Genomic DNA, 57,671 nt, shown 5'->3' on the forward strand with positions numbered 1-57,671 from the left:
GTGCTCATGGGAACTCTTAAATCGGCAGGAGATGTTCGTTTCCCTGTCGCCATCGGTATTCTATCGATGTGGGGAATCGCGGTCGTCCTCAGTTATACACTTGGTCTTGGTTTCGGTCTCGGTTTACTTGGAATCTGGATTGCCTTCTCTGCTGACGAATGGTTCCGTGGCATTTTCGCCATGAAACGTTGGCACGGACGGAAATGGGTCCAATACTCACTCGTCAAAGGAGAAACACATGAGCAAAACGAACGTCGAGAGGCTTCTGAAGCAGTCTAAGATTGACTTCGAATCCCTCACTTATCCTGTTGATCTTGATGATTTATCTGCTGAAGCCGTCGCTAGAAAGATTAATTACCCCCTTTCGACCATTTTTAAAACCCTTGTTTTGAAAATGGTCGAAAATAAATATGTCTTCGTCGTCATTTCGGGGGAAGAAGAACTCTCTCTAAAGGCAGCGGCTAAAGCATTGCATTCGAAAAAAGTCGCGCTTGTTCCGATGAAGGAGTTAGAAGACCTGACTGGCTATATTCGAGGTGGTGTCTCTGCCATCGGTGCTAAGAAGAATTTTCCGGTTCTCTTATCGGATCGTGCTATCCATGAACCATTCATCATCATATCCGCTGGAAAACGTGGACATCAAGTTCGGTTGAATCCTCATGATTTTTTATCTTTCACTCAGGGGATTCTCTTTACGAACGGCTGAATTCCATCTCCTAATTATGGTATGATGAGTAGTATCGATGAAGTGGCAGGAGGAATCATTTTGTGGAAAGATCGTGTTCGTAATTCAATACCCAACCTATTTACGTTCGGAAATCTGTATTGTGGTTTTTTAGCCATCGTCATGGCAGCAAAAGGTGATTTTCAAAATGCCACCTTACTAATCGTCATCGCGATGATGCTTGATAGTCTGGACGGACGCCTTGCTCGGATGCTTGGTGTAGCAGGCGACTTCGGAAAAGAACTGGACTCATTAGCAGATATCGTGACATTCGGTGTCGCACCTGCAATGATGGCCTACTATACGTATTTCTATGAATTCGGAGAAGTTGGTTTACTAATCTCTGCTCTGTTCCCGTTGTTTGGCGCATTTCGTCTTGCTCGTTTTAATTTATCGGCAACGAATGTGGCATCTGCTTATTTTTCAGGTGTACCGATTACAGCGGCAGGTGGTATTTTGGCCGTCGTCACGTTGTTTAGCGGACGAATGAACGACTTGATGGTCCCACTCGTTTTTACAGGTCTTGCCTTCTTGATGGTCAGTCGTGTCAAGATTCCAAGTTTTAAAGACATTCCCGTTCCGCGCCATACGTTCGTCATCACCTTTACGTTGCTATACGTGACGTATGTCATGATTGCGCGTAGCAATGAGTGGTCTACGTTTTGGTTCGTTGCTGTTCCGTTGTATATCGCGTTTCTCCTTTTCTCGTTCATCAAAAAGAAGAAGCAAAAACAACATTCAAACGGATGATGATAGGAAGTGGTTCGGTTTCTCTTACGAGAAGCCGGACCACTTTTTTTATAAGACCGCTTCTCCCTCGCTCGTTTTCAAGATATATGGGTATACTTATGACAGAAGCTATTTTGGAAATGGAGGAATGTCACGCATGGAGCAGTTTCATAAACGTCTTTGGATTTTCTTTTCGATTTGGTTCACCATCGGCTTGATCTTAGTTGGTTTTTCGTTACTTCCCCCTTGGCTCGAGTGGGCCAATGCCGTCTTTTTATTCGCTTCCGGCTTATACGCAGCTCTCTATTTTTGGCATGTCTTACCGAAGGGGCGTCTTGTCATCCCCTTTATCTTCTTTGGTTCGATCATCATTGAGTCGATTGGGGTCCATACCGGTTGGCCGTTTGGAACATATCGTTACGAGTCGGATTTCGGTGTCCAATTATTAGGTGTGCCGATTACGATCGGGGCTGCATGGCTATCGGTCATGGGGGCGAGTCTCGCTTTCTCCCGTTTGTTCTCGTTTCGCTATAGTACATTGATTCTCGTTCCATTGTTTGCCGTCTGGCTCGATTTAGCAATCGATCCTGTTGCTGCTAACGTGAAATCGTATTGGCTTTGGCAAGACGGTGGCTGGTATTACGATATTCCGACACAGAATTTCTTCGGGTGGTATGGAACGGCGCTCGTCTTTTCCTTTTTCATCAATCGATATCAAGTCAAGGCGACGGATGCCGCACTCGAACAAAACAATCAGTATCTCTTTTTGATGTTGCACACTTTATTCGGTGTAACAGCAGGAGTTGCTGGTCTCTATGGCGTCACTTTGGTCAGCTTAAGTGCATTCATCGTCTATTTCATTGTGAAACGAGGGGTTATCGTTGAAAGAAGCAAACAAAAGCAAATTAGCTGAATCCGTATTTCATACGTATGTCGATCATGCTTTGATCCGACGTCATTTCCACCGTGTCTTATATCGAGCAGACGATCTACCTGTCCCTGGTCTCATGCTTGCTACACACAGTTCTTGGTGGGACGGTATGATTCTTTTTCATTTGGATCAGACCTGTTTCCATCACGACCCCTATGTCATGATTGATCAAGCAGGGCTTGCTCGTTTCCCGTTCTTCTCCCGTCTCGGAGCTTTCTCTGTTGACCGGACATCATTCGCTGATATCAAGACAAGCCTTCATTATGCAAAAGAACGACTTCAAAATGGCAGCAGCGTCTGGATGTTTCCTCAAGGCGAGGAACGTCATCAAGAGGACCGTCCGCTTCGCTTAGCAAGTGGTGCCACACATTTGACGCGTCATACGGATCACGTGTCTCTCGTCGCCTTTTATTATTCATATGGTCATGAACAGCAACCGGACGTCTATATCCGGACGCGTCGCTTTCGTCCATTACCTAACGAACGGTCAAGTGCTCAGGCAAAACGACTGACGGTAGAACTAACTGCTTTATACGACGACATTCGAGCAGATGCAATTGCGGAACGTGTTGATTTGTATCGCTGTATCTCTACCCGAAGGGAACCACTTCCTGCACGAACGGAGCGCTGGTTACGGGCCCTTCGGTCATGAGTTGGTTCTTTCTCTTCTTCGCTCTAGCTGTCTGTCTCTATACATGGATTAATTTAGCTTTTCTACCACGATTAACGGCTCCCGTTCAACCAGATAGTCTAGCAATTTGCATCCCTTTACGGAATGAGGAGCGTAATGTACGAAAATTATTAGACGCATTAGAACCCGCTCTGACACCAGGGATGCACGTTTACTTATATGAAGACCGCTCGACCGATCGGACGCGCGAGTTATTGCTCGATCGAATCGGTCAAGACGACCGTTTTACAGTGATTGATGGTCTTCCCTTACCAGCTGGCTGGGCAGGAAAGGTCCATGCGTGTCATCAACTCGCGAAACGAACGACAGAGGACTATCTGTTATTTCTCGATGCTGATGTGACATTGACACCTGATGCGATTTGTCGCTTATACGGAACGTTACGAACAGAACGAGCTGTTTTCCTTTCCGGTTTCCCGTCCTTTCCTGTACCGACGTTTCTAGGGAAGTGTTTGATTCCGATGCAACATGTTCTTATCGCGCAGCATCTTCCGATTCCGTTTCGCAAGGTGAAACATCCAGCGTTTGCTGCAGCCAACGGCATGGTCGTTCTCGTCGAACGACACGCGTATGACCAAGTCGGTGGACATGAAAGCATCCAATCGGCTCTCGTTGACGATTTAGAACTTTGTCGTACATTTAAACGACACGGGTTGACGACGACGCTCGTCGAAGTCGCCCCAGCAGTTTCTTGCGATATGTACGCCACGAACGAAGAAGTCTGGCAAGGTTTTCTAAAGAATGTCTTTCGTGGGATGAACGATTCTTATATCGTCGGATCATACTTTCTACTCTTTTACTTGGTTCAAGCAAGTGTCCTACCTTATCTCATCCTCCACCCATCCTGGCAGATGGGTGGCGCACTGATTCTTCTTTATTTAGCACGATTCCGGATTGATCGTGCGGCACGAATCCGACATGTTTGGTGGCTCCATCCACTGGCGGTATTCCTTTATGTCATCTTGCTAGCAAGTGCGATGATTCGAAGCTTTAGGAAACGGGAAATCACATGGAAGGGTAGGACCTATTCATAAGGAGGAATCAGTATCATGAAACATATAGCTGTCATCGGAGCCGGTCTTGGTGGACTCAGCGCTGCTATCTCATTAGCAGCAAAAGGATTTCGCGTCACGGTCATCGAGCGCAATACACATATCGGTGGCAAAATGATGCCGATCGTCACAGAAGGACATCGCTTCGATTTTGGTCCGAATACGATCACGATGCCGGAAGTTTTTCAGTCTGTCATTCTTGAATCCGGTGCGGATCCCGATGAGTACTTTACATTCACGAAACTTGAACGTCATACGGTCAATCATTTTTCCGACGGAAGAACATTAACATTTTCGTCTGGACGCGAAGCGATGCGGACAGAAGTAGATCGTTTCACGAACGGTCAGTTGGCGAAGAACGATATTACAGGTTACCAAGAAGAAGTGGCGAAGTTGCATACGATCGCAAAACAACAATTCTTTACGAATATTGATTCGTATATCCGCCCCTCCCTCTGGCGAGACATGTTGAAAGTGCATCCCTTTCAAAACCTTCATGGGTTGCATAAGCACTACTTTAAGGATAAAGGGTTAATTCAGGCACTCGATCGTTATGCGACGTATATCGGGAGTAGTCCGTATCAAACACCCGCTACCTTCAGTTTAATTGCTCATTTAGAACTAAATGACGGTGTCTACTTCACAAATGGTGGTAATACAGCAATCGCAGAAGGGTTCGCCCGACGTGCAAAAGAACTAGGTGTCGTCTTCCGTCTTGGCGATGAAGTGACACAGATCGAAGTCGTCGATGGACAAGCAACGGAAATTGAATTGAATCACTTGGAATATCTCCCGGTTGACTTCGTCGTCATGAACGGTGATTTGTTGACACAATATCCACGTCTGATCTCAGAAACGGCACGACCTGATTTTAAAAATCCGACACCTGCTCAAGTCGAACCGTCGATTTCTGCCTATGTCCGATGTATCGGTCTCTCACGTCGGATCGAAGGGCTGGCTCATCATAACGTCTTCTTCTCTTCGGATTACGAAGCTGAGTTCAAGGCACTCTTTGATGAAAAACGTTACGCTGAGGAGCCGACGATCTATATCTCGAATTCTTCCGTCACAGCACCAGAAATGGGACAAGCGGGTGATAACTTATTCGTGCTCGTCAATGCACCTGCAACGGATACTGGACATGCGATTGATTTTGATACGTATGATCAACTGATCAATCAACGATTGCAGTCCTTTGGGATTGATATTTCATCTGATGTCGTCTTCGAGCAACGGGTCACGCCACAGGATATCGAACAAACCTTCTTTGCCTATCACGGCTCATTGTATGGCTTGTCATCCAATGGCATCCGGTCGTCTTTCCTCCGTCCGAGCAACCGTTCAAAGAATGTTCACAATTTGTTTTTTGCTGGTGGATCAACGCATCCTGGTGGTGGTAGTCCAATGGTGACGCTTTCAGGAAAACTAGCAAGTGAACGAATCGTCTCTGCTGTCGCCGCTACCCTGTGAACGTTATGTGAATTGCATATCAATCACTTGTACGGACAACTAAGATTTGATACGATTACTTCGAGTTCAAGAGGTAGTGATTGACCCCACATCCTCAATCAAGCGCAAGGTGACTTCCCCGAGTCAAGAGCGTTGAAGAACTTACTTTTTCTAACCAGCGAAATCAAATGGGACCCACCCATTTCATCACGTGACTCATCGTGTGTCCATTCGCATGACTTACGACGTTCCCCCTTAGATCGTCTCATCCGAATGGTCCACAGATAGCTCGATAAAGAAAAGACCATCCCCGTGGTCGAAACAGACCTATCTCGTAGTCCAGATGTTCGCTCTGGTGTAGAAGTAATCTGAGACTCCCCGGTCTCAGACCATAGAAAAAAGACCTTGGTCCCCGCCAAGGTCTTTTTTCTATGGTCATGTATTAAATCGTAGCAAGTAACTTCATTTTTTGCCAACGGCTGACGTACGCCCGTTTTGTAAAGACGTCATAGTGATTATCCCGCGCTGCATCGAGTATACCACGGTACAGGAAAGCAGCAGCCTTCAGAGCACGCCGACTCTCTCGTGGATAACGTTCAAACGATGGAATCGCTGCGTCATACAGATGCTCTGCTCGAAGTGCAACCTCTTCCCAGAGACCGATAAAGTCTCCTGAAGGACGACCAGCGAGTAACGACTCCGCTGTGACACCGTATGTCTCCATCCATGAATGAGGCAAGTAGATACGACCGCGTTTTGCATCTTCACCAACATCTCGTAAAATATTCGTCAATTGCATCGCGATTCCAAGATCGATAGCAGACTTACGGAGATCAGGCTGTTGCGGTGCAAGGATGGGCAACAACATCAAACCGACAGTACTCGCTACGTAGTAGCTGTATTGCTCTGTCTCTTCAAGCGTCTGATAACGATTTTTCTCGATATCCCAACGCATCCCTTCCGCGAGCTCAAGGAATGGTGTCTCATCCATTTCATAACGTTCAAATACGTCTGCCAACGCAATCCATAACGGTTTATCTAGTACTTCGCCATCACGGAATCGTTTGAATTCATTCAAGAAAGCTAGTAAACTCTCTTTCGGCGTATCCGACTCATCGACGGTATCATCGAGGAACCGGCAAAATGTATAGATGGCATAAACAGCTTGTCGATCTGCTTTTGGTAAGAGTGAAAAGGCTTTATAGAACGTCTTAGATCCGGACTGAATGACTTCCTCACATTTGATATACGCGTTCTGGATCGTCACTGAATTCATGTTTCCACCCCATCTCTTGTTCCATTCGGTTTACGAGTATCGTTGCGCCCATCATGACGACTGGTACTCCTCCACACGGATGCACCGATGCACCGACGGCATATAATCGATCGATATCCGGATACGGTTTTGCCTGTGTCTTTAAGGCAGCCGATTGGCGAATCGTCGGCGCGATCCCAAAACTACCTCCCTGATATAATCCAAAGGCCTGTGCATCATTCGGTGTACGAATCTTCATTTCTTGTATCTTTTCCCGGAATCCCGGATGATGATGCTCGATTTTTTCAAGTACGGTCTCGATGAAGTCTACTTTTTCATAATCTTCTACACCATAGCCACGCGGAGAAGGAATTAATGAATAGACGACGCTATCATCCGTTCCTGTTAAACTACGGTCAATCCGACTCGGATGGAACAGATAGACTGCCGGATGTTCAGGTAATCGTCCTTTTTTAAAAATATTCGTCATGAGCGGTTCCAAGTCGTTTGGCATCAAAAAGCGATGCACCGGTAAATCGACTTTCCCTTTCATCTTGAAATATAGCAATAGCGTACCGCCTGAAGGTGTATAGGTCTTAGGTTGTTTACCTTCTACAAGGCGTTCCATCAATGGAAACTCTCCATTTAGTACGATTTGATCAAATGCTTCCTGTGTGCCATCTTGTAAGACGATTTCCTTTGCCTGTCCTTGGTCGACGACGACTCGTTCAACGGGTGCCTCGAAGACGAATCGGACACCACGTTCGACTAATGTGTCGTACATGCGTTCAGCAAGCGAGAAATAGCCACCTTTTACATACCAGACACCTTCTGCTTGTTCCCGGTACGGAATCAAACCGTAAATCGATGGTGTCGTATAAGGGTTTCCGCCGATATAAAATGTCGGGAAACTGTATGCCATGCGCAAATATTTACTCTTGAAGTATCGCTTCAAATGGTCATGTGCAGTCTCTAGAGCATGCATCTGTAATAATGGACGCATCATGTCTGGGTGCAACAACTCCGTCTTCCGACGATAACCACGTTCTAAAAATTTCGATACACTCGTCTCATAATCCTTTTCTTTTTGATGCATGAATTCATAAAATCCACGACCTTCACCGAATTGACGTTCGATCGCGATCGCTTGATCCACGACATCGGCTACTTTCGTAACGACCGTACCATCGTCAAAGTGAAGGTCATACAATGGATCGACCCGTTCAAGTTCTACTCCCGTCACGCCGGCTTCTGCCAACTGCTCTTTTAACTTGCCTGGCATCAGAACGATCGTCGGACCTTCATCGATGCGGCCACCCGATTTAAAATCGACGGATCGTAATCGACCACCGACATGTGCTTCTTTTTCAAAAATCGTAATCTCGACTCCAGGATGTCTTGCTGTCAGCAAAAGCGCTGCATGCAGTGTACCAACACCGGCTCCTACGAATCCTATCTTCATGTCCGCACCCCTTCTTTTTTGAGCACGAGTTCTGCCGTAATACGCGCGGATTCGAAAATCGTCGGTAATCCGCTACCCGGATGTGTGCCACCTCCGACGAGATACAGATGATCGAGCTCTTCAAATTGATTATGCGGGCGGAAGTACATCATCTGTGTCAACTGATGACCGAGATTGAACGTCGCGCCTTGATGGATCCCCATCGCTTCCCAGTCGTCTGGCGTGAACATCTCTTCGACTTCGATTGCCGCCTCAATCCCTTGATACGGTGAACGCGTTTCAAGAGCGTCCAGAACACGACGACGTAGTTTCGGTCCTTCGATCGACCAATCAAGTTCAGAGTAATTGTTCGGCACTGGCACTAGGACATACATAGCAGACTTGCCTTCAGGTGCTAGCGTTGAATCAATCACGGATGGATTTTGGACATAGAACGAAAAGTCATCCGATAATTCTAAAGTCTGCGTCATCTCGCGAACGTTTTTCTCATAATCCTCTGCAAAGTAAATCGTATGGTGTGGTGCATCGAACGTCCGGTTGACACCAAGATATAACATGAACGTCGAACACGAGAATTTTTTACGGTCAATTTTTGGTCGGGACCATTTTTTCAGAACCCCTTCCGGCACCAGATGATTCATCGCATGTGCGAAATCAGCACCGATGATGACTTCATCGAATAACTCATGTTGACCTGACTCGAGGATGACTCCTTCGACAGCTTTTCCGTTTAAGATCAATTGTTCGATGCCCGCACCTAACTGTACGGTTCCACCTAGCTCTTCGATCGCACGTTGCATTGCAAGCGGTACTTGATGCATTCCACCAATCGGATGATGGACACCGTAAGCATGTTCCATGTAAGACAAGATCGAAAAACCACCTGGACATTCCCAAGCTGACATGCCTAAGTATTTCGCTTGGAATGTAAAAGAATACTTCAATTCTTCGCTCGTGAAGTAGTCGGATAAAACATCATAAAGCGATCGTCCGAGCGATAGGCGCGGAAGTGCCGTTAAGACACGCGGTGATAAGTAATCCGTCAGCCGATCGTGACGTGTCTGTAAGATTGGCATGAGTTTTCCAAGCTTAAGTGCTTGCTCTGCCATGAATCGATCGTACCCTTCCCCGTTTCCAGGAAATTGTCGTTCGATTGCCTCTTTCATCCGGTCCCGATCCGTCGTCATCGTAAACTCCTCTGTTCCGCCTTTGAAATAGAGTGTATACATCGGATCAAGCGCCTTTAAATCTAAATAATCTTCTAATCGTAAACCGGCTTCGTGAAAAACGTTTTCTAAAATATGCGGCATATTAAGGAATGTTGGTCCTCGATCGAACGTATAGTCACCTAGCTTGACGGCAGAAGTTCGTCCACCGACTTGCGTTTGTTTTTCGTAAACGGTGACGTCTACTCCTTTTCCTGCTAATAACAAGGCACATGCAAGTCCCCCAGGTCCTGCTCCAATCACTGCTACGCGTCGCTTCACCCAAATCTCTCCTTTTTATCTCTCATCGTTTCAACTATTATACTAAGCACATAGTAAAAGCAACAAATTTGAACTGTCTTCAAACTGTAAAAACGCCAGACTTCGCTTAGGAAGTGGCGTTTGCAGTGACGATATACCAGGCACCTTCTTTTAAGAATGGTGTGATCGAAATGTTTTCAAACCCAGCTTTCGTTAGATCCTCTTTCAATTCTTCCTTACTTGGTAATGGATACAGATTCTCATGCAACGTCATGAAGGCATTGAATGCTGCTGAGAAAGATGCACCATGTGAACTGTCACGTAATGGTGTGACGAGAATGACTGTTCCATCATCCTTGACGAAACGACGAACTCCTTTTAATAGTGCAAGGCGTTCCGGTTGCGGGAAGTAATACAAAATATTATTCATCATGACACCGTCATATGTCTCTTTGACATCAAACGTTTTGATGTCTCCAACGACAAAATCAATCTCTCCGCTCGTATCTCGTCGTTTTGCTTCTGCGATGACGGATTCTTCAATATCGATTCCGGCGAGTCGTAAGTCCGGCAATGCCTCATGGATTTTACGGAGATACCCACCATAAGCACAACCAATATCAAGAAGTGAGGTTAGATTACGACTCCGAATGATATGGCGTACTGCTGGGAAAGCAACAGTCTCAACGAGAGCTGAAGTTTCAGCCACGATGTCTCCATGTTCCTCTCCATTAAAGGTCTTTTGTTGACCCTCTTCTAAAAATTGAGGATAAGAGAATAGTGCTGGCAAGTGCAGCTCCATCATTTCCGATAACATGAATCCGATACTCCGATCGTCTGATTGAGAGAGTTCCGGAAGAACATGGCGAGTCGCTGTATAGCGTAAATCTTTTTTCTTCAAGTGACCGACTGCGACGCCGACTTCGAACCAGCGGGATAACGCTTCCTGTGTCAGCGGACGCTGCATCCGTAGCTGTGCCTCTGCTTGTGTTGCTCCTGTTTGAAGAGCATCGAATAATCCATATTTATAACCGATATACCCATGCCAAAGTGGTAACACCGGTTCTGCGCGTTTCATCCATTTTCGTGCCCGGAAAACTTTCGTCCATTCCTTCAACTGTGCCACAAGCGTTCCCCTCTCTACTGTGTAATACATCCCTTTTCCCAAATAACAACCACTTGTAAACAAAAATTACTAACGAACATGACAAAAAGAGCCCTTTTCAACCTATGAGGTCGAAAAGGACTCTTTGATCCCGCATGAACTTAGAAGAATTTCATACCGTATGGGAGTGAATAGCCTAGGAATACTGTCACAAGGACAAGCACGATGAATCCGATGACGAAACCGGAATAAGCTTTTCCTTTTTTAAGTCGAACAAGTGTCAACTCTCCGAAGATGAGCGACAATAAGCCGAGTGTAATCTTCGCATGGTAGAGTGGGTCTGGATTTTCAGACATCCCCATGATTTTGATGTACAGATAAAGACCTGTCGCGAATGTCAATAAAAGCAACAGACGGAACGCCATATGAATCCCTTTTGCAGCTTTTTTGTTGTTCTTGTACATCGAAAAAGCGACGAAGAACGTAACCAATAAAAGTACCCAAAGTAAGACGTGTGTGTGAACGAATGCTGTGATTGGCATTTCATTTCCTCCTTTCTTTTCCTATTTCATCGTATCTGATTTCAGGACGAACACCTAGTGTTATTTGGTTGATATATGGTTTTTTCAGGAGATTGTCACATGTGTAGACTGGACAAGTGGAAATTTGACGGTAAAAAGACTACCTTCCTTCACGACTGACTCGACATGAATTTCTCCACCATGACCCGTGACGATTTCCTTACATATAGCTAGTCCTAGACCAGTCCCACCAATTTTTCGACTATCCGAGTTATCGACGCGATAGAACTTTTCGAATAGACGACTCAGCGATTGTTCTGGAATCCCGATTCCCTCATCTCGAACTTGAAGAATGACTTGATCAAGTGATGTCGTGAGTACGACATCGATCGCACCACCAGATGGTGAATATTTCACCGCATTATTCAATAAATTATTGAGCAACTGTCTAATTTTTTCTTCGTCTGCTTCAATGACAGGCAACTGATTTCCCTCGTGACGGAACGTAATCCGATGAGCCTGTGTCGAAGCCTCATAAAATTGTGTCGTTTCTTCAGCAATCGTATAGATGTTCACAGATGCTTTTTTATACGATTGTGTGCCCGACTCCATGCGCTGGACATCTAAGAAATCATTGACGAGATTCGCAAGACGTTCCGTTTCGGAATGGATCGTCCGCAAATATCGATCTTGGCGCGACTCTTCGATGTCTCGGTTGAGCATGAGTTCTGTAAATCCGTAAATCGAAGAGAGTGGCGTCCGAAGTTCATGAGAGACGGTTGAAACGAGTTCTGATTTCAAACGATCCATTTCAGTCTCTTTCGTTACATCACGCATGACGAGCATCGTTCCTTTATGTACGTGATGGATATGGATCACCTCGACATAAAATTGAATGAATACCGTTTCGTTTCGAATCGAGAACTGTAAACTATCGGTCGGTAATTCTCCACGCAGAACTGCATCAACATAACGGCTAAAGACTTCTGGATCGTCGACGACGGATCGAATGACTTCTAAGCACGTTTGCAATGTCTCCTGTTCAGTCTGAACACCATAACGTAATTCCGGGAATAAATCGTATAATGGTCGATTGACGAAGACCTCTTCTTTACCCGGTTCAAGATAGATGACGGCCTCTCGAATCGAATCGAGAATCCGCTCTGTCTTCGTTTTCTCTTTCGTCATCTCATCAAATAAACGCATGCGTAAGAGCGATAGTGACAATTGACGGGAGAAGGACATGACATCACGCATCTGTTCGTTCGTAAACTGATCGCGATAACGGACAAGGTAGATATACGCGATGATGTCACCAGACGTCGGTTCAAGAATCGGTACAGCTGTTTCGTACATATAGTACGGGTACGGCAGTGGATGATTGCTTGCGACTTGTTTAGAAGAATGAACAGGTGACTTTAGTGACTCAGCTCGTTTTAAGAGAGACGCATCGTTTTGAAGCAGCTGTTCTGCCAATTCATCCGTCATTCCATACGTAACGACAGAATAACTATCTTCTTCATCAACAAATACTAATGCACCAATCTCAGAATCTGTGATTGTGACGAGCTTCTCAATGATTTCTGGATAAGCAGTCAACGACTCACGTGCCGCGAGCGTTTCTGTCAAATCATTCCGATACTGCAAATGTTGCTCATTCCGCATCGTCAGCTCTAATGCTTCTTCGAGTTCTTCTTGCTGTGCTTGCAATTCTTCCTGCTGTGCTTGCAATTCTTCCTGTTGCGCCTGTAATTCTTCATTTTTCGCTAATAAATGCTGCTTGTTCTCGGAAATCGAACTTGCCATCTGATTGAAGGATAACGCCAGGATTCCGATTTCATCTTTACGATTCGGTACTTTGACGCTCGAGACATCTTCACCGTTCGCAAGCCGTTGACTGTTCTTGACGAGAGATAATAATTCCATCGTGATGCGGCGGATAAACGGATAGATAAAGAAAATCAAGACGGCAAGTAAGACGACGATATTCGCTAACCAAATCAGCTGTGTCGTCCGGATCTCCCGTTCCAGTTGGTCGCTCGTCCGTTGTGCCCAATCCTCTAAAAATTCGCGATAACCGCCGAGTGCTAGCTCGCTCTTATTGATTTCCGAGAGTACATCAATGTTTCCTTGAGCATCTAATTGAATCTTACCTTCAGCTAATAATTGCTGACCAAGTGGCAGTTCAGCAAGTGTTGTTCCTTTTAAGAAGGATTCCGTGACATCTCCAGATTCTTTCGCTTGGACATAGGATTGAATAAGCGGCAAAATCGCATCGAAATAATAACCATACAATTCTCTCGAGGACTGGGCGAATGCCTTTCCTTGATCATAAATCGCATTTTTTTCGAACCATTCTGTCTGCTGATCAATCTTATCTTGTTGAGCCATGACTTGATTGTATAGATCACCATTCCCCATCAAGGCATAACCGCGCATATTGAACTGAACATCCTGCCACTCTTCCCATAAAGCACCCGCACGTGCACTCCGGTCACGGATATCTTCTAATTTCGCCCGAGTCGCCTGCAGTTTCGTATCGGTATAGTTGTAGACGATCAATGATGAAATCATCAATGTAGCTAATACGACATAAAAGGAAGCCATGAGTTGGCGCCCGATTTTTCGATTAATCCACTTGGTGATCACTCAGTATTCCTCCCACGACATCAATCAGTTCTAACGGACTAAAGGGCTTTGAGAAAAAGTAATTTGCACCAATCTCTTCCGCTCGTTCGCGGTCTGATTGTTGACTTTTAGCCGTCAACATCATGATTTTTAAGTGTTGCTTATCTGGATGTTGTCGGACTTTCTCAATAACTTCAATCCCTGTCATTCCAGGCATCATGTAATCGAGTAAAACGAGATCATATTCAGCGTTCATGATTTTTTGATACGCTTCGTCTCCATCTGTCGCTTCGTCGATCGTATATCCTTCATCTTCTAGTGTATCGAGTACTAACATTCGTAAGACATCTTCGTCTTCTGCTAATAAAATACGTGCCATCTATTAAAACCTCCCAAAATTATCCATCATCAAAGTAACATATCTTCTTTATTTTACACAGTTCTTTCACAATAAGAAACGGAAATCCCTTCAGAAACTGATTTTGTCTCCTTCTTCCTCATCCCTCTTTCGACCCATACTAAAACCTCCCTCGTCTCTACCTTAAGTAGTAGGACGAGGAAGGTCTCGATCGTATCAAAATTAAATTACACTAAATCAATCGTTTCTTCTAAAGCAAACGCATAGATGACCTTGCGTGAAATTTGAATATGAAGAATCGCTTCTAACGCTTCTTGATACAGATTCAACTGAGTTGCGTACCGATCCCGTAACACATCAGCAGGTGTCTGTCCGACTTCCGTCGTAACGATTTGATCCGATTTATAATCGAGCAAGATATAGGACTCCCCATCCTGAATCAAACAGTCGACGATTCCTTGCATGACTGCGTCATCCACTGGACCTGTCCAGTCTTTCCGGAAACGCGATGCCCCGATCTTATATGTGAACGGCAACTCCCGATAGACGTGGTTCGTCCGTAATCGTTCGCTGAACAATTGTCCGATTTCAGAGTCGAGGAACCCTTGTAACTGTGCTGTCGCTTCCCGCATCGTCGTCGCTTCAATCGGCGTAATGCGTTCCGTCGCTTCCCATTGATTGATTTGTTGCGAAATCGATTCGTCCGGTTCATACAATTGCATCGCTAAGTGTAAGACCGTTCCTCGTTCCGCCCCACTTAAAACAGGTCCGAGGAATTGTGGCGTACGGTAATACGTCGTCTGGCGATATGTCGTTTCGAATGCTGCACGTTCTAGCTGTTCCGCCCGTTTCAGTTCCGTGACGGTCTGTTTTGCTGCCGTCTCTGTCGCAAGCGCATACGGATACTGATACGAAAATGCCGCTTCGACGATTTCTTTGACTTGCGAATTAACCGGCACATCGATTTTTTCAAGCTTCTGAACGTGTTCGAGTTGCTCCACGAGTGTTGAGATTTCTTGATACGGTGCTAACTCCTCTAACGACATCACGCGAATCGACCAATCCGTCTCATCCGGACGTAGTAAACTGCTGCGTAAGACTGCCGGAACGACCCATTCCGCATAACTCTTCGCTTGGCGCCGGTCATTTTCAGGTAGTAAGACTTCATCTGGTGGCGTCATCTGCCAGGTCGCCATTTGATCTTCTAAATCCTTGACTGTCCCGACGAGAATCAACTTTTCCTTCGCTCGAGTCATCGCAACATACAAGACGCGCATCTCTTCTGCCTTCATCTCTCGATCCATTTCCCGGCGGATGACTTCTTTCAAGAGTGTCCCAGATCGCAAACGACGAATCGGATCAATCGCATCTAGGGCAATGCCATACGTCTTATGCAACTGAATCGCCTGCATTTGATCCTGTTTGTTGAATTGCTTCGTCAATTGGCTGACGATCGTCACGGGGAACTCGAGTCCTTTTGATTGGTGGATCGTCATGATGCGAACGACGTCCTCGTCTTCTCCAAGCGAACGGGCTTCTGCGAAGTCTTCTCCTCGTTCAATTAATCGATTGATCAGACGAAGGAAACGATAGAGTCCACGATAACCGGACGTCTCATATTGCTTCGCTCGCTCATATAAGGCGTTCAAGTTGGCTTGACGACTTTTTCCTCCGGCGAGACAGCCGACGTACTCAAAATAGCCGGTCTGATCAAAGAGCGATCGAATGAAGGCAGGTAGGGCACTCCCACGCGCTTCAGTTCGCCATGATTGAATCTGACGGATGATTTCATCCATTCGAATTCCGAGTGATGATTCCTCTGCCGCCATTGCTAGCGCTGCCTCATAAAAGCTTCCTTCTTTTTGTTTTGCTCGAATCCGTCCTAAATCTCGATCCGCCACCCCAAAAATCGGCGATCGTAACAGACTCGCGAATGGGATGTCTTGAAGTGGATTATCGATCGTCTTGAGCAATGCCATCATGATTTGAATTTCCGTCGCTTGGAAGTATCCGCCCGTCGTATCCGCATAGACCGGAATCTCATACTGTTCGAGCACTTCGACAAGCGCTTGGACACGCTTACCACGCGACCGTGCTAAGACGACGATATCGCGGTATTCACACGTTCGGAATCGGTTCGCTTTCGCATCGTAAATCAGATGTGGATGCTTCGAATCAACGAGTTCTAAAATTCGCGTCGCAATCGCTCGTGCTTCAACCTCTTCCTTTTCACTATCAAGTGGATCTATCAAGAGTAATTCAGGCGCCACTTGCTCCGATTCGAGATAACTCAGATTCCCGAGTCGAAGGTGCGCGGCTTCATCGTAATCAATCTCCCCGACCGTCTCATCCATCACTTGGCGGAAGATTTGATTCGTTCCATCCAGCACCTCAAGACGACTGCGGAAGTTTTTTGTTAAATCGATCCGTGTTCCAACGTCGGTCTGTTGGAATCGTTTGAATTTCTCAAGGAACAATCCTGGCTCTGCATGACGAAATTTATAGATGGATTGTTTGACATCACCGACCATGAATAGATTTCCTGTCGCCTCATCCGTTTTCGAGACCAATTGGATGATGCGTTCCTGAACCTCGTTCGTATCTTGATATTCGTCGACGAGTACTTCAACGAAGCGTTCCTTCAGAAGTTTTGCCACGTCTGACGGTTGTCCTTCGTCCGTCAAAATCTCTAATGCAAAATGTTCAAGATCCGAAAAATCGACGATACCACGTTGTTGTTTCGCTTCGAGATAATCGCTTGCAAATTGACGTACGAGTGTCACGATCGTCTCCACGTGTCGAAGCTGCGACCGCAAGTCCTCCAAGTAATCAACACCAGTCTTTTGGACGAACAGCTCTTTCATTTTCTTGAATTCCGCTACGAGTCGCGTCCGCTCTGCTTGAAACGGTTTGATTCCTTCATCCCCGCGTGGACTCTTCCAGCGACCGAACTCTACTGCTTGAAAAGCAAGCGCAACCATCGACCAGTGTCGTTCTGACGTTTCGAGCAAGGTAAAGGGAGAGATATCCTGTCGCATCATGTTTCCCATTTCCGCATAACCAGACTGCTCCAGCTCAAAAGCAAGTTCTCGGTAACGTCCCAATAAATTCGAGAGACTTTCCCACTCTAATTCGACTAGTCGTTGCATAAGTGGAGAATCATCCGGGTCAATCGGCTGATCGTACTGACTGATTAAATGTGCATAAAAGGCTTCCGGATCCGGTAAGGAACGGGAAAATCGATAGAGATTCGAAATCAGCGTCAACATGGCTTGATCATCCCGATCTGACGTATAACTATCAATCAAATCATAGAATCCTGGGTCCTCGGAGGCATAAAAGGACTCAAAGACTGCTTCTAAGACATCGTCTTGTAACAACAGTAATTCGGATTCATCGGCAATTCGAAACGCAGGATCCAGACCAATCCGGTAATAGTTCTCGCGGAGAATCGACAAACAGAACGAATGAATCGTCGTAATTTGTGCCCGGTTCATCAATTGACGCTGTTTTTTCAAATATAAATCATCCGGTGCTTCTTTGATGCGCTGGTCCATGACCTCGATGACCCGCGTCTTCATCTCACGTGCTGCCGCATTCGTAAAGGTAGCAACGAGAATACGATCTGCCGACAACTCATCTTCGGGATCAATCAATCGTTGCGTCAGCCGTTCAACGAGGACGGCTGTCTTCCCTGATCCAGCAGCAGCTGAGACTAGGATATGTCCACCTCTAGCTGAAATGGCTTGTTGTTGTTCTTCCGTCCAACGCACGCTCATTCTTCTTCCTCCTTCAACCGTTCCAGTACCTCTTTTTCAGACATCGGTTTTAATGGGCGATACTGATTCCCAAGCGATTCATCGAACTGACAGACTGAACGATACTCACAAAAACTACACGGTGTCCGCTCTTGATAATCAAACGGATTGATGGCGATATCCCCATCATAGATGTCTTGACTGCTGTCTTTTAATGCCTCCCATGCATGATCCATCAGCGCTGATAAATCTTCCTCTTTTACGACACCTTTCGTCTGCGTCTTATGCAGTCCGTTTTTTGTGAATGTCACTTTGACGAGCGGTGATTTTTTTCGTTCATCGTACGCAATATGATCCATCGCTCGTAGTACCTCGTCATTCTCTAGGATGACGCCTTGCATTTGATAGGACTCGAGTAACAGTTGATTGCGCTCTTCTTCGTCAGCCGATAAATCGCCTCGTAGCATCGGGTTTTTGACGTGGAAATATAACGCACCAGCTGGTTTCGCCTGCTGTTGATAGAGCAACTCCGACTGTTCCACGACCGTCTTCAGATAAAGAAGCATCTGAATGGCAAGCCCATAATAGATTTCCGCAAAATCCAGTCCTCGAGCACTCGATTTGTAATCAATGATTCGAACGTATAGCTGATCACCAATCGTCGCCTGATCAATCCGGTCGATGCGACCCGTGAATTCAATTTCTGTTCCGTCTGGTAACGTAAAGCGTAATGGTGGGAACGTCGCGTTCCCAAAACTGATTTCAAATAAGTCGGGTTCAAAGTCTGTTCGTTTTGCTTGTTCAACAAGCATTTTAGCTGTTTGCTCCACGACATCCGTCAATTTTTTCTTGATATACCCGAACCGACTCGAACTCATCAAAATCGCATTCTGAATTTCCGGTGTCACCTTTTCGACAGCTTCTTTCGCCAGTGTCCCGCACGTTTCGCCGTCGAGCTCTCGCCAGTGTCGTCCAGAAGCTTTAATACTGAGCGACAAATCATTTAATGCGCCATGGAACAGATTCCCGATGTCCGGTGCTTCAAATTTATACAGCTTCCGCTCGCGTAAACGAAGTCCGTATCGAGCAAAATGCTTATACGAGCAGGCGTTATAGGTCTCAAAACGCGAAACGCTCGCTTGCAGTGAATCACCATATAGACGATGCGCCAACCCTTCCGGCAAGGCTTCCGCTTTATTTTGATAGAACAAGGCACTCGAGAATAATCCCATCCGTTCACGTCCCTGTCCGTTTTCGAGAAGTGTGTTATACACTTCGAACCAAATCGGTTGAATCGGATAACGTCGTTGAAGACGCCGGAGTTCAATCGCTGTCGCTGCTGCCGCGCGATCTGGACTCGTCACGAAATCAAGTTGTTCTTGTGGTGCGTGTTCCCCAGCTTCCGCAAAGTGTGTTTTGATCGGACGATCGAGCAACAGTTGTCGCTTTAATTGTTTTGTGATCGCTGCCGGCTGAAGCGCCTTTCCTTCTTCATCGACAAGTGCGTAACTAACATACAATGCTTCACTTGGAGCCATCATCCCTTGATACAGGTAAAACAGCTCATCATCAAACACATCAAGAGACGCTTTTCCAACCGGAATACCATGCTCATGTAAAAAGTCATGATCATTTTCAGACAGTAACTTTGATTGATCTTGAACGAACGGAATCAGACCATCATTCGCTCCTAGTAAAAAGACGACTTTTACTCGTTGTAATCGTCCACGGACATAGTCCGTCGCGATGACTTGATCGAGCGATGGCGGAACAAGTGCAAAACGAAGGCTCTCAAGTCCTGTCTCGACCATCTGGACGAACAAATCCGTCGATAACGTATGCTCAGGCGCAGCAGCTTCTAGCTGTTCGAATAGATGAAGTATCGCTTCGTACACTTGATCATGCTCTCGAGCAACAAGTAACTGATCCTGCTCTAGTGCCTGCTTACGCCATTCCATTAAACGTTCTGCAATTTTCTGTTCTTCAAGGAATTGATAAAGACCTTTCGTATACGCGCTCATCGTCTTTGCCTGCTTCAACCGACGGTGCAACGGTTCAATCAAGTCGACGACGAAGGTTCGTAAATGGTTCAGTTCTTCTTCTTGCGCAAGCTCTTCTTCCGTTAAGCGAACTTCCTCTGCTAGGCGTCGCTTTAATTGCCACGGTTGTTGCCACATCGATCCTTTGATGCCGCGTTCGAGCACGAACGTCTCGAAACGATCGAGCGCTAGACGCGCATCTTCTGCTGGAATCGGCAAGAGCTCCGTCTTCAGTAAACGAAAGACCGTTTCTTCCCGATAACCCGACGTTACGATGTCTAAAGCAGATTGAATCAAGTCAACGAGCGGATGGTGAACCATCGACTCACGTTGATCCAAGAAATATGGAACATCATACATGTGGAAGGCTCGTTCCAAGTGATCCGCATACGGCTCAAGATGTCGCACGACGAATGCCATCTCATGAAACCGATATCCTTTTTGTCGAACGAGTTGAATCGCTTTCCGCACGGCTGATTCCGCTTCAACTTGACGGTTAACTGCAGCTGTCATCTGAAAGCCCTCAATGTCATGATCGACAGGAGGATATCCCGGCTTCAACAAGGCCTGCTCCAAATGTCGTAGTCCTTCTGATTGAAACTTGATTGGTTGATCATACAAAATTTCTTCATATGGAATCGACAGTTCCTGCATCTGACCGATCAATTGCATGTAGCACCGCTGAGACACACCAAAAGAAGTTTGTTTCGCATAAGGATCCGTTGCATCCATCGTAAAACTAATATGCATTTCAGCCACTTGTTGCATCAAGGCGAGTAAAACTTGTTGTTCCTGGAGCGAAAATTCATAAAATCCGTCGACGATGATCGTCGCTTGATCCAGTCGCGCTTTTGGAAGTAATTCGAGCAACGTCGTATAGTAATCGTCTGCATGGAGTGCTTTATCGACGATTCGTTCCGTAAAGCGCTCATAAATCAACGCAAGGTCGTTTAATTTCGGTGACCGTTCGAGAGAGCGATCACTCACTTGACGCAACATGTCTGGCTCAATCAACGAACGTTTAAACGACGCGATGAGCTCATCAAGTCCTTGGAAAAATCCAGGCATGTTTTTAGTTCGTTTAAAAATCTTCAGTTCGTCTTCTGATTCCTCGACGACCTGTCGCAGTAATAGCTGTGTACCCGTCTCATCGAGAAATGGAATCGCTTGATTCCCGTAATCGCGTAAAATATGAAACGCAAAGCGCCGTAGACTCATAACCTCAAGGCGAACAAGACCTGCTATCCGTTCATCTGTCGCAATCCGCCGCTCCATTTCAAATGACATCTGATCTGGAACGATGAAATACATCTTCTCCCCTAGTGGTCGTTGCTCGAGTTCTTGTACGACGCGCTCGATCAATTGTGTCGTTTTTCCACTCCCGGCACGACCAATATGCATATGGTTCATCAAGAAAACCTCCTCCTCGTTTTTTCTTTACTCTTAGTATCTCACAAACAAGAACAAATGTACTGTTTTTGGCGCATGTCTTCTACGTATAAATTTGCTATAATCAGGACACATCCTATGTAAGGCAGGTGATGCTTCTTGTCACTTTACGAAACCGTCGGAGGCGAGCATATACTCACATCCTTGGTTCGCTCGTTCTATCATCAAGTCTACCATGATTCACTATTGCGACCGTTGTTCCCTGACGATCGACAACGTGTCGAACAGGCACAACTCGTCTTCTTGACCCAATTGACAGGAGGACCGCGCGACCCGGATCAACCGCCGGCGAGTTTAGCGATGATTCACCGGTTATTACCGATTCAAAAAGAACATGCCATCCGTTGGTTGGAACTGATGGAAGTAGCTTCTCTTGAGACAATTCCAAATGAAGAAGCACGACTCCAACTACTCGATCGATTACGAATTGGCGCGATGAATGTACTACGCGTTTGTGAAGCACACCAGATGGACTGAGGGATTTTTCTTTCTCATCTGTCCATTTCCATGTAAAATAATAATTGGAGGCGATAAAACATGACGGAAGAACAAGAACAACGACCTGAACTCGTAAAGAATGCGATCGAGCAAGCAGAAGCATCGACGAACGAGGATGACACGCTCGAGGAAGAGCAAACCGAAGAACAAAAAAAATTGGATCACATCAAAGGTCTCGTAACCCTTGAACGCGGATCTGATTACTATCGTGTCGTTTTTTATGACGACCATAAACACTTGATTTTCAAGGAACTCGATTACGATCGTGTTGACTTCGTAGGTCGTTTCTACAATGACAGCTTTGATCCGACAAACCTGACGGAACTTGAGGAAATCGCAGACAAAGCACTCTCGACTTCTTTACGAAAACGATTCTTATAATGCATGAAAGAAGCCGTCCTCCGATTGGAGAACGGCTTCTTTTTTATTGATCAGATTGTTTTTTCTTCCGACGAAGGACGTAAGCAAGAACCCCACCTGCGACAGCGATCCCTGTTGCCGCTAAGATCGGTAATAAGACCTTTTTGTTAGATGCTAGTTTTTGTTTGACTTGCTCAAGGCGCGACTCATTCGTCTCCTTCAAGGCGATGGATGTCCGACGGTTCATCGTGACGTGTTTCGCAGCATCCGTCACAACGATGCGTTTCGTGACCCAACGGCGATTTCCAGCATCATCGACGACTAATTGTCGTGCCCGTTTAATTCCTTTGATTCGTTTACCCGGTGTATTTTCCGGACGCACGATGCGGGAACTGATAAAGCGTCTGCCTCCAGTCGCACCAAATCCAGGCTGTAATTTTCGGCGATTTAACCATTCGTATGATTCATTCATCGTGTCGCGGTAAAAGTTACCGCTTCACCTCCCTATGATTTCTCTCTCTACTGTTTCTCCTTACGTAAGTAAGATTCCTGTTATGTGTTTCCACTTTTCACCGATTCTTAAACTCCGGCAACTGAAAACGACGCTGCATTTCATACGCCAGTTCCAGTGTTTTAATCCGTTGTCGTTCGATGCTGTATGCGGATGCATCCGTATCGATACATTGACCTGTCTGAAATTCGACTTGTACTTTACCGGATTTTTTCTGAACAGTCTTCATCTGTTTGAAATTAATCCAAATACATTCCGCCTTTTCTTTTGCGGTCGTTGGAAAGAAAATCGTCTGTGCTTGCCAATCCACTAAAACAGGGGTCTTTCGGTTCGGACCAAGAATATGCCGCGCTGCTTCGATTCTTCCACGCATGGACGAACCAAAATACAAACAGGATTCTTCAATCAACTTAATGGGATGACCATCTAAAATACTTTCAGAATGTTCCTTGATGACGAGTGTCTGCGGTTCACCGTATTGACCGTATCGCGGGATCAAGGCTAACGTTTCTTCCGTGATTGGGTATGACATCTCCTTCGCTCCCTTCCTGGATTATATTGGTTATATCAAACTTCCTTTTGCCTTGCATGACCGGAACGATTATTTCCTAACGAAAAAAACGAGATCCAAAGATCCCGTTTTTAAAATTCTTTTGGTTTTTTTTCCTCTTGCTCAATAAAATGACGTGGGAAATTAAAAATCACACAAACTTTTCCAACTCCATTTCCCGCAGAACGGTTTTCGATTGCGACCGTTCCATCATGACGCTCAACGATCCGTTTGACGATATAGAGACCAAGCCCAAACTTTCCTTCCTTGCCACGTGAGAATTGATGGAACAGTGGCGAGGAGGCGTCAAGCGGTGGTCCGTCATTTTCGATTTCGATATGCACCTGATCCGCTGTTCCGGACAATCGGATATCGATTCGTGTTTCGGCATAACGAATCGCATTGTCCATGACATTTTCGAGCGCAACACGTAACTGCTCTCCTTCACCAAGAACGATTCCCGCTTCTCCACTAACATGCCATTCAAGTGATTTCGTCCCAGAAAAGCGATTTTTCAACAGATGCACCATCCGGTCGATGTCAACATTGTCCCACGTTGAACGATCGAGCTCGAAATAGTCGAGCTTCGTGACATAAAGTAGAGCTGCGACTTTTTTCTCCAACCGCTCCGCTTCTTCATCAATGACGGATACGGATCCGGTCAAATCACCATCTGGATAAATCCCGTCTGAGATGGATTGAGCATAACTTCGGATGACCATGATCGGTGTCTTCAAATCATGGGAGATGTTTTGAAGTAATGATTTTTGTGCCTTATCTTGTTTTTCAAGATCCATCCGCATCGCATCGACCGATCGTGCGAGTCGTCCGATTTCATCCCCGCGATCAAGTGGAAGTGGTGTATCCCATTTCTGAGCCGCGATCTTCCCGACCGCTCCCTCGATTTCGACGAGTGGTTGTGTCAACCGTCGCGCTAACCAAAAGGCAATGAATAGCGTAAAGATACTTCCAATGATGACGACGAATCCGATTTTCGAGAATAACTGCGTAATCAGTTCTTGTCGATACGCATCCCAAACATAGGAGACACGATAGTACGTTTCACCACTATCCTCGATTTTTCGAATACTGTAGTATACATCTTCTTTATCAAGACGCGTTGTATACTTTGCCGTAACTGTTTTTTGATCAATCGCATCACGGTACATCTGATTGATCAGCTGTTGTGGTGCTCCACCGTAATAGAGCTTTCCGTTTTTAGAAAGGAGTAAGATATTAACAGAACGGGACTCCTGTTTTCGGCGGTCAAATTCAATCGGATTATCCTGAAGCATCTCGATGACGGAGGCGTCCTTCGAGAAGAAGACTTCGCTATTCTCAAGTGTCGCATAGACCTGTTCATCGATGAAATTTCCGATCGATGACCGAATGACCAGGAGAATGACCGCAGAAAGCGTGACGATGACGAGCAGAAACATCGCCCAAATCTGGAATCCGAGACTGCGGTTTTTCATGCAGACACCAAGCGATAACCGATCCCGTAAATCGTTTCGAGCTCGAGTTTCGATAATTTTTTACGGACGCGACGAACGAGATCATCGACGACTCGGTCTGAACCGAAATAATCGTCACCCCAGACGCTGACAAGAATCTGCTCGCGTGACATCGGCGTCCCAATTTGTGTGGCGAATAAAATCAACAAATCGTACTCTTTCGACGTCAAATCGATTTCTTGACCATTCTCTTCGATGATTCGTTTCTCTGGATAAATCATATAATCACCGTATTGGATGACACCACTCTTTGGTGTCGCATACGTTCGTGCCAAAATCTTTTTGACGCGGATGACGAGTTCTCGCGGAAGGAACGGTTTTGCGATGTAATCGTCTGATCCCATCTCAAGACCAATGATTTTATCGATGTCCTCATCACGAGCCGAGATGAAGATGACAGGTGTCGTCTCATCATGTGCCTTGATCCGCTTAATCAATTGAAAACCATCCATATCCGGTAGCATGATGTCTAAAATCCATAAGTCAGGCTTTTCAACGATGGCAGAGGCCGCTGCCTCACCAGACGTAAACGACTTCACCTGCCATCCCTCTTGCTCCAAATATTTAACGAGTACACGATTCAAGTTCACTTCATCATCAACTAAATAGATTGTATGCATGGCTCTCACTCCTCGACTAATGTGCTTTGTTTCAGTGTATCAAAGGAATTCCGCAAAATTATGGGAGAGTGGATAATAATTCAAAAAAACCTTTCTTTTCAAAAGAAAAGAAAGGCGAAGTCATAAATTTTCTATTATTTGACGAGACGGAGCGCTGGATACGCTACTTGCTCGTTCTTTGAAGTCACAGGTGTTGCCTGTTGACGACGTTCCATTTTTACGACGTGCGTCAAAAATCCAACGCCGCCTCCTAGCAATACCGTTACACCCGTCATTAATAGAATCTCCATTTTCTTCGCCACCTTTTCCATCGCAATTGATAATCAGTATCATCCTCAAACTGACTATATCATGCTCAAACGAAAATGAGAAGCGTTCTCATGAAATTAATCGTCTAAAAACTTTTGTTGTTCCAGTTCATGGCGTTTTCGAATGATTTCCTTCCAATCAAATTGTCCTTGTTCGAGTCCATTGATTAAAATTTCAGCAGTTCCGACATTCGTCGCAAGCGGTAAATCGTACACATCACATAATCGAATAAGTGCGGAGACGTCCGGCTCATGCGGTTGGGCCGTTAGTGGATCCCGTAAAAAAATCACGATATCGATTTTTCCTTGTGCTACAAGCGCTCCGATTTCCTGATCCCCACCGAGTGGACCTGACTTACAGCGATGGACGTGCAGATCGGTTGCTTCCATGATCCGTTGTCCGGTCGTTCCTGTCGCGTATAATGTATTTTTCTTAAAGAATGCGGCGTAAGCCCGTGTGAAGCCCATCATCTCATCCTTTTTCTCATCATGTGCAATCAAAGCGATATTCATTCGTATCCCCTCCTTCTTGTCTATGCACAGAAAAAGAACTTCAGAAACCTGAAGTTCTTGAGAGACTCATGAATTCGTCGGTTGTTTCTTCAACACGGTCCGTAAAATCTTCCCGGTCGTATTACGAGGTAATTGATCGATGAACTCAATCTGCGTTGGACATTTATATTTCGCGAGTGATGTAGCACAGAATGCCTGCGTTTCCTCTTCCGTCATCGTCTCACGAGCAACAACGAATGCTTTGACGGCTTCGCCCATCTCCTCATCCGGTATGCCGATGACGGCGGCTTCAATGACGTTCGGATGTTGGTAGAGGACTTCTTCGACTTCACGCGGGTAGACGTTGTAACCACCGACGATGATCATATCTTTTTTACGATCGACGATATAGAAATAACCGTCTTCATCTCGACGAGCCAAATCACCCGTATATAACCAGCCATCGCGTAACGTCGCTTGCGACTCTTCCGGCATCTTGTAATAACCCGTCATGACGTTTGGTCCTCGAACGATCAATTCTCCGACTTGACCATTTGGTAATTCTTGTCCGAGTTCATCGACGACTTTGTTTTCGACATCGACGATCGATGTCCCAATCGAGCCTGGTTTTTGAACACCATTGACCGGATTGAAACAAGTGACGGGTGATGCTTCCGATAAACCATATCCTTCGAGGATATGACATTGGAATGTTCGATCAAATGCTTCAAGAAGCGGCACTGGAAGACTTGCTCCTCCTGAGACGAACAAACGTGTTGATTCAAAATAGGTCGCATATTTCGGATGAGCCTTCACGGTTTGAAGTAAGAAATTATACATCGTCGGTACACCCGCAAAAATCGTCACCTGTTCTTTTTTTGCTAACTCAAACGTCTCTTGTGGTGAAAAACGTGGAGCAATGATGATTGACGCTCCATGTGCGAGTGAAGCATTGACGACGACCGTCAAACAAAAAACATGGAACATCGGTAATACGGCAAGTGTCCGGTCGCTACTGGATACATGTAGATAATCCCCAATCGAGCGTGCATTCGACGTCAGATTACGGTGGGACAACATCGCACCTTTTGGTTTTCCTGTCGTCCCACTCGTATAGAGAATGACAGCGATGTCGTCCAGTTCATTCGTCACTTCTGTCAATGGATGTTCGATTTCGAGCCAGCGATCGAGCGTGATGAACGTCACTTGTTGATGCGTTTCGTTTGGTCCTTCCTGATCCGCGTAAGGAACAGAGACGACGATCTTGAGATTCGGTAAATGCACGAGACGATCTTTTGCAGCTTCGACGAGCGGTGCAATGCCTAAAATCCCCTTCACATCACCGTTCATCAGGATATACCCGATTTCATCCGGTGTATATGTAGGGTTGATTGGAATCGCGATTGCCCCTTGTTTCATGATGGCGTAATATGCCACTAGGAATGCTGGGCTATTCCCTAAGATTAGCGCGACATGATCACCTTTTCGGATTCCGTTCGCTTCGAGTGCGCCGGCTGCCCGGTGAAACTTCTCGACAAACTCACGATAGCTGACTTGCGTGTCCTCAAACACATACGCCGTTGAATCCGGATGTGTTCGAGCGGTTTCTTCGACGGATTGAATCAATCCAAGCATGAGCAAAATTCCCCTTTCGAATGAATGACTATTCATTTTTTACGTAAAAAAAATCCATACGTAGTCAAAAGCGACCGTATGGATAGTGTAACACTTTTTGGAAACGTTTTCACCGAGTTTCTTTTTAACCGTTGACGATGACACCACCATTCAAGTGAAGGACTTGTCCTGTCATATAACTTGAATCGTTACACGCGAGGAAAACATATGCCGATGCCATCTCAGCCGGCTGCCCTGGGCGATCCATCGGTGTATTTTTCCCGAATGTCTTGACTGATTCATGCGGGAACGTTTCCGTGATGAGCGGTGTCCAGATCGGACCCGGTGCGACGGCATTGACACGAATGCCTTCCTTCGCTAAGTTCATCGAAAGACTCCGAGTGAAGCTGACGATTGCTCCCTTCGTCGCAGAATAGTCAATCAAAAGCGCGTTCCCTTCGTATGCCGTTGAAGATGTCGTATTGATGATGGCAGAACCGAGTGAAAGGTGCGGTAAGGCAGCACGGGCAAGACGCATCATTCCGAAGATATTCGTCTTGAACGTCTTCTCCATCGACTCGTCTGTGATGTCCTTCAGACTATCTTCTGGTTTTTGCATACTCGCATTGTTGACGATGATATCTAAGCGACCGAAACGATCGATCGTTTTTTGGACGAGTGTTTCACAGTAATCTGCATCTCCGATATCCCCTTTAGAAAGTAGGACTTCGCCGCCTAATTCCTCAAGGCGTGCCTTTGTTTCTTCTGCCCCTTCTTGATCACCGTAGAAGGCGATGACGACTTTCGCTCCTTCTCGGACATAAGCAATTGAGACAGCACGCCCGATTCCAGAGTTGCCGCCCGTGACGATCGCGACTTTCCCCTCTAATTTTCCTGCTGCCTTATAATCATCACGCTCATAATATGGTAACGGCTGTTCATCCTCCGTTTTTGGTAACTGTTCTGAAATCCGTTCGAAATCAATAAAGTCCGTCAACGAACCTTCTAAAAAATTATCTTTATTATAGCCCATGAAAAAAACTCCCCCTATGCAGTTGATAGAAGGAGTTTTCCCATAAAGACTTACGCTAAAACGTCTAGCACCTCATCTAGTTCGACAGCGCCGAAGTATTTTTTCAATTCGTACCGACCGAGCACTTCGCGAAGAGACGCGCGATCATAGCGTGAACCTTCGAGCGCCCGCGCGATTTCCTCTGCATCCTCGACGCCAAAGAAGTCGCCATAAATCTTCGCTTCTTCGATGATGCCTTTTTTGACGTTCAGCCGGAAATCAATCGTACCAATCGGGAAGCGTTTTTTATGGATGACATCGAATTTCGGCGATTTCCCGAAATTCCACTCCCAGTTGCCATAACGTTCTGCCGAGATGGCACGTACTTTATCCCAGTCCTCTTCGGTTAAGATATACCGTTCAATCTCTTTCCCTTCATAGATCGAAGCAAGGAGATGATCGACGAATTGTTCCATCGTCAATGGTTCTGACAGGAATTCCGAGATATTCGCGACACGACTCCGGACTGATTTAATGCCTTTAGAGCGCATCTTCTCTTCACTGACGACAAGCGCATTGACGACTTCTTCGATGTTCGAATCGAGCATCAGTGTACCGTGACTAAACATCCGCCCTTTAGTCGTGAACTGGGCATTCCCACTGATTTTCCGACTTCCGACATGAATATCGTTTCGTCCGGATAACTCCGCTTCGACACCGAGTTTATGCAGCGCTTGTACGACTGGCTCCGTGAACTTTTTATAGTTGTTGAACGAATCACCGTCATCTTTTGTCAAGAAACTGAAGTTCAAGTTTCCTTCGTCATGATACACAGCGCCACCACCTGAAAGACGACGGACGACGTGGATGCCGTTTTCCTCAACATACTTCAAATTGACTTCTTCGTTCGTGTTCTGGTTTTTTCCGACGATTATCGATGGACCGTTGATATAAAACAAGAAATAATCTTCTTCATTAACGTTTAGGTTGTTCAAGATGAATTCTTCGACAGCGAGATTGATTCGCGCATCGCGAATCTCAGGATGGAAGATGAATTTCATAAGGGTTTCGTGCTCCTTTGTGATGGAATCATAATGTGATCAGTTACAGCCGTCAACACCACACGCGTCACCTTCAGCGATGACTTCAAGTGTTTGTTCTTGACGCATCTTCGCGAAGACTTGTTCGAAGGCTTCCACTGGTTGTGCGCCAGAAATGGCATATTTCCGGTCAAAGACGAAGAACGGTACACCACGGACACCCAGTTGTTGTGCCATCGCTTCTTCTTCTCGAACATCTGTCGCCAGTTCTTCTGACGCAAGAAACGCTGTGACGTCTGCCTCAGCAAGTCCAGCATCTACTGCGATCCGTGTCAGAATGGCTTGGTCATTCAGATCTTCTCCATTCATGAAGTACGCTGTGAACAGTGCTTCTGATACTGCATTCATCTTACCATGTTTTTTTGCGAATTGAGTCAGGCGATGAGCCTCGAATGTATTGGCTGGAATGACACGATCCATCTCATAGTGCAAGCCTTCTTGACGTGCCGTATCAACGACACCTTGCGACATATTCCGTGCTTGTTCGAGAGTCGTTCCATATTTTGACGCAAGAATTTCGTATAATCCTTGCGTCGGTACTGCTGGTGCATCTGGATCGAGTTCAAAGCTCTTGAATTCGACCTCGACATCTAACTTTTCGTTCGCAATTGCTTGTTCTAAACGACGCTTCCCAATATAACAAAACGGACATGCGTAATCCGACCATACTTCTACTTTCATCTGTGTTCTCTCCTTTTGTGCAATTTCATACATTAAGCATAGTCGCCTCTAGACAGAGTTGCAATCTTTCCGCCCGCGTCAATACGAATATGTAAAAAAAGGAATCAAGATCATATTGATCTTGATTCCTTGATGAGTTAAAGAGCTTATTCTGTCACGAGTGCATGTGCTGCATCTTCGATCTCGATATCGAGTTCTTTCGTATAAGCAGCTGTTTGTTCTGCTGTCCAGTTCAAGACAGATTTCATCTCTTCGATGACGGCATCTTTATGAGCACGAGCCCAAGCGATATCGAAGAAGACAGCACCTGTACGGCGGATGAAGAAGTCGATCGGACGAGCGACCATTTCATGTTCGATGCTGTAGTGGAGTTGTGCATAGACAGAACGTGGAAGAGCTGTCGTTGCTGCATCGAATGCTGCTGCGTATTCCAGTACTTTCGGTAAGTTCGAACCGTAGCGTTTTGCTAGGAATTGAACTTCTTCTGTCGTTAGACCGTTCGTTGCTGTTTGAGCTTTTAAGAATTCAGCAAATCCTTTTGCTCCGCCGACGTGTCCACCAGACATTGGCATGTTTTTCGTCGAGCAACGTGCGTACGCGACGTTTTCTTCTTTTTTCAAGAGTTTAGCGACGAGATCAACGACGTGCTCACCCATTTTACGGTATCCAGTCAATTTCCCACCCGCAATCGTGATGAGACCTGACTCAGACTGCCATACTTCATCTTTACGAGAGATTTCAGAAGGATCTTTTCCTTCTTCATAAATCAATGGACGTACACCAGCCCAGCTTGATTCTACGTCTTCTGCTGTCACTTTAACCTCTGGGAACATATAGTGAATCGCGTCTAGGACGTAGTCTTGGTCTTCGACTGTGAACTTCGGATGTGCAGTATCTTTATCGAAGAACGTATCTGTCGTACCAACGTACGCTTTTCCATCACGTGGAATCGCGAAGATCATCCGACCGTCTGGTGTATCGAAGTAGACCGCTTGTTTGAGTGGGAATTTCGATTGATCGATGACGACGTGGACCCCTTTTGTCAAACGAAGTTGTTTCCCGACTTTAGAGCCATCTTTTTCACGTAATTCATCGACCCATGGACCTGTCGCGTTGACGACTTTTTTCGCACGGATTTCATGTACGTCACCTGTCAAGAGGTCTGTCACACGCATGCCGACGACTTTTCCAGCATCGTAGATGATTTCTTCTGCTTTTGTATAGTTGACGACACGTGCACCGTGTTCGACCGCTTCTTTCATGACTTCAATCGTTAGACGAGCGTCATCTGTGCGGTACTCGACGTAGTAACCGCCACCTTTGAGACCTTGTTGTTTGACGAGTGGTTCTTTCGCTAATGTTTCTTTCGCAGATAACATCGTACGCCATTCCGAACGTTTAACACCTGCTAAGAAGTCATAAACACGGAGACCGATTGACGTACTGAATGGTCCGAACGTACCGCCTTTATGCATCGGAAGCAACATCCACTCTGGTGTCGTGACGTGTGGTCCGTTTTCGTAAACGATCGCACGTTCTTTACCGACTTCAGCGACCATCTGAACTTCGAATTGTTTTAAATAACGTAGACCACCATGGACTAATTTCGTTGAACGACTAGACGTACCGGACGCGAAATCCTGCATTTCGACGAGGCCAATCTTCATACCGCGTGACGCTGCATCGAGGGCGATCCCCGCACCTGTGATACCGCCACCTACGACGAGTAGATCGAGTTCTTCACGTGTTAATCGATTATAGACATCTGCACGGTTTTTGCTTGAAAATGGTTGGTTAGCCATGAATAGTTCCTCCTGTTTAGGTTCGAAAAAAAAAGAGACCACAACAAACACGCTGACTATGTCAACTGCTGCTGTGGTCTCTCCATATTCTCCGACCGATTTATTAACTTGACCTTACTATAACATACCTCACATCATTTGAACAACATCGTAGCTTGAACAGCTTTTTGCCATCCACCGTAGAGCGCATCCGTCTCTTCTTTCGCCATACTCGGCTCGAAACGACGTTCTTTTTTCCATTGCGTCGCAATCTGTTCACGGTTCTCAAAGAATCCAACAGCAAGACCTGCGAGGTACGCTGCACCTAACGCCGTCGTTTCATTGATTTCCGGACGCTCAACTGGCGCTTGGATGATGTCACCTTGGAACTGCATCAAGAAGTCGTTTTTAACTGCTCCACCATCGACACGGAGCGTTTTCATCTCGATGCCTGAATCTTGCTCCATCGCAGATAGGACGTCGCGTGTCTGATAAGCGAGTGATTCAAGTGTCGCGCGGATGAAATGTTCTTTTTCCGTACCACGTGTCAAACCGAAGACGGCACCACGAACGTCTGAATCCCAGTAAGGTGTACCAAGACCAACGAATGCTGGTACGACGTAGACACCGTCTGAAGACGTGACGCGTGTTGCGTATCCTTCTGATTCTTTGGCATCATCAATGAGACGTAAGCCGTCACGTAACCACTGAATCGCAGATCCTGCGACGAAGATACTTCCTTCTAAGGCATACTCCACTTTTCCATCGACGCCCCACGCGATCGTCGTCAGCAATCCGTGATCTGATTTCACAGCCTCTTCCCCTGTGTTCATCAGCATGAAGCAACCCGTACCGTATGTGTTTTTCGCCATTCCTGTATCAAAACATGCTTGGCCAAACAATGCGGCTTGCTGATCGCCTGCTGCTCCAGCAATTGGAACTGCTTCTCCGAAGAAGTGATACCCTGCTGTCTCTGCGTACACTTCAGAAGATGGTCGTACTTCCGGAAGCATGGCTTTTGGGACATCTAAGATGCCGAGTAACTCGTCATCCCATTTTAATTCATGAATGTTATACATCAACGTACGACTTGCATTCGAATAGTCGGTCACATGTGCTTTTCCGCCGGATAATTTCCAGATGAGCCACGTATCGATCGTACCGAACAGTAGTTCACCACGTTCAGCACGTTCCCGTGCTCCTTCGACATGATCTAAAATCCATTTGACTTTCGTACCAGAGAAATAAGCGTCAATCAATAGACCTGTCTTCTCACGGAAGAGCTCGGCATGACCGGCTGCTCGAAGCGCTTCACAGATTTCAGCCGTTTGTCTCGATTGCCACACGACTGCATTGTGAATCGGTTTCCCTGTTTCTTTTTCCCAAACGACAGCTGTTTCACGTTGATTCGTGATTCCAATACCAGCAATCTGCGACGGCTTTACGTTCGCCTCCGTCAGACAAGTCGCCACGACAGCAAGGACACTTCCCCAAATCTCGTTTGCGTTGTGTTCGACCCAACCTGGTTTCGGAAAATACTGCGTGAATTCCTGTTGCGCTGAATGGACGATCTCGCCGGCACGATTAAACAGGATCGCACGTGTACTCGTCGTTCCCTGATCCAATGACAAAATGTAGTTCTCCATCTCTTCCCCATCCTTTTGTATCTAAATAAGTTAAGCTGACTTTGACTCCACTGACGTTGTTTTGTTCGGACGAACACCGAATCTATAGCATAAGCCTAATATGACGATTGTCACAAGTCCTACAATCCAAAAAGCCGGTGTATCTTTTCCTGTGAAGACCGAACGATAAAACAATCCGCCAAGACTTCCACCGAGAACTGGTCCGAGAACCGGAATCCATGAGTATCCCCAGTTCGATGATCCTTTTCCATGAATCGGTAAGATGAAGTGAGCGATACGTGGACCAAGGTCCCGCGCCGGATTCATCGCATATCCTGTCGTGCCTCCGAATGACATACCGAGGCTGACGATCAAGAAACCGACGATCAATGGATTCAGACCATCTGAGAACTTATTCGCTCCGATCGACAACAACCCGATGACAAGTAAGAATGTCGCAATCATTTCACTCATTAGATTGGCAAATGTATGTGGAATCGCTGGTGACGTCGCAAAGACGCCGAGTTTCGCTGCTGGGTCTTTCGTCTCTGCCCAATGTGGTAAGTAATGGACGAAAACAAGACTTGCACCAAGTATCCCGCCGGCAATTTGAGCGACGATATAGCCTGGTACGTCCGTCCATGCAAATGAACCGTCAAAGGCTAAACCAAGCGTTACTGCTGGGTTAAGGTGTGCTCCACTGAATTGACCGACGGCATACGCTGCAATCGCCACGGCAAAACCCCACGCAAACGTGATGACGATCCAGCCTGCATCCTTTGCAAACGATTTCGTCAAACTAACGCCTGCACCTACACCGTTCCCAAGCGCGACAAGCAAAGCTGTGCCTAAAAATTCCGCTAAAATGGGTGACATATGTGTTCCTCCTTTTGGTTATGTGAAAAAAGCAACATAAAAAGGAGATCCACGTCAGTTCATACTTGAATGTTCTTCAAGCAGGACTCACACGTGAATCTCCCTTTTCTCCGTCACTTTGTATCAACTTGATATCACTATAACAATCAGTGAAAACGCTGTCAAACAATCCGAATGATTTTCATCACAATCCGGTTAGGAGCGTGGTTCAAAATGACGCCACAAGTCCTTATTCGATGTTGTGATACTTGAGGCACCTGCTTCAATTGCTTGTTCCACTTCCTCGACCGTATCGATGAGTCCACCGGCGAATACGAGACGCCCCGTCTTTTCTTTCACTTCTTGAATGTACTTTGGCATTAATCCAGGTAACACCTCGATGTAATCAGGTTGCGTCCGTTCCATGAGTTGATAACTTTTTTCGAGTGAACTGGAATCGAGTAAGAACATGCGTTGCATCGTCTTGACCTTTTTTTGACGTGCTTTCAAGATGACGCTCGCCTTCGTCGAAATGACACCATACGGCTTTAATTCTTGGCAGACGTATTCCGTTGCGTATTCATCATTTTTTAATCCTTGAACGAGATCCATGTGCAAAAACATTTTTTTGTCGTAACGATGCGCCATCTCATAGACTGCTTTTAAGCGCGATACGTGCATTTCGAGTAAGACCCCATATTCATATGGACTCTTCAGCATCTTTTCAAAGTCTTCTAATTTTCTAACGGAAGGCAGGATCTTCTGTCCAAAATATGTCATATGTTCTCCCCCTGATTCGTAATGTGTCCTAAGTATGTCGTGAAATAGGAGGAATAGGCAATGCTCTTTTCATGAAAATAAGTGAAAAGAGCGCTACGATTAGGGTATAGCTTAACGAAACGATTTCTTTTCAGGAGGTGAACGCGCAGTCCTACCGTCTGTGCACGTCAATGAGTCAGCAAAAACGGATTGTCATCTATTTATTCTCTATTTTAATTAACGCCTTAGGAAACAGCTTCATGGTGACCGCCTCGATCGGGAGTGCACCTTGGACTTCAGCGAGTGAGGCCGTCGCGGCCATCTCACCTTTAACTGTCGGACTAGCGATCATCGTCTTACATGTGCTTGCTTTGATTGCAGCACTTTCTCTCGGGAGTCGATTTAGTTGGTGGACGATTGTTCTCAGTTTTGCACTCGTCGTCCTTTTCGGCGCTGCGATTGATTTCTTCTTATCCATCCATCAATTGATTTACACACCACAGGGACTTTGGATGCGCGCCGTGTACATGTTGATCGGTATGCCATTGATTTCACTTGGACTCGCCCTCTATCTCCAAATCGGATTCGTATTGATGCCACCGGATTACTTGATGAAGTCACTGATCAGCCGCTTTAAAAGTACATCGCTCGGAGCAACGATCAGCCTCGGTATTCCTTTTTTGATTGCTTGCCTCTTTTCACTGATTGAACGCGAACTGATCGGCATCGGAGTCGGAACTTTCATTTTCCTCTTATTGAACGGTCCACTGATCGAATGGTTTCAGCGATTGTTCCCGATTACGGCACGTCCACCTAAACGGACAAGCAGTTAAGCTAAAAAATGTACACTTCTAGATGGATTATCTGGAAGTGTACATTTTTTTCTTAAGTGTATGATTTTTTTTGGAAAATCAAGATAGAACCACCGAACAACACGATAATATGCGCAAGAACGAATAAAACGGAGAACGTCAAACTTGTTCCCATGACTTCGCCCATCCCATAACCTGCCGTGCCTTTAAAGTACATCGACCAGTCGAGATGCATGAATACGATCCACTTAGCGATTTCCGGTTTTAAAGTAAGTAAAATGCCACCAACAATCGCTGTGAAGAATTGAGCCAACACGGTAAAACCGATGATCATTCCAACTGAGCGGAACAGTAAAGAGAAGAATAGTGTCATGAAAATCGTAAAGATCGGATTCACAAGCTCAACGATCGTATCACGGAACAAGAGTGGATCGCCTGCCTCTGAAAACGCAAAAGAACCGGCGTAAAGGACGACGACGATGAACGCGAATTGGAACAACATGATCAAGATCGAAAAGATAAGTTTCGAGAAATAAATCGTCATTCGGGAATACGGACTCATCAACAAATGTTTCATCGTATCGTAGCGAATCTCATTCCCGATGACTTCTGCCGTGAAGACAATCGTAATGATCCCGAGCAGTCCTGTTAAGATCGAAAGCGTATCCGAGTAATAGCCGCTCCGATCAAATGAAATATCATTCGTTTTCGCAATAATGATCAGACCTACAGCAATTAATACATATAATACTAAGACAATCTTCGCTTTTTTAGTCGTCCACCATTTCATCCATTCATTTTGTATGAGCGAAAGCATGTGAATCCCCCTCTTTTTTCGTTACTTGCAGGAATTGTTCCTCAAGCGTCAAACGTTTAACGGTCAGTTCATGTAAATCGGCAATCGGCACGACGAGTCGAGCGATAGCTGGACATTCACTTTCCGGTGCGGTGATAATGATTTTATTCTCGAGTACTTCTGATGGGTAGTTTGCGACGCGAAGGGCATCGAGTACATCTGTCATCGCTTCCGCATTGACACGAAGAGCGATTTTCGCTCCGGTTTCATTACGAACGGACTCGACCGACTTGATGACACCCTGATCGATGATCGCGTAACGATCACTGATTTGTTCCATCTCACTCAACATATGGCTTGAAATTAAAATCGCGATATCTTGCTCACGCGCCATTTGGCGTAAATATTCACGAAGCTCCGCAATCCCGGATGGATCCAGACCATTCGTTGGTTCATCTAAAATCAAGACGCGCGGGTTATGTAGCAAGGCACGAGCAATTCCGAGTCGTTGCTTCATTCCGAGTGAGTACTCTCCGACTTTTTTTGAAAGCTTTCCTTCGAGACCAACGAGTCGTGCTAGTGCATCATAATCAACTTGACCGAGTCCCGGAATGAGGTTTTTTGCATGAACCAAGTTTTGTTTTCCTGTCAGATAAGGATAAAACGCTGGATTCTCCACGATTGCTCCAATTTGCGTCAACGCTTTCGAACGCTCTTCTACGACATCAAATCCATTGACCGTGACTTTCCCTGCATCCTGCTCGAGTAGTCCCGTGATGATGCGAATCGTCGTCGTCTTCCCTGCTCCGTTCGGTCCGAGGAAGCCGAACACTTCTCCTGGGGATACCTCAAAACTGACGTCTTTTAAAATTTGCTCTTTCCCGAGACGCTTTGAGATATTTTCAATCTTTAACATCTGCTCTTCCTCCTCATTCATATTTTGTCTATGCTATTAGTGTACGTGATTTTAAAGGATAAGTTTCATTTCTTACAAATATGTAATCCGATTCCAATTAAAAAGGCGTAACAGCAGAAATTTTATACTAAAAATAAAGAATGGAGTCGCTAGATGATTCTTTTTGAACAAGTAACACATGATCACTTTCCGATCATCCAATCGTTGTACGCGAGCGTTCCTGAATATGCGCTCTTAGAAGAACGAGTGCTTCCGCTCTCTGATTCGACCTTACAGGAAGAGTTTTTAAATCCCGATACCGTATCGCTGATTGGATATGTGGACGGAGAACCCGTCTTACTGATTGACTACCTACCGAAGCATCCAAAAGACGGTACACCTTGGATCGGTTTATTCTTAATGGATGTTTCTCAACACGGTACGGGAATTAGTAGTCGGTTACTATCCGCTTTTTGTGATCGATTCCTAAGTCAGGAACCTCACATTCATCTCGCGGTCTTACCTGATAATTTAAGAGCCCGTCGTTTTTGGGAAAAACACGATTTCCGATACGCGCGAACGAGTTTCTCGAACCGCGAACAACTCGTAGATGTCTACGTGTATGATGTAAGTAAAAACAAATGAAAACGTATGAATGGAGTATCACACAATGTCCAAACCCTCACTTCGCTTTGATGTTTTGTTAGCGGGATTGATTTCCCTGCTATTTTTTAGCATGACGCTCGGATTAACTTTCTTCATTAGTCAACATGCAACAAACCGACTCCAATCGGAAGTCGGGATGAATCTGTCAACGACCGCTCACCAACTATCTGATAAGCTTGATCATTACATGTGGTCACGTTATGCCGAAGTAAAATTGCTGGGTTCCTTATCAACGATTCAACAAACAGAACAAAAAACAGAAACGCGACGGACACTCGAAGAGTTACAACGGCAGATTCCTGACTTTTCTTGGATTGGTCGATTAGATACGGAAGGTAACGTCGTTGCGTCAACGAATCAGATTCTGGAAGGAACGTCGATCAAGGAACGTCCCGTCTTCCAACAAGCCTTATCACAACCATTCATCGGAGATGTCCATGAAGCTGTCCTACTCGCAAAATTATTGCCGAACCCAAGCGGTGAACCGTTACAGTTCGTCGATATTAGTACACCTTTGTATGATAAGGGTCGATTTTCTGGTGTCCTTGCGACACATCTCAGCTTCGAATGGGCAAAAGCAATCGAACAAAGTTTTCAGAGCGCCACGTCCTCTCTCCAACAAGTCGATGTCTTCATCATTAGTCAAGATCGAAAAACGATTTTACTTGGACCAAGCGGATGGAGCGGTAAAACATTACCCGATAGCGTAACGCTGACTTCGAATGCTTCTGCGACCGCTTCCTGGCAAGGGAAAGAATTTGTCTCTGGTCAAAGCACAAGCCGAGGTTACAAGGATTACGATGGCTTAGGTTGGACGGTTCTCGTACGTCAACCGACTTCGATTGCGTTCGCTGATGCCGATGCTTTACGTCAAACGATTTTCATCGCTGGTTTGATTGCCTCTTTCGTTACAGCCGTACTTGGCTGGATGTTAGCGAAGCTATTGACACGACCATTATTAAAAATCACACATGCCGCACAACAGATGCAGGATGATCCATCAAAATCACTCCCGAATCATCGTGGAATCCGAGAAATCGAGACACTGACGGATGCCTTACAGCGACTGATTCATCGCTTGCTACATACCGAACAAGAGAAATTAACGTTTGAACGCTTGTCACAACGCGATAGCCTGACTGGTCTCGCGAACCGCAACGGTCTCGCTCAATACATCGAACAATTGCCTGCAGAAACGCATTCTATCTATCTTTGCCTTGATTTAGACGGCTTTAAATCAGTCAATGATACATATGGTCACGCGCTAGGTGATCTCCTGCTGATCGAGGTCAGTCAACGTCTCGAACAATTGCTTCCACCGGGTGGATTCGTGGCTCGTCTGGGCGGCGATGAGTTCATCATCGTCTTGACGACTCAATCCTTAACAGAAGCACGATACTTAGGTGAACAATGGATCGCTCACGTCTCGATGCCGTATCACTTAGAAGAACAAACCGTCCACATCGGGATGAGTATCGGAGTCGCCGAACAGGTGACAGGAGAATCACTCGAACAAGTCATGCATCATGCTGATTTAGCGCTCTATCGTTCGAAGCAAAACGGCAGAGGATGTATGTCCGTTCATTGACCATTCAGGACGGAGGATTGACAAGCGCTGCTCTCCTCCGTAAGGTGAACGAGAAGCGTATAATTTTTCAACGAGGAGCTGTCAACATGAATCAATGGACACGTGAAGCACGATACCGTCCCCTCTCGGATGTCGATCCGAGCGTCTACCAAGCGATGAAGGAAGAAGTTCGCACATCTCCTTGGCGATTTTCTTACCATATCCAACCTCCGACCGGACTTTTGAATGATCCGAACGGCTTCGTCTATCATGATGGTCTCTATCATTTGTTTTATCAATGGTTTCCACTCGGACCCGTACACGGGCTGAAGTACTGGTATCACATGACATCAAAAGACCTTGTACATTGGTTCGATGAAGGAGCCGCCTTGATCCCGAATGACGATCCTGATTCGCACGGTGCTTATTCCGGTAGTGGCTTCATTAAAGATGATCAAGTGCACATCATGTACACTGGTAATAAACGGGATGCGGATTGGAATCGCCATACGAGCCAAATCGTCGGTCATCTCCGCTCGGATGGACGAATCGAAAAACATTTACCACCTGCTATCCCAAACGTTCCTGAAGGATATACGGAACATTTCCGTGATCCGAAAGTCTTCCAAGATGCATCGGGCATCTGGTACTGCATCATTGGTGCACAGCGCAGTGACTTGACGGGCTGTACTGTCATCTATCAGTCTCAAGATGCAGAGCAATGGACATTCCTCGGTGAGTTACAGACGAACTACCCGACATTCGGTTATATGTGGGAATGTCCTGATTATTTCGAGCTGGATGGAAAAGGAATCCTCCTCTTTAGCCCTCAAGGGATTGAACCAGATGGTCAGAACTATCAAAATATTTTCCAGTCCGGTTATTTCATCGGCGAACCGTTAGCTTTACCCGACTTAACATTCACACACGAACCGTTCCAAGAACTCGATTTCGGATTTGACTTCTACGCGCCACAAACAACTGAGGCGGCAGATGGTCGACGGATTCTTGTTGGTTGGATGGGGCTACCGGATATCAGTTATCCTTCTGACATCTATAACTGGGCACATGCTTTGACATTGCCACGTGAATTAACGATTGAACAGGGGCAACTTCGTCAACGACCTGTCAATGAACTGACACAGCTACGAAAAGAGACGCTGTTTGACGAAACGATTCTTTTCGAACAAGACGTGACAATTGCGGAAGCCGAGATTTTCGAGCTCGTGATGACAGACTTAAAACTGTCGTCGGACACGTTCCGCTTCTCGATTCGTCAAGACGCCACTGAAGAAACCGTATTCCATTACGATGCTGTATCACGTCAATTTACAATCGATCGAAGCCGTTCAGGTGCGGAAGTCCCTGCCGAATCATTCGGTACTTCGCGATCGACGATTCTTGCGAAGGACTTGCATACATTACGTTTGTTCGTGGATCGTTCTTCGTTTGAACTTTTCCTGAATGACGGAGAAGCCGTTGCATCTGGACGGATTTTCCCGAGAACATCCAGTCGAGGGATTGTCTTCTCTGGTGAAGCAGGTGCGCATCTATCACTCTACGATTTATCTTAAGTAAAAAAAGCATTTTCCTGAATAGAATCAGGAAAATGCTTTTTTTAATTCAATGCTTCAATCGTAGTTCTTTTTCTAAATCAAAGGCAAGGATGTGTTGCTCCCCAATCGGACCCATGACGGACTGTAACGTATCGACGTATCCCGTCTTGAAGTACAGTGATTTTGCAGCAATATTCTTTTTATTGACCGCTAGTGTAATCGCTGTGACTTCTGGAAAATGATGATGCACGAACTCTGGCAACTGCATCATTGCCTCTTTCGCATATCCTTGCTGTTGATGGCGTGCATCAATGGAAAAGGCACGTAATAGGACACTTTGTTCATGTGTTCGATGTGTTTTAGGGGGGTTAAGATGAAGAATAAAAAATCCGACGACGAGCTCGTCTTTTTTGATGACAACCGGGAATTTATCTGGATGGGCAACTGCATCTGTGACGACATCCGTCGGAAAAGAAGTAAACTGGACTTGTTCTTCCGGAAGAATGAACGCATCACATTGTTCATAATGTTCATTCGTATACATGTGTAATTTCACTACAGACATTCTCATTCCGCCTTCCCTCTTTGTACAGGACAAGAGAGTACTCTCTTACATCTATTCCCATTTTAATGTTTTTGTATCCATTTGCCTAGTCTTTTAGGGTACTCGTCTTACATAACATCCAATAGGCTCTTGTCTCTTTATTCCACGGTTCTTCTTTCCGTAATCCAATCCTGACACTAAAAATGATACACTAGGGAAAGTTCGATTATTGGACGAGAAATAAATACGCTCGAGGTGAACTGTATCATGCATGAAGATTTTTTCGAACAGATGGAGCGATTGACCGGCATTCAACTGAATCCTGTCCAACAACAGGCAATCGAACATGACCATGGTCCGTTGCTGTTACTCGCCTCACCCGGCTCTGGAAAAACAACGACGCTTAATTTTAAGATTGCCTATTTGATTTTACAAAAAAAGATCGAACCACATCGTATTTTAGGGCTGACCTTCAGTAAGGCAGCAGCTCGCGAGATGGCGGATCGTTTTTATCATCTATTTCACGAATTAATTGGAACGACAGCGGCATTCTCGACGATTCATAGCTTTGCTTTTCAAGTCGTTCGGGATCATACATCCCAGCAACGTCTCTCCTATACGATCATTGAGGGACCAATGGATCAACAACATCCGAATGCGCCACATAAACGCATGTTACTCCGGCGTATTTTCCAGGAAATTAATCGGAGTGTCATTACCGACGACCAGATGGATGAGTTATTACGAATGATTTCCTTCGTCAAGAACCGTCTTCTTTCTTTAAAGGAAATCAAGGCAGTACCGACGACGATCAAACATTTCCCTGATATCTATGTGGCGTATGAACAATTCAAGTCGCGTGATCCCTTACATCCGTTACTCGACTTTGATGATATGTTGACGTATGCGAATACGATTTTGGAGCAAGACCGTCGTCTGTTGCAACATTATCAGCGTCGCTTTGACTATATCCTAACGGATGAGAGCCAGGATACGTCACTCGTTCAACATCAATTGGTCGAAAAGTTAGCCTTACCGCATAACCGACTTTGTGTCGTTGCAGACGATGATCAGACGCTATACAGCTGGCGTGGTGCAGATGCTTCGAAAATCCTCCATTTCAAGGATACGTATCCGAATGCGACAATTCTTTACATGGAGCAAAATTATCGTTCGTCTCAAGACATCGTATCCGTCGCGAACCAATTCATTCAGCGCAATAAAGCACGCTATCCGAAACAGATGTTTACGGAGAACGCCTCGGTTCGTCCGATCATCTTAGAGACGTTACCAACTTACGAGGATCAGACCCGCTATCTGTTGAATCAACTACGGACAGAGACGAATTACCGCGAAGTGGCCATCTTATATCGCAACAATGCTTCTTCGATCAACGTCATGAATGCGTTGGATCAAGCAAATATTCCGTTTTATATTAAGGATGTCGATCATAAATTCTTCAGTCATTGGATTTTGAAGGATATCTTAAACTTCATGACATTCGCACAAGATCCGACAGATATCGATGTGTTAGCAACTATTCATACGAAATTCGCCGGGTACATTTCAAAAGCGCAACTTTCTCAATTGCAGCAGTTCGGTACGGGTGAATCTGTATTTGATCTACTCATAAACAAAATCGAGATGAAGTTTTATCAAAAGAAACAACTTCAACAAATGAAGCGCACGTTCGCTTCCATCCAAACCGTTCGACCCTCTGCCGCCCTCTCTCTGATTCGTCATGAACTGGGTTACGAAAAGAATTTGCGGAAAATGAGTGAGAGTCTCGGTTTTAGTCTCGATCACCTGCTTGAAACATTGAATACGATTGATAACATCGCAAGTGATGTACCAACGCTACTCGCTTTTCGTGAACGGATCACGCATCTCGAACAATTGATGCGTGATGCGAAACAAAATAAAAATCAAAATGCGGTCACCCTTTCGACCTTTCACAGTGCAAAAGGACTTGAATTCGATCGCGTTTTCATGATTGATCTCGTTTCTGGTATTCTTCCATCAGCTGATACGATCAAGGCGTACAAGAATGGACAACTCGATGATATGGAAGAAGCTGCACGTTTGTTTTACGTCGGCATGACACGGGCGCGACACGAACTACATCTTCTGTCCTATCGTTTTAAATCGAAATCATTTGATGTCTCGCCATTCGTCGAAGACGTTCATCGCCTCGTCACGCCTGATGCTGCAAAACGAAAAGTAGAGCGCAAGCGAACTGCTGTTGCAGCGCGAGCTAGCGTTTCCCCACTACCGATCACTGAGAACATGCGTGTCTCGCATACAGCATTTGGTCCCGGAACCGTTTTGCACATGGTTGACGACGTGCTAGAAATTTCATTTGATCAAGGAATGAAAAAACAGCTTTCGTTACAAGTCTGCTCTGAAAATGCATTACTCGAAATTTTATGATTTAAAAAAGGAGCTGACTCAAAAAAAAGAATGACGCGTCTTTTCACGCCCTTTCCTCAGGCGAGACACAAGCCAGTTTTCCTGCTTCATTCAAGCAGGAGAACGGGTCTTGTTTGTCTCTGACAGCGCATAATGCGCTTTTTCCTGTAGGAGTGGCGTGTGACGCGTCATTCTTTTTTACGAGATAAGGGTGGCAGATCATCATTCTGCCACCCTTATCTTTGTAGAGGCTGACTTTTGAGTCAGCTTTGTTGTATCCGTCAATTTTTAGTCGATGACTCATTTTGATGAATCAAGGCATCTCTGATTTCTGTCAATAATTTTTCTTCTGTCGTTGGTACCGCTTCTTCTTCGACGACCTCTTCCTTCTTTCGGAATGAAGTGATGCCTTTGACGAAGATAAACAGCGCAAAGGCGATCAACAAGAATTCGATGCTCGCTTGAAGAAATTGACCGTACTGCAACTCTGCATTTCCGACCATGACCGACAATCCCTTGACATCAACACCACCGATGATGATGCCGATCAACGGCATGAACACACTGTCAACGAGTGATTTGATGATCCCGCTAAACGCAGCACCAAGAATGACTCCGACCGCTAAGTCGATCACATTTCCTCGAAACGCGAACTCCTTAAATGCTTTAAACATGAAACGTCCCCCTTACCAAGCGCGGGACGCCAACTGCTGAATCGCATATCCGACGCCGTGCTCATCGTTTGTTTTCGTCACGTGATGGGCAATCGCTTTTGCCTCATCATGACCATTTCCCATCGCGATCGCCTTTCCGGCAACTTTGAACATTGGAAGATCGTTTAGATTATCACCGATGACAGCGACTTGTTCGATTGGCACACCGAGGTGGTCCGCGAGGATTTTAACTGCCGTTCCTTTATCGGCACCGACAGCCATGACTTCGATATTATCGTGTCCTGACGACGTGACATAGACACCTTCGACCTTTTGCTCGATTTCCTGCCAGATTTTTTTCATCAATTCTTGATCAAACGAGAATGAGATGAATTTAAATACTTTTCCCGCTTGGTTACGAATGTACGACCGGAATCCATCAATCATCTTGACGTCTTCGTGGACATAATAACGATCGTGGAAGAAATCAAGCACTTGTTTCGCCCGATCACTCTCTTCACTCAACTCTTTCAGGGAATCATAGGCTGCGTCGATCGTCGCTCCTTGTGCTGTCACGAGTCCTTGATCACAGAACATCTCGAAGAAAACTTCATATTGACTGATGATACCGTAAATTTGCTGTGCTTGTTCCGTCGTCAACGTCGTTGCACTTAACTCTTCTCCATCGACGGTCATCACACGTGCCCCGTTTGAAGCAATGATTGGACAGTGGATTCCTGCTGCGTCTGTTAATTCTTTTGCATTTAAGTAGTTACGTCCTGTCGCGATTGCAAATTCGACACCTTGTTCGCGTGCCGCTTCAATTGCCTGAATCGTCTCCGGTTCAATTCGTTGCTTGCCCGAAAGAACGGTTCCATCCATGTCTGATACGAGTAGTTTGATTGGATTTGCCATCGTCTTCACTCTCCTCTTTTTCTATTTCCATACCACTATACCATTTTTCACATTTTGACTGGTCGTAAACGCGGTTTACAAAATCGGTGACAATAAACGCGAAATACTTTCCTTGAATTTGATCGTTCTTGAACGCGCGGCATACGACTCGACCGTCATGAGCTTTGATACCTCACAATCAGCGAGGAAGAGACGTTCTAGTTCAATCGCTATTGTCTGATCATAGACGATCGTGTTCATTTCAAAGTTCAACCGAAAGCTTCGCGCATCGATATTCGTCGTCCCGACTGAAGCAATCTCGCCATCAACGACGATCGTCTTTGCGTGTAAAAATCCAGGTTCATACGTGTAGACTTTAGCTCCGTACGATAACAACTCTCCTACAGCAGCAGTCGTTGCCCAGTAAACGAATGGGTGGTCCGGTTTGTTCGGAATCATGATGCGGACTTCCACTCCGGACAGAAGGGCTGCCTTACATGCATCTAAATAACTCGTGTCTGGAATGAAATAAGGCGATTGGATATAAATCGTCCGTTTTGCTTCGTTGATCATCTTGATCAAGGAAAGCTTCAAATACTCTGAACGGGAATCCGGACCCGATGTGACGATTTGCATCGGTAATATATCCTGAATCCTATGCGTTCCATAGTAAAATAAAGATTTTTCCGTATAGACGTCACTTGCTTGGTTCCAGTCGAGAATAAAGCGGTCGAGTTGATCATGAACGACGTCACCTTCCAAGCGAAAATGTGTATCCCGCCAGTAGCCGAACTTTTCATCGATACCGAGATATTCCGTACCAACGTTGAAGCCACCAATATAGCCGATTCGACCGTCGATGATACAGGATTTACGGTGATTGCGGTTGTTCAATCGAAAATTAACGAATCCAATCGTCGACGGGAAAAAGGCAAACACTTCTCCTCCGTGTGCGAGTAAATCCTTAAAATCCGTCCGTTTGAGACTTCGTGATCCGACAGCATCATACAATAGACGGATTTTGATCCCACGACGGGCACAATCGGTCAATGTATCGATCAACGCTAACCCGAGACGATCTTTCTGAATGATGTAATATTGGATATTCACTTCATGCTCTGCCTGGCGGATATCTTGAATCATCCGATTGAACTTCTGCTCGCCATCCGAAAGAATCTGCAGTTGATTCGAGAGACTGAGCAGGGAACCGTTCGACATCAGGTTCATCCGAATCATATCCCGGTGCTTTTGAATCATCGGGTGCCGTCCCATCGTTACAAGTTCTTTTTTCTGTAAGGCGATCCGTCTATCCTGTTCCAGTTGTTCTTCATCCGTGACACGATAAAAATTCGTTTTTTTCAACAATCTTCCGAAAAACAGATAGACGAGAAATCCAACGAGCGGAACGAAATACAAGATGAATACCCATGCCCACGTCGCACCAATATCGCGCCGCTCGAGAAAAATAACCGTCAGAACAGCCAAGATATTCATGATAAGCAATCCGTAGACGATGATGATCGTGAACGTACTCCATACTTCCACCATACGATTCCCTCCCGCTTCAACGGTATTCTTCGATTTTGATTCCTCTGTCTCTTATTCCCGTTTCCTTCCGTGTCATTCTTCTGAAGACAAAAAAACCTTTTTGAAGCACTGCTAGCTTCAAAAAGGTTTAGGCGTGTCATGATTCTGGACAAGGTTCCAGTTGTTGTAACGCCATTTGTTCAAGCGTCGCTTTGACACCTGCTACACAGTCTGGCAATCCAACACCATCATAGGCGAGTCCGGCTAAATGAATGTGCGGATAATGAGAAGCGACGATTTCTCGCACTTCTTGAATCCGCTGTGCATGTCCTACCGTATAGGCCGGTAAGCCGTCTAAGAGACGACTGATGACGACACGCTCCGGTTGCAAAGGACGACCACAGATGTTTTCAAGATCTTCTAAGACGACGCGTTCAATCACTTCGTCTGATTCACGAACGAGTGCATCTTTTCCGGGGCGTCCGACGAAGGCACGAAGCACGGTATGATTCGGTGCTGCATGATTCCACTTTTGATCAATCGCCGTGCATGCTGTAATTGAATACGGCGCCCGACGGTTGACGATGAATCCCGTTCCATCAATCGGTAACGCAGTTTCCTTATCGAAAATCAACGTGACCGTCGCCGTCGAGTGTGTTGAAAGGTTCGCAAGCCCTGGAAGCGTCGCATCTGGTAACAGGGACACGACTTGGCGATGCGGAATCGTCAACAAAATATCATCGGCATATTCTGGACCATGATCCGTTTCGAGACGATATCGCCCGTCTTCTTCCCGTTCAATGGAGCGAAGCGGTGTCTCAAGACGAATCTCTGTCCGTTCGAGCACCTCTTCTAAACGCTCGACGAGAGACTCGAGTCCAGTAGCAAGTGATAGGAATTGACCTGTCGCTTTGAGCGTCGGACCTTGTTGTTGATCAAGCGGACGCATGAGGCGCATCCCTTCGAACAAGCTTCCAGCCTTTTGCTCATTCGCAACGAATTGCGGGTAGGTCGCGAACGTACTCATCCGGTCGATATCACCCGCATAGATGCCTGAAAGAAGCGGTTCGATCAACTTCTCGACGAGCGCATCTCCAAGACGCGGACGCAGGTATTCCCCTAATGGGATGTCTGTTTCCGGAATCGTCAAATCAGGAGCAGGGTGAAGCAAGCGTTCTGTCACCTCTGCCTTTTCTTCTTCCGTCAGTAGAGACGTCTCTGCGAATAACTCTAAATCGGTCGGGATGCCCATGACGGCACCTTTTGGAATCGGGTGGAGACCGCGCGCATCCAAGATATACGCTTGCGACGTGTTATTACGAACGAGTTGCTCCCCTAATCCAATCTCTTCGATGAGATCCGTCAACACGTGTTTCCGTGCGACGTATGAATCCGGTCCCCGCTCGATCGTCAATCCTTCGTCCCGATATGTCGCCACCTTACCACCGAGACGACCCTCTGCCTCGAGTAACGTGATGTTCATCTCTGGAAACTGCTTCTCTGCATAATAGGCGGCTGCAAGTCCTGATATACCACCGCCCACGATGACGAGACGTTTACTGGACATAACTACCCACCTGTTTCGCGACGGCTTCCGTGACAGCTTTCATGAAAGCTGGATCCGCGTTTGGCATGACAGGTCGCGCATAGTGAATTCCGAGTTCGTCGCAGACGACTTTACACTCGTAATCATTATCGAACAATACTTCTAGGTGATCGGCAACGAAACCAACGGGTACGTAGACGAATGCTTTGTATCCTTTTTCTTCGTAGACGTCACGTGTCAAATCCTGAACATCTGGTCCAAGCCATGGTTCTGGCGTTTGTCCAGCCGATTGCCAGCCTGTGATCATATGCGGTACACCAGCACGTTGCGCGATCAATTCGGCTGTTTCCTTCAATTGCTCTGGGTATGGATCACCGTTTGCAATGATTTTCTCAGGTAGACTGTGTGCTGAAACGACGAGAACAGCTTTCTCTTCAGGTACTGGTAAAGCGTCAAACGTCTTGCGGATTTCTTTACCCCACCAATCGAGAAACGCTTCTTCTTTGTACCACGATTCGACGGATGCGAGACGAATACCGTGCTTATCCGCGACTTCCTTCGCACGACCATTGTATGAACGGATACTGAACGTCGAATAGTGAGGTGCTAAAACGACCGTGACCGCTTCCGTAATGCCGTCTTTTGCCATTTGATCGACAGCATCCTCAACGAATGGCTCGATGTGTTTCAGACCAAGATAGAGCTTGAACTCGATTTCACCAGCATATTTCTCAGACAATTGACGGTGTAGCTCTTCAGCCTGATCAATCGTGACTTGTGCGAGTGGTGAGACACCACCGATGGCTTCGTAACGTTCCGTCAACTCTGCCAATGCTTCTGGAGACGGTTTGCGTCCACGACGGATGTGCGTATAATAACGCTCGATATCTTCTGGTTTATATGGCGTACCGTACGCCATAACAAGTAGTCCTAACGTCTTCATTTTCCTACCTCCATTTTTTCTTTCGAATAATCATGGATAAATGCAGTCAAACGTTTCAATACTTCTGGATCGACTTCCGGGAAGATGCCGTGACCGAGATTAAAGATGAAGCCTGGTTGCTTCATTCCCATGTCGAGAATCTCCTTCGTTTTTGCTTCAAGGATATCCCATGGCGCTAACAGATATGACGGATCGAGATTCCCTTGGACAGGTTTCGTCAGTCCACGCTCGCGCGCTTCGTCGATCGACAAACGCCAATCAAGTCCGACGACGTCTAACGGTAAGCTGTGCCATTCTTCCGCCAAGTGACTTGCGCCTACACCGAACATGATCATCGGCACGCCGGTGTCTTTTAATTCCGTGAAAATGCGTTCCATCGTCGGCTTGATGTAACGGACATAATCTTTCCGGCTTGTCGTTCCGACCCATGAATCAAAGATTTGGAACGCTTGGATTCCTGCATCCACTTGTGATTTGATGTAATCGATGACCATGTCACCTAGTTTCTCCATTAAGGCATGCCATACCTCAGGTTGTCCATACATCAATGCTTTCGTTTTATGGTATCCCTTCGAAGGACCACCTTCAATCATATAGCTCGCAAGCGTGAATGGTGCCCCGGAAAAACCAATCAACGGTACTTCGAGTCGTTCCCGTAACAAACGAATCGTTTCATAGATATATGGAATATCTTCACGGTTGAATGGTTGTAATGCTTCGACATCTGCCATCGTGCGAATCGGGTTCGCGATGACTGGACCGATGCCACTCTTGATTTCGACGTCAACGCCCATCGATGGAAGTGGCGTCATGATGTCTTTATACAGAATCGCTGCATCGACCCCTAATTGTTTTACAGGTAGTTCTGTCACATATGCGCCTAGTTCCGAGTCATGTGTGATCTCGAAAAGCGTCCGTGTCTTCTTGATTTCACGATATTCCGCTTGATAACGACCTGCTTGTCGCATGTACCAGACGGGAACGTGATCAATCTGCTCGCCACGGATCGCCCGCAAAAACGTATCATTGAATTTCTTCATCATAACTACCCCTTTATACTCGTTCTAACGCCCCAAAAAAACGTACGATAAGTTTGTGAACACAGAAACATTATATCTGAAATTAAGAAGTCTGTGCCAATAAATCGTTTACAAAATGACAGTTCTGTTACCAGTTCATGAAATGTTCACTGTTTCTTGTAAAGACCGAATGCAGCGTTTAATTGACCACGGATCAAGTCAGAACGTTGCTGTTCCGTTACCTTCCGTTCTTTTTCACGTATTTCATGTGTCCGCCAGCCATCTTCGATTTTTTCCGCGACTTCGACGAGTCGTTCGACATCCGTAAATGAATATTTTCGTGTCTTTCCGTTCGTCCGTTCTGGAAAGATTAATTTTCGTTCTTCGTAGTAACGAATCTGACGTTCCGATAATCCGGTCAATTCACAGACGATTCCAATCGACATCACCTTTTTCTCACGGTAGTTCATCTTCGTCACTCCTTTCCACAAAAATACCATGTCAGATTTTCTGACACAACACGTTTCTTTGAAAGTATTTCCGTCTAAAGTAAACACATACTTTAAATGGATAAAGGAGGAACGACAATGAAACTGGAACAACTCGCTATCTCAGTCGATACGTTTTATGTCTTATTCGCAGCACTGCTCGTCTTTACGATGCAAATCGGATTCTTACTTTTAGAAACAGGAATGTTACGGGCGAAGAACGCAGGGCACGTCGCTGTCAAACAGATCATCAGCTTCTCAGTTGCCGCCCTCGCCTTTTGGGCCATCGGATTCGGATTGACGTTCGGTGATGGTAATTCCATTATCGGAACGGAAGGATTCTTCTTACAAGGAGGATTCAGCAGTCTTGATTGGTCGAACATCACGATTGATGTGAAATTCCTCTTCCAACTCTCATTCGTCGCTGTCTCCCTTGCAATTGCTTGGGGCGGATTCGCAGAGCGTGCTAAATTATCAGTTTATCTATTATTCGGAACGTTTTTCGTTGCTATCATCTATCCGATCATTGCACGTTCCGTTTGGGCAGGTGGATTCCTCGGTTCGCTCGGAATGCAAGACTTCGCCGGATCAACAGTCGTTCACTTACAAGGTGGGATCGCCGCACTCGTTGCTGCTTTACTGCTCAAAAAACGAATCGGTGCTGAAAAAACGCCGTTACTCGGACACAATGTCATCTACTCTGTCGTTGGTGCTTTCATCCTCTGGTTATGTTGGTTCGGATTCAACGCTGGTTCGACATTAACGATTGCCGACGGATTCTTTAGTTATGTTGCCTTGACGACATTACTTGCTACTGCAGCAGGTGCACTCGGCGCACTCGCCATCTCATTCTGGCACCGCCGTGTCGCAGATATCCCGTCGATCATCAACGGTGTCTTAGCCGCACTCGTTGCGATCACAGCAGCCTGTGCTTTCGTTGAACCATGGGCAGCCGTCGTCATCGGATTCCTTGCTGGTGTCATCACATATGGAACGAGCATTCTTCTCGCAAGTCGCGTTGATGATCCATTATGTGCCTTCTCCGTCCACGGTGTCGCTGGTATCTGGGGTACACTCGCAACTGGATTCTTCGCTTCACCACGTCTCGTTGAAATCACTGGGATCGGACAAGCTGGCCTCTTCTATGGTGGCGGTTTTACGCAACTCGGTGTTCAAGCACTTGGTGTCGTCTTTGCCGTCGTCATCGTCAGCGTCTTAAGTTATGCATTCTTAAAAGTTCTCGACCTTACGATTGGTCTTCGGATCACACGCGAAGATGAACTCCGTGGACTCGACGTCGCGGAACATGGTCAAGCTTCTTACGACCTCCCTGCTCCTGTCAGCAAAGAATTACGTATGGTCGAAGAAGAAGACCTCTCAAACGAACGTGTCAATTAATAATTAGTAAAGACCAAGAGCCTACACGATGGATTCATCGCGTAGGCTCTTTCTAATTGTCTATCATTTTCGTGCATAATACTCACCGATCACAAGTGCCAACGCTGCTCCACCAACGACATAGAGGGATCCGCTTAAAAAGAATCCAATAAGTGTCAGTACGATACATTGACTGATTGCTGCGAAGCGGATGATTTTCCGTTTCGCCAGTACGGCATTTCCAAATGGTAATAGACGAGTCAAAAGATGCTGATCGACTGCTTTCGTGAATGGCGCCAACTGAAAACTAGTTAGTCCTCCGAACGCTGGAATCGCTAAGGCGACGAACCAAACATTTCCACTTGCCAACCACATGAAAACAGCTCCAATTAACGTCAAACGAACAATCAATCCGATCCCGTCTCCACTCCGGATGAACTGTTTGACATACAAGTAATCGAATGTCGTTTGCGCTCGATATGGAATCCGCTCGACCATGTTACTTAAGAGACGACGGCGTTTATACGTTGCCGATAGATGCGGCACATCGACGAACCAATTCGCTAATCGATAAAATCGATCGCGCGATTCCTGCTCAAGTGAAATCCATTCGCGTAGAGGAAGATGATCCTGACGCTTCAGATGAAGGACGACCATTAAGAGAAGTGCGACGACGATCGCCATCCACGCCATATCGATGATGACGAGAAGTGCCGCTCCGAACGCATATAACAGCACCGTCCGATGTGCAATTCCTTCAAGTTTTGATAAGTTCGCTGCTGCTCCGAACAGTCCAAGCGCTACCCCAAGTAAAACAAGTTCAAGTGGTGTCGTCTGTTCCGTTCGAACATAGAGAACAACGACAGCTAAAAATGGAATCACGGCACGGATGATACCAAAGACCGCATTGTACGCTCGTACTTGTTGCATAAACCCTGATAACTTCGCTAATACCGGTAACAAAAACACTTGGTCCGCCTCAACGAGAAACGTCCGACTCGTCCGGTAGAGCGGTAAAATCAGAAACAAGGCTGCCATGACGAACCGACCAGGAAACGATGGATCGAGTTGGTCGAGGAAACGACCGTATACGACTAAACCGTACAAAATAACGAAGTACACGGTGAATAATAGTCCACCATTCGCCATATACCTTGTGTATTTCACCGTCTCGGTCATCGCCGCCTGATACCGTTCCTTCCATAAGGACTGGCTGTTCATCGTTCCGCCTCCTCGATTGCAGCGACGTACAGATCATCTAGTGTTCCATCTTGTAATCCATATCGTGCGCGTAAAGCAGCTGTCGTCCCTTCCGCTGCAATGTGACCCTCATGCAAGAGTACGAAGCGATTACAATGCCGTTCTGCTGTCTCAAGGATATGCGTCGACATTAAAATACCTTTACCGTCTTGCTTGAGTTCACTAAAAATCTGTAATAACTCGCGAATCGCGAGCGGATCTAGTCCAACAAACGGTTCATCGACGATCAACAGCTCACTCCCTGTGACGAGTGCGCACAAGATCATCGCTTTTTGTTTCATTCCTTTTGAGAAGACACTTGGAAACCATTCGAGTTGCTTCGTCATCCGAAGTCGTTCAGCGTAATGTTGCGCGCGTTCTGTCGCGATCGCTTCTTCGACATCATATCCTTGCGCCATCAGACGAAGATGCTCCCGTAATGTCAGTTGTTCATATAACATCGGTTGTTCTGGAATGTATGCAACTTGGCGACGATAATCGGTTTCGTTCGTTACTAAATCCATTCCATTGATTCGAACTGATCCCGTCTTGACTGGCAAAAGACCGAGTATGTGCTTGATCGTCGTCGATTTCCCAGCACCGTTTAAACCAATTAAACCAACGAGTTCACCCCGATCCACTTCGATATTAATGTCATGAAGGACGGTTTTCGATCCATATCCGCCTGATAAACCTTTGATATCTAATAACATGTTCGCCACTCCCTTTAGGCTCATCGTAAAGTAGATTTGCTTCGTTTTTCTAGCTTAACGCCTAGTTTTTTAAAATATAATGTTTTAATACTTGTTTTTTCGGCAATTACTCTAAGTGTAATCGTTACATCAATATATGAAAACGATTTACATGTAAATTGAAAGTGAAATCAATGAATCGTCCATTCATTCTCTATCAAGTGGTCTAATTGTCTAGTCATTTAAAGAATGAACGATTTCAGATTTTTTCATTTTCGCACGTGTTTATAACTGCCTGAAAACAGGTAAAACTAATATGTAGAGGAGATGTTTTAAAATGGGTTTCTTATGGGCACTCATCATTGGTGGTCTCATCGGTTGGATCGCAAGTTTAATTATCGGGAAAGATGTGCCGGGTGGCATCATCGGTAACATTATCGCTGGTTTCATCGGTTCGATGATCGGTCAAGCCATCTTTGGTTCAATGGGACCAAAAATCGCCGGTTTCGCAGTCATTCCGGCTATTCTCGGAGCAGTCATCTTGATCTTCATCGTCTCACTTATTCTCCGGGCAGTACGTAAGTAATCATATATCTTAAATTGAAAAGGAGTGTTTTAAATGGGATTCTTATGGGCATTAATCGTTGGTGGTATTATTGGTTGGTTAGCAAGCTTGATTTTAGGTAAAGATGTTCCAGGTGGTATTATCGGTAACATCATCGCTGGTTTCGTTGGTGCATTGATTGGTCAAGCATTATTCGGAGATTGGGGTCCAATGGTTGCTGGATTCGCAATCGTACCTGCTTTACTCGGAGCTATCATTCTTATCCTCATCGTATCGTTCATTCTCCGTGCGGTGAATAAACGATAACCAAAAATCCTCGGACGTTCTGTCCGAGGATTTTTTTAGTCTTTTAATTGTAACCACATGCCGTCTTCTCGCTCGACGACACGTTTTTCTGCTCGCAGATTCAACCATTCGAACACACCTTCGAGAAAACTAGACGGATATTCCCAAACGGTACCGACTTGCTCTCGCTTCTTTCGTTCTGGTTTTCCAGCGATGGCTTCAAGTTCATCCGGAGTCTTATTCAATCGGATTAACAATTCTTCCACCTGCCCCGACTGATAGGTTACTTCATATCCATCGTACCGCGCTCGATTGGCAACGGTCGAATCAGGCGTGCCGAACGTATTCTCAAACGAGTCACGCGAACGTCCAAGATAGCCAGTCATCGTATCGATACTTTTTCCAGTCCGGGCTTTCACTTCCGTCTCAAGTAACGTTTTGATATCGACTGCATATTCGTTCGAAACGGTCGTATTGAACCGATCAGCTAATTTAAAGTCGACTGTCGCGTTCGGTTCATCTCCGAGTTGTACAGTCTTTGATTCCTGGACGGTCTGTCCTGATTGTTCCGCACTTACTTGAACATCGTACTCTCCAGGAGAACGCTTGACTTCAAGAGATTTCTGATCGATCGTCCCGACTTCTTCTCCATCTAGTGAAACCTTTGTTCCCGGTAGATCACTCGAAACGGTTAACCGTTGAGGATTCACATCGAGAGAGTACCGGTCATACCAAAGCCATCCATCCTCTTCTTGTAACGAAAACAGATGTGTCTTTACTTGCTTACCTGCGTCTTGATCCTGTTTGACTTGTGCGATGACCCGGTCCGTCCGCTCTGTATCAGCCGTCAACCAGTTAACGAGTCGCGTCGCCTCACTCATCGGTAGTGACTTATCGTTCATCGTGACTAGCTTTTGGAATCCACGCTGATCCTTTTCCTTTAACAAGGTAGCAAGACGCTCGTCTGTTTTCTCCATTTTCGCCGCTTCTTGCATGTTACGCCCAAACCAAAAGGCAACGAATAAGAAAAGACCGACGACGATAACGCTACCGACGAGCAGACGCCGTTTTCGTTTTTTTTGTGCCGTCGAGGCTACTCGTGATGCCATGCAGTTCGCTCCTTCCCTTCAGTAGCTGTATGTTTCTAAGTGTATCGGGTTCAATTTGACTGTCAATCGTGCGGAAGTCGGAAACTTTCCGTATACTAATGTTATCTTACCCAAAGGAGTGAACGTTCCATGCAAAAAGAGTCATGTATCTTCTGTAAAATTGCTCGCAAAGAAGTCCCTGGTCATATCGTA

Annotated in this window: 53 protein-coding genes and 1 pseudogene (2 of these 54 cut by a window edge); 18 read left to right on the top strand and 36 right to left on the bottom strand. The window is 45.9% G+C overall.

The window, feature by feature from the left end; all coding sequences use genetic code 11:
- From KNQ18_RS10945 to KNQ18_RS10975, 7 genes are all read left to right on the top strand, one after another.
- Positions 1-279, top strand: the final stretch of a protein-coding gene (locus KNQ18_RS10945) for an MATE family efflux transporter (protein WP_029340978.1). It extends 1,104 nt beyond the left edge of the window; 279 of the gene's 1,383 nt are visible here — the last part of the coding sequence; its start codon lies beyond the left edge, outside the window; its stop codon occupies positions 277-279.
- Positions 239-706, top strand: a complete 468-nt coding sequence (gene ybaK / locus KNQ18_RS10950; protein ID WP_064300355.1) for a Cys-tRNA(Pro) deacylase — start codon at positions 239-241, stop codon at positions 704-706. Before KNQ18_RS10945 ends, ybaK begins: the two co-directional genes overlap by 41 nt.
- A gap of 21 nt (positions 707-727) precedes the next feature.
- Positions 728-1,474 (top strand): CDP-diacylglycerol--serine O-phosphatidyltransferase, encoded by a 747-nt coding sequence (gene pssA / locus KNQ18_RS10955; protein ID WP_174316042.1) that lies wholly within the window; start codon positions 728-730, stop codon positions 1,472-1,474.
- Positions 1,475-1,610: 136 nt separating this feature from the next.
- On the top strand, positions 1,611-2,366 hold the full coding sequence (locus KNQ18_RS10960; protein WP_023467400.1) for a carotenoid biosynthesis protein: 756 nt from the start codon (positions 1,611-1,613) through the stop codon (positions 2,364-2,366).
- Positions 2,335-3,036, top strand: coding sequence for a lysophospholipid acyltransferase family protein (locus KNQ18_RS10965; RefSeq protein WP_251133345.1), 702 nt, complete (start codon positions 2,335-2,337; stop codon positions 3,034-3,036). Before KNQ18_RS10960 ends, KNQ18_RS10965 begins: the two co-directional genes overlap by 32 nt.
- Positions 3,033-4,109 carry a glycosyltransferase family 2 protein gene (locus tag KNQ18_RS10970; RefSeq protein WP_214724387.1) on the top strand — a complete coding sequence of 359 codons (1,077 nt, stop codon included), beginning with the start codon at positions 3,033-3,035 and terminating at the stop codon, positions 4,107-4,109. The genes KNQ18_RS10965 and KNQ18_RS10970 overlap by 4 nt, the downstream gene beginning before the upstream one ends.
- 15 nt (positions 4,110-4,124) lie before the next feature.
- On the top strand, positions 4,125-5,597 hold the full coding sequence (locus tag KNQ18_RS10975) for a phytoene desaturase family protein (protein ID WP_035398446.1): 1,473 nt from the start codon (positions 4,125-4,127) through the stop codon (positions 5,595-5,597).
- A 421-nt stretch (positions 5,598-6,018) separates the two neighbouring features.
- Here KNQ18_RS10975 and KNQ18_RS10980 read toward each other — a convergent pair whose 3' ends face one another.
- The 9 genes from KNQ18_RS10980 to addB all read right to left on the bottom strand — a co-directional run bounded on the left by KNQ18_RS10980 (position 6,019) and on the right by addB (position 21,578).
- Positions 6,019-6,852, bottom strand: coding sequence for a phytoene/squalene synthase family protein (locus KNQ18_RS10980; protein WP_055966987.1), 834 nt, complete (start codon positions 6,850-6,852; stop codon positions 6,019-6,021).
- Positions 6,812-8,293, bottom strand: a complete 1,482-nt coding sequence (locus KNQ18_RS10985; protein WP_214724385.1) for a phytoene desaturase family protein — start codon at positions 8,291-8,293, stop codon at positions 6,812-6,814. The genes KNQ18_RS10980 and KNQ18_RS10985 overlap by 41 nt, the downstream gene beginning before the upstream one ends.
- On the bottom strand, positions 8,290-9,780 hold the full coding sequence (locus tag KNQ18_RS10990; protein ID WP_050677170.1) for a phytoene desaturase family protein: 1,491 nt from the start codon (positions 9,778-9,780) through the stop codon (positions 8,290-8,292). Before KNQ18_RS10990 ends, KNQ18_RS10985 begins: the two co-directional genes overlap by 4 nt.
- Positions 9,781-9,886: 106 nt before the next feature.
- Positions 9,887-10,885, bottom strand: a complete 999-nt coding sequence (locus KNQ18_RS10995; protein WP_215084756.1) for a class I SAM-dependent methyltransferase — start codon at positions 10,883-10,885, stop codon at positions 9,887-9,889.
- Between the two features lie 140 nt (positions 10,886-11,025).
- Positions 11,026-11,406: a DUF1516 family protein gene (locus tag KNQ18_RS11000; protein WP_023467392.1), complete on the bottom strand. Its 381-nt coding sequence runs from the start codon at positions 11,404-11,406 to the stop codon at positions 11,026-11,028.
- An 84-nt stretch (positions 11,407-11,490) separates the two neighbouring features.
- Positions 11,491-14,034, bottom strand: coding sequence for a HAMP domain-containing sensor histidine kinase (locus KNQ18_RS11005; protein WP_215084758.1), 2,544 nt, complete (start codon positions 14,032-14,034; stop codon positions 11,491-11,493).
- The gene (locus tag KNQ18_RS11010) at positions 14,015-14,392 is read right to left on the bottom strand and encodes a response regulator (RefSeq protein ID WP_023467390.1); all 378 of its coding nucleotides are present in this window, start codon (positions 14,390-14,392) and stop codon (positions 14,015-14,017) included. Before KNQ18_RS11010 ends, KNQ18_RS11005 begins: the two co-directional genes overlap by 20 nt.
- 206 nt (positions 14,393-14,598) lie before the next feature.
- Positions 14,599-18,150, bottom strand: a complete 3,552-nt coding sequence (addA, locus tag KNQ18_RS11015; protein WP_215084759.1) for a helicase-exonuclease AddAB subunit AddA — start codon at positions 18,148-18,150, stop codon at positions 14,599-14,601.
- Entirely contained in the window at positions 18,147-21,578 is a 3,432-nt protein-coding gene (addB, locus tag KNQ18_RS11020; RefSeq protein WP_215084761.1) for a helicase-exonuclease AddAB subunit AddB, read from the bottom strand. The genes addA and addB overlap by 4 nt, the downstream gene beginning before the upstream one ends.
- Positions 21,579-21,716: 138 nt before the next feature.
- On the opposite strand from addB, the gene KNQ18_RS11025 reads away from it, so the two are divergent.
- Both KNQ18_RS11025 and KNQ18_RS11030 read left to right on the top strand, forming a co-directional pair.
- Positions 21,717-22,094 carry a globin domain-containing protein gene (locus tag KNQ18_RS11025; protein WP_215084763.1) on the top strand — a complete coding sequence of 126 codons (378 nt, stop codon included), beginning with the start codon at positions 21,717-21,719 and terminating at the stop codon, positions 22,092-22,094.
- Positions 22,095-22,154: 60 nt separating this feature from the next.
- Positions 22,155-22,496 carry a hypothetical protein gene (locus KNQ18_RS11030; protein ID WP_029340963.1) on the top strand — a complete coding sequence of 114 codons (342 nt, stop codon included), beginning with the start codon at positions 22,155-22,157 and terminating at the stop codon, positions 22,494-22,496.
- 43 nt (positions 22,497-22,539) lie between these two features.
- On the opposite strand, the gene KNQ18_RS11035 is transcribed toward KNQ18_RS11030, so the two are convergent.
- The 14 genes from KNQ18_RS11035 to KNQ18_RS11100 all read right to left on the bottom strand — a co-directional run bounded on the left by KNQ18_RS11035 (position 22,540) and on the right by KNQ18_RS11100 (position 35,918).
- The gene (locus tag KNQ18_RS11035; protein WP_023467385.1) at positions 22,540-22,947 is read right to left on the bottom strand and encodes a hypothetical protein; all 408 of its coding nucleotides are present in this window, start codon (positions 22,945-22,947) and stop codon (positions 22,540-22,542) included.
- 97 nt (positions 22,948-23,044) lie between these two features.
- Complete coding sequence (locus KNQ18_RS11040; protein WP_029340962.1) at positions 23,045-23,518, bottom strand: competence protein ComK; 474 nt, start codon at positions 23,516-23,518, stop codon at positions 23,045-23,047.
- Between the two features lie 110 nt (positions 23,519-23,628).
- Complete coding sequence (locus tag KNQ18_RS11045) at positions 23,629-25,011, bottom strand: HAMP domain-containing sensor histidine kinase (RefSeq protein ID WP_214728720.1); 1,383 nt, start codon at positions 25,009-25,011, stop codon at positions 23,629-23,631.
- Entirely contained in the window at positions 25,008-25,670 is a 663-nt protein-coding gene (locus tag KNQ18_RS11050) for a response regulator transcription factor (protein WP_023467381.1), read from the bottom strand. The genes KNQ18_RS11045 and KNQ18_RS11050 overlap by 4 nt, the downstream gene beginning before the upstream one ends.
- 134 nt (positions 25,671-25,804) lie before the next feature.
- On the bottom strand, positions 25,805-25,960 hold the full coding sequence (locus KNQ18_RS11055; RefSeq protein ID WP_023467380.1) for a hypothetical protein: 156 nt from the start codon (positions 25,958-25,960) through the stop codon (positions 25,805-25,807).
- A 96-nt stretch (positions 25,961-26,056) separates the two neighbouring features.
- Positions 26,057-26,491 (bottom strand): methylglyoxal synthase, encoded by a 435-nt coding sequence (mgsA, locus tag KNQ18_RS11060; protein ID WP_023467379.1) that lies wholly within the window; start codon positions 26,489-26,491, stop codon positions 26,057-26,059.
- A 66-nt stretch (positions 26,492-26,557) separates the two neighbouring features.
- Positions 26,558-28,105, bottom strand: a complete 1,548-nt coding sequence (locus tag KNQ18_RS11065; protein WP_215084765.1) for a fatty acid--CoA ligase family protein — start codon at positions 28,103-28,105, stop codon at positions 26,558-26,560.
- Positions 28,106-28,229: 124 nt separating this feature from the next.
- On the bottom strand, positions 28,230-29,117 hold the full coding sequence (locus tag KNQ18_RS11070) for an SDR family oxidoreductase (protein ID WP_064300368.1): 888 nt from the start codon (positions 29,115-29,117) through the stop codon (positions 28,230-28,232).
- A 50-nt stretch (positions 29,118-29,167) separates the two neighbouring features.
- On the bottom strand, positions 29,168-30,157 hold the full coding sequence (lplA, locus tag KNQ18_RS11075) for a lipoate--protein ligase (protein ID WP_023467375.1): 990 nt from the start codon (positions 30,155-30,157) through the stop codon (positions 29,168-29,170).
- A gap of 39 nt (positions 30,158-30,196) precedes the next feature.
- Positions 30,197-30,877, bottom strand: a complete 681-nt coding sequence (locus tag KNQ18_RS11080) for a DsbA family oxidoreductase (RefSeq protein ID WP_215084766.1) — start codon at positions 30,875-30,877, stop codon at positions 30,197-30,199.
- A 146-nt stretch (positions 30,878-31,023) separates the two neighbouring features.
- Positions 31,024-32,679: a glycerol-3-phosphate dehydrogenase/oxidase gene (locus KNQ18_RS11085; protein ID WP_214747420.1), complete on the bottom strand. Its 1,656-nt coding sequence runs from the start codon at positions 32,677-32,679 to the stop codon at positions 31,024-31,026.
- A 134-nt stretch (positions 32,680-32,813) separates the two neighbouring features.
- Entirely contained in the window at positions 32,814-34,304 is a 1,491-nt protein-coding gene (glpK, locus tag KNQ18_RS11090; RefSeq protein ID WP_050677155.1) for a glycerol kinase GlpK, read from the bottom strand.
- Positions 34,305-34,334: 30 nt separating this feature from the next.
- Complete coding sequence (locus KNQ18_RS11095) at positions 34,335-35,159, bottom strand: MIP/aquaporin family protein (RefSeq protein WP_064300370.1); 825 nt, start codon at positions 35,157-35,159, stop codon at positions 34,335-34,337.
- Between the two features lie 195 nt (positions 35,160-35,354).
- Complete coding sequence (locus KNQ18_RS11100) at positions 35,355-35,918, bottom strand: glycerol-3-phosphate responsive antiterminator (protein WP_023467370.1); 564 nt, start codon at positions 35,916-35,918, stop codon at positions 35,355-35,357.
- 170 nt (positions 35,919-36,088) lie between these two features.
- Between KNQ18_RS11100 and KNQ18_RS11105 the strand changes: the two genes are divergently transcribed.
- Entirely contained in the window at positions 36,089-36,730 is a 642-nt protein-coding gene (locus KNQ18_RS11105; protein ID WP_064300371.1) for a YczE/YyaS/YitT family protein, read from the top strand.
- 52 nt (positions 36,731-36,782) lie between these two features.
- Here KNQ18_RS11105 and KNQ18_RS11110 read toward each other — a convergent pair whose 3' ends face one another.
- Positions 36,783-37,526 (bottom strand): ABC transporter permease, encoded by a 744-nt coding sequence (locus KNQ18_RS11110; protein WP_215084767.1) that lies wholly within the window; start codon positions 37,524-37,526, stop codon positions 36,783-36,785.
- Entirely contained in the window at positions 37,504-38,421 is a 918-nt protein-coding gene (locus tag KNQ18_RS11115) for an ABC transporter ATP-binding protein (protein ID WP_029340951.1), read from the bottom strand. Before KNQ18_RS11115 ends, KNQ18_RS11110 begins: the two co-directional genes overlap by 23 nt.
- A 153-nt stretch (positions 38,422-38,574) precedes the next feature.
- Between KNQ18_RS11115 and KNQ18_RS11120 the strand changes: the two genes are divergently transcribed.
- From KNQ18_RS11120 to KNQ18_RS11130, 3 genes are all read left to right on the top strand, one after another.
- Positions 38,575-39,045: a GNAT family N-acetyltransferase gene (locus KNQ18_RS11120; RefSeq protein WP_215084768.1), complete on the top strand. Its 471-nt coding sequence runs from the start codon at positions 38,575-38,577 to the stop codon at positions 39,043-39,045.
- Between the two features lie 25 nt (positions 39,046-39,070).
- Positions 39,071-40,654, top strand: a complete 1,584-nt coding sequence (locus KNQ18_RS11125; RefSeq protein WP_050677152.1) for a diguanylate cyclase domain-containing protein — start codon at positions 39,071-39,073, stop codon at positions 40,652-40,654.
- An 86-nt stretch (positions 40,655-40,740) separates the two neighbouring features.
- Complete coding sequence (locus KNQ18_RS11130; protein ID WP_215084770.1) at positions 40,741-42,207, top strand: glycoside hydrolase family 32 protein; 1,467 nt, start codon at positions 40,741-40,743, stop codon at positions 42,205-42,207.
- A 49-nt stretch (positions 42,208-42,256) separates the two neighbouring features.
- Here the strand turns inward: KNQ18_RS11130 and KNQ18_RS11135 are convergent, their stop codons facing one another.
- A complete protein-coding gene (locus KNQ18_RS11135; RefSeq protein ID WP_064300431.1) occupies positions 42,257-42,754 on the bottom strand; it encodes a GNAT family N-acetyltransferase in 498 nt (165 codons plus the stop codon).
- Positions 42,755-43,000: 246 nt separating this feature from the next.
- Between KNQ18_RS11135 and KNQ18_RS11140 the strand changes: the two genes are divergently transcribed.
- The gene (locus KNQ18_RS11140) at positions 43,001-45,163 is read left to right on the top strand and encodes an ATP-dependent helicase (RefSeq protein ID WP_215084772.1); all 2,163 of its coding nucleotides are present in this window, start codon (positions 43,001-43,003) and stop codon (positions 45,161-45,163) included.
- Positions 45,164-45,423: 260 nt separating this feature from the next.
- On the opposite strand, the gene mscL is transcribed toward KNQ18_RS11140, so the two are convergent.
- The 7 genes from mscL to KNQ18_RS11175 form a co-directional block, all read right to left on the bottom strand.
- Positions 45,424-45,816 carry a large-conductance mechanosensitive channel protein MscL gene (gene mscL / locus KNQ18_RS11145; protein WP_133207909.1) on the bottom strand — a complete coding sequence of 131 codons (393 nt, stop codon included), beginning with the start codon at positions 45,814-45,816 and terminating at the stop codon, positions 45,424-45,426.
- Between the two features lie 12 nt (positions 45,817-45,828).
- Positions 45,829-46,710 carry a Cof-type HAD-IIB family hydrolase gene (locus KNQ18_RS11150; RefSeq protein ID WP_050677704.1) on the bottom strand — a complete coding sequence of 294 codons (882 nt, stop codon included), beginning with the start codon at positions 46,708-46,710 and terminating at the stop codon, positions 45,829-45,831.
- A gap of 75 nt (positions 46,711-46,785) precedes the next feature.
- Positions 46,786-48,237, bottom strand: a complete 1,452-nt coding sequence (gene cls, locus KNQ18_RS11155) for a cardiolipin synthase (protein WP_214724362.1) — start codon at positions 48,235-48,237, stop codon at positions 46,786-46,788.
- Between the two features lie 136 nt (positions 48,238-48,373).
- Complete coding sequence (hemG, locus tag KNQ18_RS11160; RefSeq protein WP_214768908.1) at positions 48,374-49,783, bottom strand: protoporphyrinogen oxidase; 1,410 nt, start codon at positions 49,781-49,783, stop codon at positions 48,374-48,376.
- On the bottom strand, positions 49,773-50,705 hold the full coding sequence (gene hemH, locus KNQ18_RS11165) for a ferrochelatase (protein WP_215084773.1): 933 nt from the start codon (positions 50,703-50,705) through the stop codon (positions 49,773-49,775). The genes hemG and hemH overlap by 11 nt, the downstream gene beginning before the upstream one ends.
- Positions 50,702-51,748, bottom strand: a complete 1,047-nt coding sequence (gene hemE, locus KNQ18_RS11170; RefSeq protein ID WP_023467354.1) for a uroporphyrinogen decarboxylase — start codon at positions 51,746-51,748, stop codon at positions 50,702-50,704. Before hemE ends, hemH begins: the two co-directional genes overlap by 4 nt.
- 143 nt (positions 51,749-51,891) lie before the next feature.
- A complete protein-coding gene (locus tag KNQ18_RS11175; RefSeq protein ID WP_023467353.1) occupies positions 51,892-52,194 on the bottom strand; it encodes a MerR family transcriptional regulator in 303 nt (100 codons plus the stop codon).
- Positions 52,195-52,311: 117 nt separating this feature from the next.
- Between KNQ18_RS11175 and KNQ18_RS11180 the strand changes: the two genes are divergently transcribed.
- On the top strand, positions 52,312-53,610 hold the full coding sequence (locus tag KNQ18_RS11180; RefSeq protein WP_050677708.1) for an ammonium transporter: 1,299 nt from the start codon (positions 52,312-52,314) through the stop codon (positions 53,608-53,610).
- Positions 53,611-53,673: 63 nt separating this feature from the next.
- Here KNQ18_RS11180 and KNQ18_RS11185 read toward each other — a convergent pair whose 3' ends face one another.
- A complete protein-coding gene (locus KNQ18_RS11185; protein WP_214724360.1) occupies positions 53,674-54,810 on the bottom strand; it encodes an ABC transporter permease in 1,137 nt (378 codons plus the stop codon).
- Positions 54,807-55,541 (bottom strand): ABC transporter ATP-binding protein, encoded by a 735-nt coding sequence (locus KNQ18_RS11190; protein ID WP_214724358.1) that lies wholly within the window; start codon positions 55,539-55,541, stop codon positions 54,807-54,809. Before KNQ18_RS11190 ends, KNQ18_RS11185 begins: the two co-directional genes overlap by 4 nt.
- A 316-nt stretch (positions 55,542-55,857) precedes the next feature.
- On the opposite strand from KNQ18_RS11190, the gene KNQ18_RS11195 reads away from it, so the two are divergent.
- Both KNQ18_RS11195 and KNQ18_RS11200 read left to right on the top strand, forming a co-directional pair.
- Positions 55,858-56,106 carry a GlsB/YeaQ/YmgE family stress response membrane protein gene (locus KNQ18_RS11195; RefSeq protein ID WP_023467349.1) on the top strand — a complete coding sequence of 83 codons (249 nt, stop codon included), beginning with the start codon at positions 55,858-55,860 and terminating at the stop codon, positions 56,104-56,106.
- Between the two features lie 33 nt (positions 56,107-56,139).
- Positions 56,140-56,391, top strand: a complete 252-nt coding sequence (locus KNQ18_RS11200) for a GlsB/YeaQ/YmgE family stress response membrane protein (protein ID WP_029340936.1) — start codon at positions 56,140-56,142, stop codon at positions 56,389-56,391.
- 35 nt (positions 56,392-56,426) lie between these two features.
- Here the strand turns inward: KNQ18_RS11200 and KNQ18_RS11205 are convergent, their stop codons facing one another.
- Complete coding sequence (locus tag KNQ18_RS11205) at positions 56,427-57,479, bottom strand: TcaA second domain-containing protein (RefSeq protein ID WP_214724356.1); 1,053 nt, start codon at positions 57,477-57,479, stop codon at positions 56,427-56,429.
- A 126-nt stretch (positions 57,480-57,605) separates the two neighbouring features.
- Between KNQ18_RS11205 and KNQ18_RS11210 the strand changes: the two are divergent.
- Positions 57,606-57,671 (top strand): annotated as a pseudogene (locus tag KNQ18_RS11210) (HIT family protein); its annotated part runs 363 nt beyond the window's last position; the annotation flags it as partial.

It is taken from the genome of Exiguobacterium sp. s78 (assembly GCF_018618985.1).
GTDB lineage: Bacteria > Bacillota > Bacilli > Exiguobacteriales > Exiguobacteriaceae > Exiguobacterium_A > Exiguobacterium_A abrahamii.

Excerpts from the sequence above, each read along its gene's own strand:
- ybaK (WP_064300355.1), top strand. The coding sequence starts at position 239 with ATGAGCAAAACGAACGTCGAGAGGCTTCTGAAGCAGTCTAAGATTGAC.
- pssA (WP_174316042.1), top strand. The coding sequence starts at position 728 with ATGATGAGTAGTATCGATGAAGTGGCAGGAGGAATCATTTTGTGGAAA.
- KNQ18_RS10960 (WP_023467400.1), top strand. The coding sequence starts at position 1,611 with ATGGAGCAGTTTCATAAACGTCTTTGGATTTTCTTTTCGATTTGGTTC.
- KNQ18_RS10970 (WP_214724387.1), top strand. The coding sequence starts at position 3,033 with ATGAGTTGGTTCTTTCTCTTCTTCGCTCTAGCTGTCTGTCTCTATACA.
- KNQ18_RS10975 (WP_035398446.1), top strand. The coding sequence starts at position 4,125 with ATGAAACATATAGCTGTCATCGGAGCCGGTCTTGGTGGACTCAGCGCT.
- KNQ18_RS10980 (WP_055966987.1), bottom strand. The coding sequence starts at position 6,852 with ATGAATTCAGTGACGATCCAGAACGCGTATATCAAATGTGAGGAAGTC.
- KNQ18_RS10985 (WP_214724385.1), bottom strand. The coding sequence starts at position 8,293 with ATGAAGATAGGATTCGTAGGAGCCGGTGTTGGTACACTGCATGCAGCG.
- KNQ18_RS11000 (WP_023467392.1), bottom strand. The coding sequence starts at position 11,406 with ATGCCAATCACAGCATTCGTTCACACACACGTCTTACTTTGGGTACTT.
- KNQ18_RS11010 (WP_023467390.1), bottom strand. The coding sequence starts at position 14,392 with ATGGCACGTATTTTATTAGCAGAAGACGAAGATGTCTTACGAATGTTA.
- addA (WP_215084759.1), bottom strand. The coding sequence starts at position 18,150 with ATGAGCGTGCGTTGGACGGAAGAACAACAACAAGCCATTTCAGCTAGA.
- addB (WP_215084761.1), bottom strand. The coding sequence starts at position 21,578 with ATGAACCATATGCATATTGGTCGTGCCGGGAGTGGAAAAACGACACAA.
- KNQ18_RS11030 (WP_029340963.1), top strand. The coding sequence starts at position 22,155 with ATGACGGAAGAACAAGAACAACGACCTGAACTCGTAAAGAATGCGATC.
- KNQ18_RS11035 (WP_023467385.1), bottom strand. The coding sequence starts at position 22,947 with ATGAATGAATCATACGAATGGTTAAATCGCCGAAAATTACAGCCTGGA.
- KNQ18_RS11040 (WP_029340962.1), bottom strand. The coding sequence starts at position 23,518 with ATGTCATACCCAATCACGGAAGAAACGTTAGCCTTGATCCCGCGATAC.
- KNQ18_RS11045 (WP_214728720.1), bottom strand. The coding sequence starts at position 25,011 with ATGAAAAACCGCAGTCTCGGATTCCAGATTTGGGCGATGTTTCTGCTC.
- KNQ18_RS11050 (WP_023467381.1), bottom strand. The coding sequence starts at position 25,670 with ATGCATACAATCTATTTAGTTGATGATGAAGTGAACTTGAATCGTGTA.
- KNQ18_RS11055 (WP_023467380.1), bottom strand. The coding sequence starts at position 25,960 with ATGGAGATTCTATTAATGACGGGTGTAACGGTATTGCTAGGAGGCGGC.
- mgsA (WP_023467379.1), bottom strand. The coding sequence starts at position 26,491 with ATGAATATCGCTTTGATTGCACATGATGAGAAAAAGGATGAGATGATG.
- KNQ18_RS11065 (WP_215084765.1), bottom strand. The coding sequence starts at position 28,105 with ATGCTTGGATTGATTCAATCCGTCGAAGAAACCGCTCGAACACATCCG.
- KNQ18_RS11070 (WP_064300368.1), bottom strand. The coding sequence starts at position 29,117 with ATGGGCTATAATAAAGATAATTTTTTAGAAGGTTCGTTGACGGACTTT.
- lplA (WP_023467375.1), bottom strand. The coding sequence starts at position 30,157 with ATGAAATTCATCTTCCATCCTGAGATTCGCGATGCGCGAATCAATCTC.
- KNQ18_RS11080 (WP_215084766.1), bottom strand. The coding sequence starts at position 30,877 with ATGAAAGTAGAAGTATGGTCGGATTACGCATGTCCGTTTTGTTATATT.
- KNQ18_RS11085 (WP_214747420.1), bottom strand. The coding sequence starts at position 32,679 with ATGGCTAACCAACCATTTTCAAGCAAAAACCGTGCAGATGTCTATAAT.
- glpK (WP_050677155.1), bottom strand. The coding sequence starts at position 34,304 with ATGGAGAACTACATTTTGTCATTGGATCAGGGAACGACGAGTACACGT.
- KNQ18_RS11095 (WP_064300370.1), bottom strand. The coding sequence starts at position 35,159 with ATGTCACCCATTTTAGCGGAATTTTTAGGCACAGCTTTGCTTGTCGCG.
- KNQ18_RS11100 (WP_023467370.1), bottom strand. The coding sequence starts at position 35,918 with ATGACATATTTTGGACAGAAGATCCTGCCTTCCGTTAGAAAATTAGAA.
- KNQ18_RS11105 (WP_064300371.1), top strand. The coding sequence starts at position 36,089 with ATGAGTCAGCAAAAACGGATTGTCATCTATTTATTCTCTATTTTAATT.
- KNQ18_RS11110 (WP_215084767.1), bottom strand. The coding sequence starts at position 37,526 with ATGCTTTCGCTCATACAAAATGAATGGATGAAATGGTGGACGACTAAA.
- KNQ18_RS11115 (WP_029340951.1), bottom strand. The coding sequence starts at position 38,421 with ATGTTAAAGATTGAAAATATCTCAAAGCGTCTCGGGAAAGAGCAAATT.
- KNQ18_RS11120 (WP_215084768.1), top strand. The coding sequence starts at position 38,575 with ATGATTCTTTTTGAACAAGTAACACATGATCACTTTCCGATCATCCAA.
- KNQ18_RS11125 (WP_050677152.1), top strand. The coding sequence starts at position 39,071 with ATGTCCAAACCCTCACTTCGCTTTGATGTTTTGTTAGCGGGATTGATT.
- KNQ18_RS11130 (WP_215084770.1), top strand. The coding sequence starts at position 40,741 with ATGAATCAATGGACACGTGAAGCACGATACCGTCCCCTCTCGGATGTC.
- KNQ18_RS11135 (WP_064300431.1), bottom strand. The coding sequence starts at position 42,754 with ATGTCTGTAGTGAAATTACACATGTATACGAATGAACATTATGAACAA.
- KNQ18_RS11140 (WP_215084772.1), top strand. The coding sequence starts at position 43,001 with ATGCATGAAGATTTTTTCGAACAGATGGAGCGATTGACCGGCATTCAA.
- mscL (WP_133207909.1), bottom strand. The coding sequence starts at position 45,816 with ATGTTTAAAGCATTTAAGGAGTTCGCGTTTCGAGGAAATGTGATCGAC.
- KNQ18_RS11150 (WP_050677704.1), bottom strand. The coding sequence starts at position 46,710 with ATGGCAAATCCAATCAAACTACTCGTATCAGACATGGATGGAACCGTT.
- cls (WP_214724362.1), bottom strand. The coding sequence starts at position 48,237 with ATGGTGGAAGTATGGAGTACGTTCACGATCATCATCGTCTACGGATTG.
- hemG (WP_214768908.1), bottom strand. The coding sequence starts at position 49,783 with ATGTCCAGTAAACGTCTCGTCATCGTGGGCGGTGGTATATCAGGACTT.
- hemH (WP_215084773.1), bottom strand. The coding sequence starts at position 50,705 with ATGAAGACGTTAGGACTACTTGTTATGGCGTACGGTACGCCATATAAA.
- hemE (WP_023467354.1), bottom strand. The coding sequence starts at position 51,748 with ATGATGAAGAAATTCAATGATACGTTTTTGCGGGCGATCCGTGGCGAG.
- KNQ18_RS11175 (WP_023467353.1), bottom strand. The coding sequence starts at position 52,194 with ATGAACTACCGTGAGAAAAAGGTGATGTCGATTGGAATCGTCTGTGAA.
- KNQ18_RS11180 (WP_050677708.1), top strand. The coding sequence starts at position 52,312 with ATGAAACTGGAACAACTCGCTATCTCAGTCGATACGTTTTATGTCTTA.
- KNQ18_RS11185 (WP_214724360.1), bottom strand. The coding sequence starts at position 54,810 with ATGAACAGCCAGTCCTTATGGAAGGAACGGTATCAGGCGGCGATGACC.
- KNQ18_RS11190 (WP_214724358.1), bottom strand. The coding sequence starts at position 55,541 with ATGTTATTAGATATCAAAGGTTTATCAGGCGGATATGGATCGAAAACC.
- KNQ18_RS11195 (WP_023467349.1), top strand. The coding sequence starts at position 55,858 with ATGGGTTTCTTATGGGCACTCATCATTGGTGGTCTCATCGGTTGGATC.
- KNQ18_RS11200 (WP_029340936.1), top strand. The coding sequence starts at position 56,140 with ATGGGATTCTTATGGGCATTAATCGTTGGTGGTATTATTGGTTGGTTA.
- KNQ18_RS11205 (WP_214724356.1), bottom strand. The coding sequence starts at position 57,479 with ATGGCATCACGAGTAGCCTCGACGGCACAAAAAAAACGAAAACGGCGT.